The sequence below is a fragment of the Bacillus sp. 22475 genome (assembly GCF_052044835.1).
GTDB classification, from domain to species: domain Bacteria; phylum Bacillota; class Bacilli; order Bacillales; family Bacillaceae_G; genus Bacillus_A; species Bacillus_A cereus.
In genome coordinates this window covers 57,672-115,342 of record NZ_JBQENW010000013.1, presented here as the reverse complement: position 1 = coordinate 115,342, position 57,671 = coordinate 57,672, and the positions used below count along the sequence as shown (strand labels likewise).

Below are 57,671 nucleotides of genomic sequence, written 5' to 3'. Positions count from 1 at the left end.
ATAATCTCCTTAGTTCGTTAGTTCATTTGTAGGGAAGTAATTCACTACATTAATCTTTGAAGGTGATAAATGGGTTATGCTTAGATAACATCTTGTTCTAAGTACAACATATCTCCTTCTGTAATTGTACATTTCCCGTTTGTTAATTCAATCATCCAATCTGTAAATGCTTGTTTGCCGTCTTCTTCTACATAAGTATCAAATGTGACATTTTCTAGATAATGTATATCTTTAATGGCATATTTTGAATTACGTAATTCATTTTCTACTTTGCCAAGTAATGTGTAATCAATCTCGGTTTGCATCACACGCATTAGTTTTCGCTGGACAACACCGACATGATTAATGCCTTCGCTTGTACACTTTCCATATGCACGAATTAATCCACCTGCGCCAAGTTTAATGCCACCAAAATAGCGTGTTACGACAACGACGGTATCTTTTAGCCCACGTTTTTTTAGTACTTCTAGCATTGGTACGCCAGCTGTACCGCTAGGCTCGCCGTCATCATTTGCTTTTTGAATATGATCTTGTTCGCCAATTAAATAAGCGGAACAATTATGTGTTGCATTCCAATGCTGTTTTTTTATTTTTTGTATAAATTCTTGAGCCTCTTCCTCAGTCGTTGCTCGGCTAATATAACAAATAAATCTTGATTTTTGAATGACGATTTCGTGTTCGCCGTAGTCTTTGATTGTTAAATATTGTAATAGCACTTGTATACGCCCCTATCTATCAAAATGACTAGTACTTTCCATTTTAAAAGCGAGCCTTTTTATATTCAAACATTTTTTCTAAATAGGCTGAAGTTTTTGGTGAGTATTTTATCTTTTTGTTGTAATTTGTCGAGATGGTGAGTATAATTTCAACCGGCATTTCCCTGTATGGATGCACCATTTGTAGTTTTCGTGTAAAATTAGGAAATAAAACTTTTTATAAGGCAGGTACGAAAATGAAAATAGCTATTGTTACTGATAGTACAGCATATATACCGAAGCAAATCCGTGATGAACTCAATATATATATGATTCCATTAAACGTTGTGTTTGGAACAGAATCTTATCAAGAAGAAGCTGAAATTTCAGCAGATGATTTTTATGTGAAAGTACGTGAACAAGAGGAACTTCCAAAAACTTCTCAACCAGCAATCGGAAAGTTTGTTGAGCTATATGAAGAACTAGCTAAAGATTATGATGCAGTTATTAGTATTCACCTATCAAGTGGAATTAGTGGTACATATCAAACATCAACGACAGCTGGGCAGATGGTAGAGGGTATTGATGTATACACGTATGACTCTGAAATTAGTTGTGAAGTACAAGGATTTTATGTGCGTGAAGGTGCAAGGTTAGCTAGTGAAGGAAAGAGTCCAAAAGAGATTATTGCTCGTTTTGATGAAATGAAGAAAACGATGGACGCCTATTTTGTAGTTGATGATTTACATCATTTACAACGTGGTGGTCGATTAAATAGCGCGCAAGCTTTCATCGGCAGTCTGTTACAAGTGAAGCCAGTTTTATATTTTAGAGATAAAATCATTATTCCGTTTGAAAAGATTCGTACACGTAAAAAAGCATTAAAACGTATCATTGAAATTTTTGATGAGCAAGCAAGTAAAGGTGTACCTATGGAAGCAGTTATCATTCATGCGCAACGTGAAGAGGAAGCGAATGAATGGAAGAAAGAATTAGAAGCAAAATATCCTCACGTCACAATTCGTACAGGTTATTTTGGAGCTGTAATTGGTACGCACTTAGGTGAAGGTGCATTAGGTCTTGGATGGTATACGAAGTAATAAAGATATAAAAAGCTCTCTTTTTAAGAGGGTTTTTTTACGGGTATGTTACGTTTAGTTGACAAGTTAATATTTGGAAATGGTAAAATGTACGTAAAATAAAATAATGAGGAAAGTTTTATAACTTACTTTTTACAAGAAACTATATTATAATAGAAGAGAGGTGAAACATATGGAGCATAATTCTTGTTTATGTCCAAAGTTTGAGTCAGCTTTTACTCTGCTTAGTAAGAAGTGGACTGGCTTAATTATTAAATCTTTGCTTGAAGAGTCGAAACGTTTTAGAGAAATCGCAGATATTATCCCAAATATGAGCGATCGTATGTTGTCAGAGCGTTTGAAGGAATTGGAAAGCGAGGGCATTGTAGTTCGTAATGTCTATCCAGAAGTACCAGTTCGAATCGAGTATGGCTTAACTGACAAGGGAAAAGCGTTAGAAAGTGTTATGGATGAGGTCCAAAATTGGGCTGAGAAATGGATGAAGTAGCATTTCATTTGTATTCGTATATTTAATAAAACGTAAGGGATTCCTTACGTTTTTTCTTTGTTTATAGAAGTAAGAAAAGTATATAAATTTCTACACACACATACAAAAATATACGAATTTTGCACTAGAGCTACATATAATATTACATTTGTTTTACAAAAACGTAACATTAGCAAAAAAAATCCCGAATTATGGTATAAATTTTATAGGTTATATACGGAAAAAGAAAAAAGAAAGCGGTGTAAAAAATAAAATGAAAAAGCTAAAAATGGCATCTTGCGCATTAGTTGCAGGGTTAATGTTTTCAGGGCTAACACCAAATGTATTTGCAGAAGATAAAATTTCTGACGTGAAATCACAAATTAATACACAAAATGACACTTTACATAAACAACAACAAGAACGTGATGAATTACAAAAACAAATGAATGACTTAAACAAAACAATTCAAGGTTTAGATAAGTCTGTTCAAGAGAATGCTGCAAAGCTTGATGAAACAACGAAAAAAGTTTCTGATACTGAGCAATTAATTGAAAAGAAAAATAAAGATATTGCAGAATTACAAACGAAGATTGCAAAACGTGAAGAGTTATTAAGAAAGCGTTTAGTTGCACTTCAAGAACAGCCAAATACGAACGTTGTAACAGAAGTTCTTGTAAACTCTAAAAACGTTGCAGATTTAGTTGATCGTTTAACTTCTGTTTCTAAAATTCTTGAGTCTGATGAAGATATCATGAAAACACAGCAAGAAGATCAAGCTAGTGTGAAAAAAGATGTTGCAACGGTAAAAGAGAAACAAAAAGAATTAAAAGAAGCACAAGCTCAAATTGAAACTGCTAAGAAGGAACTTGACGCTGAAAAAGAGAAAAAAGCAACAGCGGTAAACGATTTAAGCGGTAAAATGGATACAGTTGTAACTTCAATGACAAGTACGGAAGGTCAATTGAAAGAGCTTGAGAAACAAGCGTTACAATTACAACGCATTGCAGAAGAAGAAGCACAAGCAAAAGCTGCACAAGAAGCTGCTGCTCAAAAACAAGCAGAGCAAGCTGCTAAAGCTGCGCAAGCTCAGCCAGCACAAGCACCTGCAGAGCAAGCTGCGCCAGCAAACAATGGTGGACAAGCTCAAAAAGAAGAGCCTAAAAAAGAAGAACCTAAAAAAGAGGAACCAAAAAAAGAAGAGCCTAAGAAAGAAGCACCTAAACAAGAAGAGAAAAAGCCAGCTCCAAATGTGGGTGGCGTAATTGGTAAAGCGCAAAGCTACTTAGGTTTACCATATGTTTGGGGAAGTGCATCTCCATCAAACGGTGGTTTTGATTGTAGTGGATTCATTTCTTACATTTTTGGTGTAGGTCGTCAAGACGTTGCAGGTTACTGGAACTCAGTTTCTAAAGTAGGTAGCCCACAACCAGGAGACTTAGTATTCTTCCAAGGTACTTATAAAGCAGGTCCATCTCACATCGGTATTTACGTTGGTAATGGCCAAATGATTCATGCTAGTGATAAAGGAATTGCATACGGTGATATCAACAGCTCATATAACCAAAAACATTTCTTAGGTTACGGTCGATTCTAGGATTTATAAAAGAATAAAAAACGTGTATAAAGTCGATAGCTTACTATTTTATAAGTAGGTTATCGACTTTTTTGAGTTTTTACGGGATTTGAAGAAGGGTTTATAGTAGTGCTGGAGGTGATTGTCGATGCTAGCGGGGAAACAGTTGCTATTAGACGAACTTTCTTCAGATTTACAGAGGGAATTAAATGATTTGAAAAAGAAGGGAGAGGTCGTGTGTGTACAAGGTGTAAAAAAGAAGGCTTCTAAATATGTATGTCAGCGCTGTGGAAATATAGAACAGCGGCTATTTGCGTCGTTTTTATGTAAAAGATGCAGTAAAGTGTGCACATATTGCCGGAAGTGTATAACGATGGGGAGGGTAAGTGAATGTGCTGTACTTGTTCGCGGGATTGCTGAAAGAAAGAGAGAAAAGAATTTAAACTTGTTACGGTGGAGCGGAACGTTGTCTACTGGTCAGAATTTGGCGGCGCAAGGAGTTATAGAGGCTATTAAGCGAAAAGAATCATTTTTTATTTGGGCTGTATGCGGGGCTGGGAAAACAGAGATGTTGTTTTACGGTATTAACGAAGCGCTTCAAAAAGGAGAAAGAGTTTGTATCGCAACGCCGAGAACGGATGTTGTTCTGGAATTAGCACCGAGATTACAAGAAGTATTTCCATATATAAAGGTAGCGGCTTTATATGGAGGGAGTGTGGATAAAGAAAAAGATGCAGTACTAGTCGTTGCAACCACGCATCAATTATTGCGTTATTATAGGGCGTTTCATGTCATGGTTGTAGATGAGATAGATGCTTTTCCATATTGTGCAGATCAAATGTTACAGTACGCGGTAAAACAAGCGATGAAAGAAAGAGCGGCGCGTATTTATTTAACTGCGACTCCAGATGAAACGTGGAAGCAAAAATTTAGAAGAGGTGAACAAAAAGGTGTTATTGTTTCTGGACGATATCACCGTCATCCTTTGCCAGTTCCTTTATTTTGTTGGTGCGGGAATTGGAAAAAAAGCCTCATTCATAAAAGAATTCCTCGAGTTTTACTACAGTGGTTACAAACGTACTTAAATAAAAAATATCCTATTTTTTTATTTGTCCCCCATGTGCGATATATAGAAGAGATAAGCCTGTTGTTAAAGTCATTAAACAAGCGAATTGAAGGTGTACATGCAGAAGATCCGGGTAGAAAAGAAAAAGTAGCGGCTTTCAGAAAAGGAGAAATCCCATTATTAGTTACAACGACAATTTTAGAGCGAGGCGTAACAGTAAAAAATTTGCAAGTAGCGGTTTTAGGGGCGGAAGAAGAAATATTCTCAGAAAGTGCACTCGTACAAATTGCGGGCCGAGCAGGGCGGAGCTTTGAAGCACCGTATGGAGAGGTCGTTTATTTTCACTATGGTAAGACAGAGGCGATGGTGCACGCGAAAAAACATATTCAAGGTATGAATAAAAATGCGAAAGAACAAGGATTGATCGATTAATGCATTGTTTACTTTGTGATGAGTGTTTTGTAGAAACGGTTAGTTGGTACAATTTTTTTGTAAAGTGTCATAGAAAATATATATGTGATAGATGTGAGCAGAAACTTTCCTATATTATAGGAGAAATTTGCATGGAGTGTGGGCGGCCTTTAGAATATGTTCCTGCCTCATTTCAAGAAGACGGTATTTGTATAGATTGTCTAAGGTGGATGAAAGAGGCGGAGTATCGTTCTTTTAAAAACCGTTCGTTATATATGTATGATGATGAGATGAAAGAAATAGTAGCGCAGTTTAAGTTTCGGGGGGATGCAGAGTTAGTGCGCATTTTTTATCGTCCTTTTCGAAGTTTATTTCAAAAGTATTTTGCTAATGTTTCAACCGTTATCGCTGTTCCGCTTAGTAAGGAAAGGGAAGTTGAACGTGGTTTTAATCAAGCTGAGTTATTAGCAACTTGTTTACCTGTCAAAATTTCTTATCCATCATTAAGAAGAAGGGAAACAGAAAAGCAAAGTAAGAAGACACGTAAAGAAAGGGTGTCAGGAAGCAATCCTTTTTATTTTCAGGGAGAAGAGATGTTTTCTGGGCAACATATTTTACTCGTTGATGATGTGTATACGACTGGAATTACAGTTAGGCAAATCGGAAGTTTGTTATATGAAAGAGGGGCAAGGGAAGTATCTAGTTTGACACTTTGTAGAAGTTAATATGGCAGTGTCGAAAGGGATAATAAAAAGGCGATAAGTCTTCTTTGACTTCATATGTTGTCATTCGTTATAGTCAAAATATGGGGCGAATGCCCTGATTTTTAGAGTGAAGGGAATGGAATGAACATGCAAGGAAGAGTGAAATGGTTCAATGCAGAAAAGGGATTTGGGTTTATTGAGCGTGAAGATGGTGACGATGTATTTGTCCATTTTTCTGCTATTCAACAAGATGGGTATAAGTCATTAGAAGAAGGGCAACAAGTAGAGTTTGACATTGTAGATGGAGCACGTGGACCACAAGCAGCTAATGTTGTGAAACTGTAGGGGATATTGTTTTGGGAAGAGAAAGCTGCGTTTGTGGCAACGTTATATATATGTAGTAGAACCTCTTGTTTTTCGCAAGGGGTTTTTTGTTATAGGGTAAGTTGTCAAAAAGTTGTTTCTTTTCTGTAACGAATTGTCCACAGTTATATTCGTTATTCACGATGTTAATAGGATAAAATAAAGATAGAAACGATGCATCTTTTCATTTCAACAAAAAACGATAAAAAAATCGCAATTCCACTAATTTTTTTAAAAAAGTTAGAAGGAGTTTTTAAGCCAGTGTCGAAATTATAGTACATAGGCTTGAAAGGAGGAATTCATCTATGAAATTCAACATTCGTGGTGAAAATATTGAAGTAACTCCAGCATTAAAGGAATATGTAGAGAAAAAACTAAGTAAGTTAGAGCGTTATTTTGATACATTCCCAGAGATTAAAGTTAATTTAAAAGTATACTCTGACAAGCAACGTGTCGAGGTAACAATACCATTTACTGATTTATTACTTCGTGCAGAAGAAACTAATAGCGATATGTACGCTGCTATCGATTTAGTAGTTGATAAACTTGAGCGACAAATTCGTAAACATAAAACAAAGGTAAATCGTAAGTTACGTGAGAAAGGTTCTATGAAAACGAACTTTATCCTTCCAGAAGCAGTAGCTGTTCTGGATGCGGTAGAAGAGGATGAATTAGAACTTGTACGTACAAAACGATTCGATTTAAAACCGATGGACGTTGAAGAAGCGATCCTACAAATGGATATGCTAGGACATAATTTCTTCGTTTTCACAAATGCTGATACAAATGAAACTAATGTTGTATATGGCCGTAAAGATGGGAAATACGGTTTAATCGAAACTAAATAATAATTCAAAAGCGTAGCCGAAATGGCTGCGCTTTTTTTATGTTTTAGCTTTTTCTTTTCGCGAGGTGAAAAAAATTATAAGTAGCCAATTTCATTAAGAAGTGATTTTTGGACAGTGTTTCGTCAAAACAGTACGGGGAAATTAAAAACTTGGAAAGGTGAGTTACTCTTTATTATTTGGAACAGGCGTAGGTAAGCAGTTATCTTTACAAGTGATTCTTTGCTAGGGATATATTATTGTTTTTTAAAATTTAACGAAATGTTCGTAAGTGTAAAAATAATATTAAATATTCTAAAATCCATTGAAGGTATATCGAGGTGTTGTTACTATAATATTGCGTTATATAGATTTAGTTTATTCCTTCAGTGAAAAAATAAAATCCATATAATGCTACAAATTATCGGAGGTGTTTGTATTGAGTATTAAGAAGAAAAGTCGTTTTATGTTTGGATCTATTTTATCTTTAGGTATTTTAGCTAGTACTTTTGCTTTAACCGAACCGGCTAAGGCAGATACGATGGCTAATACAAGGGATGAACATGTGAACTTTACCTTTAGACTTTGGAGTCCATATGATTATACTAATGCACGTCTTAAAGAGACGCCTACCTCTATGTATATGCGTGTGAAGAGCAGTGAGAAGGGCGGAGGTTCTTTCAAAGTTTGGACAGAAGCGGATAAAAATAAAAATGCAGAAGATAGAAAATGGGTAAATGTTTCAGGTAAACATGAAGGAACAGTGGTACCGGGTAGAACATATCTTTTCCAAAATTATGCATATGAAAACCATGGGAAAAATGTGCCTGTAAGATTTGGTGGTTATTCTAGAGAAAATAATGCTTATCCTACTGCTTGGAGTCCTGATAGTGTAAGACCTAGTGGACCTTACACTGAATATTGATTTAGAAATTATAAATTGAAATTATTTATTTTGTAGTGCTAGAAAAAGTCGTATAGTTCCGAATCTGGATTATACGGCTTTTCCTGCTATTTCATTTTTAAAATAGGAGGAGCTGTAATGAGGTTTATTTCAAGATATATTTTAGTTTGTTTTTTTATATTGAGTATTTGTTTCTTAGTTTCTTGTCAAAAGAAAGTAGATGAACCTATTGTGCATATTGAAGATACTTTAACGAAAAAAGATAATTTAAAAAGTATTCGGTTACAAGAAATTAAGAAAAATACTATTTTTGAACAAGTATTTTTGGGGAATGAAAATGGTAATGATTTCTTTCAAGGTCAAATAGACAGAAATGATATTGCAATAGAAGATAAGCTTTTAGATGAAAATTTAAAGTCAGGAGTTATACCGGAGAATTATTATGTTTTTTTAACGGGTGTTACGAATAAGAAAAAACCAACGTATCTTTTAGGACGGATTGAACAAAGTAATGGAAAAATAATTCAGTGGAAACAAGAAGTTAAGAGCGTAAAAAGAAAAGATACAAATGATGTTTATCAGTATGAAGTTGAGTTTCCTAAATTTGAAGGAGAGAGAGCGAATGTTTCTTTTCGTTACATTTGGTTAAATAAAGAAAATAAATGTTATGGTGTTGCGGATCAATTATTCATATTAAAAAAGATATAAATTTAATTAATGGTTTATGGAGGGAGCTGTAGATGAGTTACTTTTTAGGGAGAATTTTAAAAGGTAGGATGTTTTGGATATCTTTATTTATTATGTTAGTAATTGTTACTGCTCAATATATTGCTATGTGTGTAACAACTAAAGGATTTAACGATGATGGGATTATAAGGATATCCCCATATTTATCTAATATTTTATATTTTAATAGATTATCGTTTTATAGTGAGTTTTATCTACTTATATTTCCTATGCTTTCCGCGATGGCTGTAGCAGGGATTTATAGAATTGATAAAAATTATGGGTTTATTTATCCTGTTATTTCTAAGATGGGAACACGTCATTATTTTAAGCTACTTTATTTTATGAATTTTATTGTATCTTTTTTTATTATAAGTGTCCCTTTACTATTTAGTTTTTATTTATATGCAATGACTTATCCAACAGTTGCTCCGCATCCAATATTAAATTATATGGCTTCTACTGTTTCGCCAATAGCTCAATTTCGTATAGTTTATTATGAGTATCCTACTGTATATTTTCTAATGTATGTATTTTTAAATGGTTTATACGGTGCGGTTTTTTCAAGTTTGGCTTTATCAGTTTCATTTTTTATAAAACGAGTTTATTTTATTTATTTAGTTCCATTTGTTTTTCATATTTTTTGGCTTGGTATTGGAAAAGGGATTCTCAATCCTAAAGAGTATTTAATTAAAGATTTCGGTTTTTTTGAATTACAAATTTTTCTTAGTGTCCTGTTATGTATTTGGTTTTGTTCTGTAGTTCTTTATTTACGGGGGAGTAGAAAGCATGTTCTTTTATAATGTAATGAAAGAAACTATAAGGATGAAATATGTTTGGTTAAGTATTCTCTTTTTACTTAATGTCAGTATCATTGTTTGCTTGTTCAATTATTTTGAACAGGGAATTGTAAAAGAGAAAATGAATGAATTGGAAACTTTGTATAAGGTTATGTCGTTTTATAATTTATCAACTATATTTATTCCTTTAACAATCGTTTTTTCTGTATATTCTATGTCGAACTTTTTTAGTATTTATGTTGTTCACAGAGTGAATAATGCATTGAAATTAGTTTCTATATATTATTTAAAATTATTCGTTTTTGTTTACTTTTTTGCTGGGAGTATGATTTTACAGTTATTTTTGATGTCAAATAGGATGGCTGTAACTAGTGTTGATGTAAATTATCCATTATTATTTTGTATTCAATTATTTGCGAATATTTTTATATGTATGATAAGTGCGTTGTTACAATTATTTTTACCTAGCTTACTTGTAATAATATGTATGATCACTGCTGTTTTACTAGATAGATTTATATTACATGGATTTTTATTTGCAAATGTTTTTTATATAAATGTCTTTGAAGATGCTACTGGCTTATTTATACGCTTATTTGGATGTTTTTTTATCTTTTTTATAAGTGTATGGATTTTATCTAAAAAAAGTTATATTTCTATGAATGATGAGACAGAGGTGATCTAGTTTACATTATGATCTTATATTATTTGTTAAAAAGAGATTTACATGTAAGGTTTAGAGACTCCATCAAGATAATGGCTTTTTTATTCTTAATTTACGCTATGATTGCAATTACTTTTTTATACAATCAGCCTCTTAGTAATGGTAAAGAATCTGTATTGGTAGATGTTACCTTTTATCGTTTTTTTCATGGAGTAGACTTTGTGGATTTATCTTATTTTTATAAGGAGGGGCGATTTTCTATCCCTTTTTATTGGGTATTCTTTCAAATCACTCCTTTGTTGCTTGTAGGGAATTTTGCTTTTTCAGATATTCAACAGAATGGTGTTTATTTACTTCCTCGTGTTAAGAAGAGGCATTTTCTGTGGTTAACGAAAATATTATCTTTGTTTTTTTATATAATTATTATTTGGATTGGTATGTATTTTAGTTGGTTTAGCGCTTACTATTTGCTTTCTTTAGGCGAGTATAATTTTTTAAATTTATATAGTCAATTTCCTTATAAGATATTAGGTACTATGCTAATTCAAATAATTATAAGCTTTTTATTAGCTTTGATTTTTGAGTTTTTAACTTTTTATATACCGATAACTATTGTTTTTGTACTAATGTTGTTGTACCTATTTTTGTCTATTTTCTTTCATAGTATTTATTTTTTAGGCTCTTTTGTTATGCCAAATCGTTGGTATTTTGTTGATCACAGTTCAATTCAATTGACTTTAGGTAATAATCAATCTATTCAATATAATGATTTACTTTTAATAGGAGTAGTAATTGTTGTTGTAATGATTTTATTAGGTAGTTTTTGTTTTAAAAAACTAGATGTGATAGGTGAATAATTTATGGACAATTATATTAAATGTGAATGTATGACGAAAAGATTAAAAGGAAATATTGTGTTAGATAATATTAGTTTGTCAGTAAAAAAAGGCGAATTTTTAGTTTTGAAGGGGCATAATGGCTCTGGTAAAACGATGATTTTACGAGCTATATCAGGGTTAATGCGTTTGAATTCTGGAGTTGTTTATGTAGACAATGAAATAATTGGAAAACAAAAGCAATTTCCTGATTCTATGGGAATATTGATTGAATATCCAAGTTTTATTCCAGGGTATACTGGTTTTCAGAACTTGAAATTTTTATCATCGATTAACAATAAAATCTCCGATGAGGAGATTTATAATATTATTCAAAGGGTTGGACTTGATAAAACAGATAAGAGAAAGTATAAAAGATATTCTTTAGGTATGAAACAACGTTTAGGGATAGCGCAAGCTTTAATGGAACAACCAAAATTATTGTTATTAGACGAGCCAACTAATGCTTTAGATAGTGATGGGATAAAAGATGTTTTAGATATTTTGGAAGTAGAAAAAGCCAAGGGAACGACTATTGTTGTAGCCAGTCATGATGTGCATGTTCTAGATAATGAAATGGTAGATCGTATTGTACATGTTAATAATGGAAAGTTGGTAGATTAAGAGTGACGAGAAAACATATCTTAATAAGTATTGGATTGTGTCTGTTGCTATGTATATTTGCTAGTTTATTAAGATTTAAAACATTAAATCTTAATAATGAATCTTATAAAGTGGTAAAAGATGAGTTTTTATCTAATAGAACTTTTGAAGATGGGCAAGGAGTTACGTTTCATGCACTCAATCCTCTTGATCCTACAAAAGTTTATGATCCCTATGAAGACCGTGAAGTAGTGACGTATGTTTTACCTTTAGATATTACAAATACAACAAATCGAGATATTAACTTGCTTAGTAATAAGTCTATTTCCGATACAATGTTTTATTCTAAAATAGGTGAGTTTTATAATTTAATCCCTTATTCAATGGAATTACCTAAAAAATATCAGTTTGATCCTGTAATACCTGCTGGTAAAACAGTACGAGGGTATATAGGGACAAATTATTTTATAGGAGATGACCCTTATAAAAATTATAAAAACTTTTCAAATGAATCAACTAAAGTGAAATTCATTTCTTGTATAAAGGATAAGAAAGGGAAATATCATGAATTAGAAATACCGATAAATTAATAAAATTTATGATTGATACAGCTATATTTTAATGGTGTTTGTAGATCTTGCAACATAACAATATCTTTTAAAGTCGGAGTTTTTTTGTAGGTGTAAGTATCTATGGATGCTGCACCTGCAAAGTTTCCGACTTTTTGTAATTGTTCATTTAAAACTAATAGATTTCCTTCGATTATCCTCTTTTAAAGGGGGATATTTAATACGAAATTTGCAATAGAGGGATAGAGAAAAGACATATTAGTTTGTTGAAACAAATGAAATGAAAACTTTTTTTGAATATAAGGCCTGACATTCGGCCGATTGTTGTCATAGTTATAAGACAAGTGTTACAATTATCATTAGGTATATACATTTTAGTTTTTTTAATTAGGAGAAAAATTGGCATAACATACATTTGATTTTTATAACGACTGATTGTAATAGAGAAAAAGAAAAACAATCGGAAGTTTTATTTTAATAAAAAGAGGAGCGTATTTCCTATGATCGGTATTTTAAAAAAGGTGTTTGATGTAAACCAACGCCAAATTAAACGTATGCAAAAGACAGTTGAGCAAATTGATGCATTAGAGTCATCTATTAAGCCACTAACTGATGAACAATTAAAAGGAAAGACGCTTGAATTTAAAGAACGTCTAACAAAAGGTGAAACAGTAGATGATCTACTACCTGAAGCTTTTGCAGTTGTTCGCGAAGCGGCAACTCGTGTTCTTGGAATGCGTCCATATGGCGTACAGTTAATGGGTGGTATTGCCTTACATGAAGGGAATATTTCTGAGATGAAAACGGGTGAAGGTAAAACGTTAACATCTACATTACCTGTATATTTAAATGCTTTAACAGGAAAAGGTGTTCACGTTGTTACAGTCAATGAATACTTAGCACAACGTGATGCGAACGAAATGGGACAACTTCATGAGTTCCTTGGCTTAACGGTAGGAATTAACTTAAATAGTATGTCACGCGAGGAGAAACAAGAGGCTTATGCTGCTGATATTACGTATAGCACAAATAATGAGCTTGGATTCGATTACTTACGTGACAACATGGTTTTATATAAAGAGCAGTGCGTTCAACGTCCACTTCACTTTGCTATTATCGATGAAGTCGATTCTATTTTAGTCGATGAAGCACGTACGCCGCTTATTATTTCAGGACAAGCTCAAAAATCAACAGAGCTATACATGTTTGCAAATGCATTCGTTCGTACGTTAGAAAATGAAAAAGAGTATTCATTTGATGTGAAAACGAAAAATGTAATGTTAACAGAAGATGGTATTACGAAAGCAGAGAAAGCTTTCCATATTGAAAACTTATTCGATTTAAAACATGTAGCACTTCTTCACCATATTAATCAGGGGCTTCGTGCACACGTTGTTATGCACCGTGATACAGATTATGTTGTACAAGAAGGCGAAATCGTAATTGTAGACCAATTCACTGGTCGTCTTATGAAAGGTCGTCGTTATAGCGAAGGATTACACCAAGCAATTGAAGCAAAAGAAGGTGTAGAAATTCAAAATGAAAGTATGACGCTTGCAACAATTACATTCCAGAACTACTTCCGTATGTATGAAAAATTATCTGGTATGACTGGTACAGCGAAAACAGAGGAAGAGGAATTCCGTAACATTTACAATATGAACGTTATTGTAATTCCAACAAACAAACCGATTATTCGTGATGATCGTGCTGATTTAATCTTTAAATCAATGGAAGGTAAGTTCAATGCTGTTGTTGAGGATATTGTAAATCGTCATAAACAAGGGCAACCTGTTCTTGTAGGTACAGTTGCAATTGAAACTTCAGAGCTTATTTCAAAAATGTTAACGCGTAAAGGTGTACGTCATAACATTTTAAATGCGAAAAACCATGCGCGTGAAGCAGATATCATTGCAGAAGCTGGTATGAAAGGTGCTGTAACGATCGCAACGAATATGGCTGGTCGTGGTACAGATATCAAGCTTGGAGACGATGTGAAAATCTTCGGTCTAGCAGTTATCGGTACAGAACGTCATGAAAGCCGTCGTATTGATAATCAGTTACGTGGTCGTGCTGGTCGTCAAGGGGACCCTGGTGTGACGCAGTTCTACTTATCAATGGAAGATGAATTAATGCGCCGATTTGGTTCAGATAATATGAAAGCAATGATGGATCGTCTTGGTATGGATGATTCTCAGCCAATTGAAAGTAAAATGGTTTCTCGTGCGGTAGAGTCTGCACAAAAACGTGTTGAAGGAAATAACTATGATGCACGTAAGCAGTTATTACAATACGATGATGTACTTCGTCAGCAACGTGAAGTTATTTATAAGCAACGTCAAGAAGTAATGGAATCGGAAAACTTACGTGGCATTATTGAAGGTATGATGAAATCTACAGTAGAACGTGCTGTTGCGCTTCATACACAAGAGGAAATTGAAGAGGATTGGAACATTAAAGGTCTTGTTGACTACTTAAATACAAACCTTCTTCAAGAAGGGGACATAAAAGAAGAAGAATTACGTCGCCTTGCTCCTGAGGAAATGAGCGAACCGATTATCGCGAAATTAATAGAGCGTTATAATGACAAAGAAAAGCTTATGCCAGAAGAGCAAATGCGTGAGTTTGAGAAGGTTGTTGTATTCCGCGTTGTAGATACGAAATGGACAGAGCATATTGATGCGATGGATCACCTTCGTGAAGGTATTCATTTACGTGCTTACGGTCAAATTGATCCACTTCGTGAGTACCAAATGGAAGGATTCGCGATGTTCGAGTCAATGATTGCTTCTATTGAAGAGGAAATTTCTCGTTACATTATGAAAGCTGAAATTGAACAAAACTTAGAACGTCAAGAAGTTGTTCAAGGTGAAGCTGTTCATCCATCTAGCGATGGCGAAGAAGCGAAGAAAAAGCCAGTTGTAAAAGGTGACCAAGTGGGCCGCAACGATTTATGTAAATGTGGTAGCGGTAAAAAATATAAAAACTGCTGTGGTATTGTTCAGTAATATAGGGCGGTAGCTTTGGCTGTTTTGCAAACTTTTATATCAAAAATGTATAATTAAGAAGAATTAAACTCTCTCCGTAATAAGTGGAGAGAGTTTCCCTTGTTTTCATACGAAAGTAACAGCAATTACATAGAGGTGAAGGAAATGGAATTAGTAGAAATTAGACAGGAATTAGAGAAAATGGCTAAGCGATTAGCGGCTTTTAGGGGGTCTCTTTGACCTCCCTACTAAGGAGAACCAAATTGCAGAATTAGAAGAAAAAATGATGGGCACAGGATTTTGGGATGACCAACAAGGCGCACAAGTTGTAATTAATGAAGCGAATGCGTTAAAAGATATGGTTGGAAGTTTCCGTCAGTTAGATGAGACGTTCGAAAATTTAGAAGTAACGCATGAGCTTTTAAAAGAAGAGTATGATGAAGATTTACATGAGGAATTAGAATCAGAAGTAAAAGGCTTAATTCAAGAAATGAATGAGTATGAGCTTCAGTTACTATTAAGTGATCCTTATGATAAAAATAATGCGATTTTAGAATTACATCCAGGTGCAGGTGGAACTGAGTCACAAGACTGGGGTTCTATGTTATTACGTATGTATACACGTTGGGCTGAAAAACGTGGATTTAAAGTAGAAACGGTTGACTATTTACCAGGTGATGAAGCTGGTATTAAGAGTGTAACTTTATTAATTAAAGGTCATAACGCTTACGGTTACTTAAAAGCAGAGAAAGGTGTACATCGTCTTGTACGTATTTCACCATTCGATTCTTCAGGTCGTCGTCATACATCGTTTGTATCTTGTGAAGTTGTACCAGAGTTCAATGATGAAGTTGAAATCGAAGTACGTACAGAAGATTTAAAAATTGATACGTACCGCGCAAGTGGAGCGGGTGGACAGCACGTAAATACGACAGATTCAGCAGTTCGTATTACACATACACCGACAAATACAGTTGTAACGTGTCAGTCAGAGCGTTCACAAATTAAAAACCGTGAGCATGCGATGAAGATGTTAAAAGCGAAATTATATCAAAAGAAACTAGAAGAGCAACAGGCACAATTAGATGAAATCCGTGGGGAACAAAAAGAAATCGGATGGGGTAGCCAAATCCGTTCTTACGTATTCCACCCGTATTCTCTTGTAAAAGACCACCGTACAAATACGGAGGTTGGTAACGTACAAGCAGTTATGGATGGAGAGATTGATCCATTTATTGATGCTTACTTACGTTCTCGCATCTAATAAAGTGAAACTTTAATCAGTGGGGGGCATCCCCACTGATTATTAGTTGAACCAATCGGGCTTTTACGGGCAGTTGATTCCGCACCTAACTTCTTTGCTTTCGCTGAATTTTGAGTTGGGGATCTTACTGCCCGTTAATGCGGGGTAAGCGAAAAAAAGCCAACAAAATTGTTGGCGCATGCTGAGGATATAGAGGATAGAAAGAATTTGATTTTATTTTTATAGATGAAGTAAAGAGGAAGAGAAGTTGGAAACGACAACTTCTCTTTTTGATGGGATTATATGTAGATTACAATGCTGTATATTGTTTTGTAAAAAGTAGAGAATAGTAAAATAGAGCGGTAATAGGGTGAAGATTTATATAGAACTTTTCTAATTTTTCTTTTAAAAAGGATTCTTTATAGAAGTGTTTTAAGTTGTTCACAGAATTGAAACAACTTATGAAAGCTTTATTTTATCAAGGTTCTCACTGTATTTTTGAGGAATATGAAATACACCTTGGTTTTTCTATATAAAGATAATGCTTATAATGAAAATGAGTGTGTTAGGAATAAAAAGAATATCAACAATGGGGAGCGATAGAAGTGAAAAAGAAATTGTTGGCTATTGCGCTAGGGACATCGGTTGTTTTTGCTTTAGGAGCATGTGGAAATAAAGAAGAGAGTAAGTCTTCGAAACAGTCTGCAAGCACAGACAGTGCAGAACAAATTTTTCAAAGAAGTTGTGCTGGATGTCACGCGACAGATTTATCAGGGGCAACTGGACCTGATTTAAGAAAAGTAGGCGGTAAGTACGACGCTGCAGATATCGAAGAGATTATTAAAAAAGGCCGCGGTTCAATGTCGCCAGGACTTATTCAAGGTGAAGATGCGAAAAAAGTATCTGAATGGTTAGCTGAACATAAATAAAAAAGGTGAAATGGACGAGTTGATAATATAGTCAACTCGTTTTCCTTTTTCTGGGATGTAACATAACTGTAACAAAAATGTATCCAAATTGGAAACCGTTTGATGTTACAATGGGTTTTGTAGAATTTTGCTGAAATATATTACATAGAGTAGTATTGCTTATGAAAAAGCGTAAGTAAACTGCCTTCAACAAGAAAGACCAGGCGAAAATAAAGGGTGTCTTTTATTTTCAGATGTACAGAAAAGTATTTCGAAAAAAATCATTAAGTATTGGGTGATAAATAATGATAAAAATGACGAATGTTTATAAGGAGTACCCGAATGGTATGAAAGCCATTGCTGGTCTCACAGTTAACATTAAACAAGGTGAGTTTGTATACGTAGTTGGACCGAGTGGAGCCGGAAAATCTACATTTATTAAAATGATGTATCGTGAAGAGAAGCCATCTACAGGATCAATTAATGTAAATGGACTTGTTATTGAAACATTGGCAGAAAGAGATGTTCCATATTTCCGTCGTCAATTAGGCGTAATTTTCCAAGATTTTAAATTGCTACCTAAATTAACGGTATATGAGAATGTTGCGTTTGCTTTAGAAGTAATTGAAGAAGAACCAGATGCAATTCGTGAGCGCGTAACAGAAGTTTTAGGTCTTGTAGGTCTTGAAGATCGTGCAGATGCAATCCCAAGTGAACTTTCGGGCGGGGAGCAACAACGTGTTGCGATTGCGAGAGCGATTGTAAATCGACCAAAGGTTGTAATTGCCGATGAGCCAACAGGTAACTTAGATATTGAAACAGCTCTTGATATTATGAAGATTTTTACTCGCATTAATGAGCGTGGTACAACAATTGTTATGGCGACGCATAATGCAGATATCGTAAATACAATCCGTCATCGTGTAATCGCGATTGAAGGCGGAAAAATTGTTCGAGACGAGATTGAGGGAGGATACGGATATGAAGGCTAAGACCCTTAGTCGACATTTGCGAGAAGGTGTAAAGAATCTATCACGTAACGGATGGATGACGTTTGCTTCTGTTAGTGCAGTAACAGTTACATTATTACTTGTAGGTGTCTTTTTAACAGCGATTATGAATATGAACCATTTTGCGACGAAAGTAGAGCAAGATGTAGAGATTCGTGTACACATTGATCCAGCTGCAAAAGAAGCTGATCAAAAGAAATTAGAAGAAGATATGAGTAAGATTGCAAAAGTAGATTCTATTAAATATTCTTCTAAAGAAGAAGAGTTAAAACGTTTAATTAAAAGTTTAGGTGATAGCGGAAAAACGTTTGAGTTATTTGAACAAGATAACCCACTTAAAAACGTATTCGTTGTAAAAGCAAAAGAACCAACAGATACAGCGACAATCGCGAAGAAGGTTGAAAAAATGCAGTTTGTCAGTAATGTTCAGTACGGAAAAGGGCAAGTTGAACGATTATTTGATACTGTAAAAACTGGTCGTAACATTGGGATTGCGTTAATTGCTGGTCTTTTATTCACAGCGATGTTCTTAATCTCTAATACAATTAAAATTACAATTTATGCTCGTAGTACAGAAATTGAAATTATGAAACTTGTTGGTGCAACAAACTGGTTCATTCGTTGGCCATTCTTGCTAGAGGGATTATTCTTAGGAGTACTAGGATCAATTATTCCAATTGGCCTAATTCTAGTTACGTATAATTCACTACAAGGTGTGTTTAACGAAAAACTTGGCGGAACAATTTTCGAACTTCTACCATACAGTCCTTTCGTATTCCAATTAGCTGGTTTACTAGTGTTAATCGGTGCTTTAATCGGTATGTGGGGAAGTGTAATGTCAATTCGTCGCTTCTTAAAAGTATAAAAAGTTGCAAACATAATTCGTACAAGCTTATCATATAGTAGAAATAGGTAAAGGCATCACACACTGTGTGATGCCTTTTGCTACACCACCTGTGTGTTTTGGAAAGGGGAATTCCGCATTGAAACGTAGAGTTGCAATTATTGGAATGGTTGTTGCATTTTTAATTGGTGCTGGCGGAATGTTTGCAGGCATGTCTGTATTTGGGGTTACCCCAGCAGAAGTAACGCAAACAATTTCGAGTGGGAATGCTAGCACTGCGCAAGGGAATTTGGCAAAAATTAATGAGGCGTATGCACTAATTGATTCACGTTATGTGGAAGACGTGAAAGATGAAAAGTTAGTTGAAGGTGCAATACAAGGTATGTTGTCTACGCTGAAGGACCCTTATTCCACGTATATGGATAAAGAAACAGCCAAACAGTTTAGTGAATCGCTTGATCCTGAATTAGAGGGGATTGGGGCTGAGGTGAACAAGACGGACGATAAGCTTATTATCGTATCGCCAATTAAAGGTTCACCAGCAGAAAAGATAGGAATTAAACCGAATGACCAAATTTTATCTGTAGATGGAAACAGTGTGAAAGACTTATCACGTGAAGAAGCGGTATTAAAAATTCGTGGTAAAAAGGGAACGACTGTCGCAATTGAAATTAAACGTGCGGGAGTAACTGATCCGATTGTATTTAAAATTAAGCGTGAAAAGATTCCAATCTTTACAGTGTTTAGTTCTGTGAAGCAAGAGAGTGGAAAAGATATCGGTTATATGCAAATCACTTCTTTTGCTGAGAATACAGCGAAGGAATTTAAGGATCAGTTAAAAGAGTTAGAGAAGAAAAATATAAAAGGCTTAGTTATTGACGTGCGTGGTAATCCTGGTGGCTATTTAAATAGTGTAGAAGATATACTAGGGGAAATTATGACGAATAAAAAGCCAATGCTACAAGTAGAGCAGCGAAATGGTGAGAAGAAGAAATTCTCTACGGAACTGAAAGAGAGAAAACCATATCCAATTTCAGTATTAATTGATAATGGAAGTGCTTCTGCTTCAGAGATTTTAGCGGGTGCGCTGAAAGAAGGAGAAGGATACGATTTAATTGGTGAAAAAACATTTGGTAAAGGTACTGTCCAGCAAGCTGTTCCATTTAAAGACGGCAGCAACATTAAATTAACGATGTTTAAATGGTTAACACCGGATGGGAACTGGATTCATAAAAAAGGAATCGCACCAACAGTAGAAGTGAAGCAACCAAATTATTATCATGCGACACCAATTCAAATTGAAAAAACACTTTCATACAATTCAAATGATGTACAAGTAAAACATGCTCAAGAAATGCTTAAGAGCTTAGGGTATGTACCAGGTCGTGAAGATGGATACTTTAGTAAAGAGACAGAATCGGCGCTGAAAGCATTCCAAAATGCGAATGAGATGGAAGCGACAGGACAGCTTGATAAAAAGACAGCTGAAGCGATTCAAACTAAAATTATCGAAAAAATCCGTTCTGGAGAAAATGATTTACAATTACAGTCAGCATTAAAGTTAATGGCAAAATAAGAAGAAATACAGGCAGTTTGCTGCCTGTATTTTTTTGTGTTAAACAAACGTTTGTTTAGTTGTGATAATATAAAAAGAAAGAATGATATAAATGGTGGTGAATGAGTTCGTGGAGGCGTGGATTTTTGAAATAATGCGGGCAGTTGGACGTTTTTTCTTACACCCTGCTGTCTATATATTTGTAATAAGTAGTATCTTCGTTGGATACTTACGTATGTTAAGAGAACGAAAAGATTTTTCTTTTAAAGTTTATGATATTTGGTTTGAACTGCGAACCTCTCTATTTGCAGGGATTGGATATGGATTAGTAGTATCTATTATTACGATTGGGCTTGGACTTGTTGTTTCTAAAGCAAGCTTATGGGCTATTTTAATTTGGACATTACTATTTGGATTAACGGCTATGTATCGATATTTATCGGCAGCTTATACATTTAGCATTGCGATTGTATGTGTTCTATTATCTTCTAAGCTACCAGTTTCCTTCTTACAGCTTCGAGAAGGTGAAGAGAATACCATCGTATCCCTTGCTATTTTGCTAGGCGTTATGCTTATTGTAGAAGGCTTATTGATTTCTAAAAACGCAGTAGGATACTCTACACCGAAGATTAGGAAGGGGAAGCGTGGGCTAAAGATTGGTTTACACGAATCAAAGCGTTTATGGATCGTTCCTATTTTTATTCTTGTACCGGGTGATGCGGTAACGCAGTTTATTTCATGGTGGCCTGTCGTTTCAATAGGTTCAAATACATATTCTCTATTCCTCGTTCCATTTTTAATTGGATTTATGAGAAAGATTAAAAGTTATGAGCCGACGGAAGCTTTATTATTTACAGGAAGACGTGTTTATGGATTAGCAGGACTTGTGCTCGTTTTAGGAATTGCAAGTTACTGGTGGCACGTACTTGCAATTATCGCGATGGGAGTCGCTATGCTTGGGCGTTTCACAATTTCGATGCAAGAAAAAATTGCCGATGAAACAAGACCAGCGTATTTTGCTGCACGCAATGATGGGCTCGTTGTACTAGATACAATTCCAAATACAATTGGAGCAGAGCTGAAATTACTGCCTGGAGAAATTATTACGAAAGTAAATGGAGTCATTCCAAAAAGCGCCGAGGAATTTTATGATGCGCTTCAAACGAAGACGACAGGAGCATTTTGTAAATTAGAAGTATTAGATACAAATGGTGAGCTTCGTCTTGCACAAACTGCATTATATGCTGGTGGACATCACGAATTAGGTATTGTATTCGTTGAACAGGAGCATGAGTGGGATTCGGAAGCGATGTAATAGAAGGAAAGGTATCACCTTGTGGTGATACCTTTTTTGTTTTTGGGGCGGGGAAGGGTAGTTAGTAAATGAAATTTATATCGGCGATTTTCCGAATATATTAGCGCAACTTAAAATATATCGGCGATTTTGCAAATATATCAGCGCAACTCGAAATATATCAGCGATTATTCGAATATATCGACTTTCCAGCAAAAAACGACAACTATCGCAAAGCTTATTTTCAGTTTCATAGACGGATAACTTGAATAATCATTTGATAATGGTTATCATTTAGGGAGTCTTTTTAATTTTGGAAAATGGAGGTAAGATATGCTACGTAAATTTTTTTCTTACTATAGACCGTATAAAGGTTTATTTATACTCGACTTTTCTTGTGCAGTTATCGCAGGATTACTAGAACTTGGCTTCCCGCTTATCGTAAATCAATTTATTGATAAGTTATTGCCAGGGCAAAACTGGACGCTTATTTTATGGGCTTGTTTCGGTTTACTCGCAGTTTATATGTTAAATGCAGGCCTGCAATATGTTGTTACATATTGGGGACATATGCTTGGGGTTAACATTGAAACAGATATGAGGCAGAAATTATTTGATCATATTCAAAAGCTATCATTCAGATTTTTTGATAATAATAAAACAGGTCATTTAATTTCACGTCTTACAAACGATTTAATGGAAATTGGAGAAATTGCTCACCATGGGCCAGAAGATTTATTTATCGCTGTTATGACTTTAGTTGGGGCGTTCTCATTTATGATGATGATCAACTGGAAGTTAGCGCTATTAACGTTCTTCGTTATTCCATTCCTACTATGGTTGGCACTTTACTTCAACAAAAAAATGACAGGTACGTTTAGACGTTTATTCTCAGATGTTGCTGATTTCAATGCATGTATTGAGAACAACGTTGGTGGTATTCGCGTTGTACAAGCATTCGGAAATGAAAAGTTTGAGAAAGAGCAATTCGCTGTGAACAACGCTCGTTTCCGTACAACGAAATTAATGGCGTATAAAATTATGGCTTTAAATTCATCGATTAGTTATATGCTCATGCGTCTCGTAACGCTCTTCGTATTAATATGCGGTACATGGTTTGTTCTGCAAGGAGAATTAACATACGGTGGATTTATCGGATTCGTTCTATTAACGAATATTTTCTTCCGTCCAATTGAAAAAATTAACGCGGTAATCGAAAGCTATCCGAAAGGAATCGCTGGTTTTAAAAGGTATGTAGAGCTTCTTGAAACAGAGCCTGACATCGTAGACTCTAAAGATGCAATGGAAGTTAAGCAGGTACATGGTGATATTCAATATAACAACATTACATTTGGATATGAAAATAAAGAACCGATTTTAAATGACATTAGCTTGAACATACATGCAGGTGAAACGGTTGCGTTCGTTGGACCATCAGGAGCAGGGAAAACGACGTTATGTAGCCTATTACCACGTTTTTATGAGCAATCATCTGGATCAATTCAAATTGATGGTATTGATACGAAAGATATGACATTATCTTCACTTCGTAAGCAAATTGGAATTGTGCAGCAAGATGTGTTCTTATTCTCAGGAACAATTCGTGAAAATATTGCTTACGGCAACTTAAAGGCGTCAGAGGCTGAAATTTGGCAGGCAGTAAAACGTGCACAGTTAGAAGACTTAATTTACTCACAACCAGACGGTTTAGATACTGTTATCGGTGAGCGTGGTGTAAAACTTTCTGGTGGACAGAAGCAGCGTCTAGCAATTGCTCGTATGTTCTTGAAAAACCCGCCAATTTTAATACTAGATGAAGCTACTTCCGCACTAGATACTGAGACGGAACTTGCAATTCAAAAATCACTTGCTGAATTAGCAGCTGGTCGTACAACGTTAGTTATCGCTCACAGACTTGCAACGATTAAAAATGCAGATCGAATCGTCGTTGTAAATAAAGACGGTATTGCAGAACAAGGTTCACATGATGAATTAATTGAGCGTGGCGAAGGATATAGTAGGTTATACGAAGCTCAGTTTAGTTCGTAAATATAATTTGTACTGAATTAGTGCACCATAAGTAGGTAAAAATCTCATATGGGAGGTAATAACAGTAAATAAGAATCTATAAAAAACTATAAAAATTTACAATTACAGGTTTTATATTTTACAGAATTCAACCTATAACATTTTCAGGTGATGAAAAGGGGGAAAAGGATGAAAACAACACGTACTTGTAAAATCAATTCTATTACAAAAGAACAAACGGAAGCTTTAATTACTTTGATCCGTACGTTCGAAAGTGCAAAACGATATAGTTTTAATCGTTTGATTGAGGGCGAAAACGAGAAAGAATTGATAAAAAAACTACAACCTAAATATTTATTAAATAAACGTTTTTGTGAAGATGCGATTTTACAAGCGCAAACGACCCTTTTCTCTCAAAAAGAACTTCTTCCTGTTTACCTAGAAAACAATCAAAAAAAGTTAGAAAAGATGTTACAAAAAATAGATGATTATGAACGCGGCAAAAAAAGACCTAAACAAGTTTCATTAGAAACTTGTTTAATTGGTTTAAGAAAACGAAAACAAAAATTAGAACAAAGAATTGAAACGTATGCAAAACATATTAAAAATAAAACATTACCTCCTATTATTTTTGGTGGGCGGAAAAATTTCTATGAAAGAATGAAAAACAAGATATCCAATCAAGAATGGAAAGATTTGCGGACACGACAATTATATTCTCGCGGAGATAAAAGCAAAAAAGGGAATTTGAACATGCGCATTACAGTTGATGACTGTGGGCAAGGATGGTTAGAAATTGCAAATCCATTAGGACGAACAAATGGAAAAACAAAGAGCCCCCGAATCAAAGTTCCGATTATGATTCCATATCGTTTTTATCATCAAATTACAAATGTCGTTATGGGAAAGCAAATCGGTGTAAATCCAAAAGGAAAACCGATTATAGAGCATCAAAAATATAGTGTAGAAATCATTCGTAAACAAAATGAATTTTATGTAAATATTACGTTTGATGAAACAGAAATAGGTCGTGTACTAGATTTCAAGGAAACACCACAATCAGATGTAATTGCAGGAATTGATGTAAATCCGGACCGCATTGCAGTTAGTTTATGTACAAAACAAGGTAATTTTAAAGGTTCAAAAATTTTTTATCTACACAATCTGAATACATTTTCAACAAACAAACGTGCAACGATAATTGGACAAATCGTACAACAAATTAAAACATGGTTATTGGAAAACAATGTAGGTGGAATTGTTTTAGAAGATTTAAAGTTTCAACAATCTCATGATACTGATAAATACAGTAATCGTAATTTCCATCAATTTACGTATAAAAAGATGTTGAACAGTTTAATTCGTATGGCTCTTCGTAACGGATTTTCTGTTAAAACAGTAAACCCCGCTTATACAAGTGTGATCGGAAAATTAAAATACAGTAAAAATTTCGGTATTAGTGTTCATGAAGCAGCCGCATTCACGATCGCAAGACGTGGGTTAGAATTGCAAGAAAAATTACCACAAGAAATTATATTATTATTAAAAAACCAAATTACAACAAAACTGCGTATTCTTGTTGCTTCCATGGAAGAAAGTAAAAAGAATACGCAAAAAGTATATAAAAAATGGTTACAAACAATTCAAACGTGGAAAGAATATCATACTTGGAAATTGTGGAGCATTCTTCACAAAACTGTTTATATGAACAATCAACAATTCGTATTTAAAATTTAAATGAGAAGGGGGGTACTGGTTTATTTCTTATAACCTCTTGCATACTACTGACTTGGATGAATGGTAGTATGCAAGGACAGATCGTTCCTAACAGGAACCTGCCGTCATTCTTTCACAATAGGTGGATGAAAAGGTCACAACCCTTACGGACAGGAAAAAGGTGAGATTCCTTTTCGGTAGTTGGCATTTGACTTGGTTCGCCAACAATTTATAGATTTTTATAAGAATTTTAAACCAGGCTATAAAGTATGATTGTAACTACAACGTCTACAATTCAAGGAAAAGAAATTATTGAGTACATCGATATCGTCAATGGAGAAGCGATTATGGGCGCGAATATCGTTCGTGACCTTTTCGCCTCCGTCCGTGACGTTGTCGGCGGTCGTGCGGGTGCTTATGAAAGTAAATTAAAAGAAGCACGGGACATCGCAATGGAAGAGATGAAAACTTTTGCAAGACAAAAAAATGCAAATGCAATTGTTGGTATCGACGTGGATTACGAAGTAGTTCGTGAAGGAATGCTAATGGTTGCTGTGAGCGGGACTGCTGTCCGTATATAAAGTGAAACTTTAATCAGTGGGAGTTTTGGAGTTTTTGTTCCCCACTGATTATTAGTTGAACCAATCGGGCATTTACGGGCAGTTGGTCTCCCATCTATCTTCTTTGTCTTAACCGAATTTTGAGGTGGGAGTCTTACTGCCCGTTAATGCGGGATAAAGTAAAAAGCCGTGCTGATGCACGGCTTTTTACTTTATATGTCGAAGTTTCAATATTTCTTGGGAAATGTGGAAGGCCCCGTCGATATATAGGGAAGACATTAGAGCGCTTCTTTACATTTCCGTATTTGAACTAATAATGTTTCGTATTCTTGGTTGAGAGATGTGATGTCATCGTGATGATTGGGTATAGAAATCCGGCTGATGACTTCAGTTAATTTTGTTTGTAACCGTAATAATTCTTGTTCAGTAACGTTTACAGAATTCCCGGTTGTTCTTTTTGTGTATTGCTCGTAATTACCGTGGAATACTCTTGGTTCACTCTCATCTACTTGTAGAATATGGTCTGCAACAGAGCGAATAAAGGCACGGTCATGGCTAATGAAAAGTATTGTGCCAGGATATTCTTGTAACATGGTTTCTAATTCTTCTTGCGTTGCTAAGTCTAAATAGTTTGTCGGTTCATCTAGCAGAAGCATATTATAGTTTCCTAAAAATACTTTTGCGAGTGCAACCTTCATTCGTTCACCCCCGCTTAGAACGTGCACAGGTTTATGAACATCCTCACGGCGGAATAGAAGTCGTGCAAGTATTGTGCGAACGAATGCTTCTGTATAGTTTGTTTCTTCTAGAACATTTTCTAAAATGGTTTTATCTGTTTTTAAAATAGATAATGTTTGTTCGAAGTATCCAATTTTACAACTTTTCGATAGCTGCATGCCACGCTCGTTTGTGAGAAGCATGTTGAACAAAGTGGTTTTGCCGCTTCCATTTGCCCCTAAAACGGCAAGCTTTGCACCAGGGGCAATAGTTCCATTCATATTTTTAAATAGTATGCGGTCGCCTATTTTCTTTGTTGCTTTATTGAATTGTACTGCCACCTTACTATGAATGGGTGTATGGTATTGCACGTCAAATTGAGCTTGAGAAAGATCCTTTGGCTTTTCCTTCTTTTCTAGTTTTTCGAGACGTGTCTCTAATGCTGTTGCTGCTTTACTAACCTGTTCTTGGCCATGAGCCCCACTTAACCTATAAAGTCTAGATTCAGATGAACTGAACCGTGTTGGGATTTTTGTCATGTTAGAAGCACGTTGCTTTCTTTGTAGAATAGACTGTTCTAAGCGATTTTTTTCTTGTACATATTGCTCATATTCTGCTTGTTTTTGTATTCGTTCACGTTCTTTTTGTTTTCGATAGTTTGAATAATTCCCTTTGTACTCTTGAATAATACCGTCTTCAATTTCAATAATTTTGGTACATATATTATCTAGAAATTCACGATCATGCGATATTAAAACAAGTGCCCCTTTATAAGATGAAAGTGCCTTTTCTAATTGCTCTGTACCGACCATATCTAAGTGGCTTGTTGGTTCATCAGCGAATAAAATGCCTGCATTTTGTTCGAGAGCATGAGCAATCTTTAGCCGCATTCGTTCACCGCCGCTCATTGCGTCGGTAACGTTTGAAATACTCCATTTTCCTTTTGCAAGAGAAGAAGCGGTTTCCGGTAGTTCTTCGCTAAGCTGAGGAATGATGGCGATAGAACTATGATGAGTTACTATGCCTCTGTCAGCTTCTATTTCTTTACTTAATATTTGTAATAACGTAGATTTACCAGCTCCGTTGACTCCGACAATTCCTATGCGATCCTGTGCTTGAATTTCCAGTGATGGTAATGTAAATAGTGTGCGATCACCAAAGCTCTTTTCAATATTACTTGCGAATAAAATAGTCATAAAAAAACCTCCCTAGTTTCACTAGAGAGGATAAACGTCGCCCTTGTATGTAAAAAATCGTACATAAATAAACGATTTTTTACATGATCGTTTCGAAAGAAAGTATCGACAAATGGACAGACTAATCCCCTGCTAGTTTTCATCATTTTTGTTCACTATTTGTGATGGATGAATAAATAAGAGAATTAGAACTTCATTGGTCAAAGTACCTTCCTTTCATAATATTACTTTTATTGTATGCGCATACAAAAGGGTTTGTCAAACTTATTTCTGTTTGTGATTTTTGAATTCGCTATTATAAATTTGTGCTTTTTCCAGCGCCTCAGCATCGTTTTTGATTTCATCTAATCCATTCGCATCCCCAATGATATATCCTTCAAATGATGAACCAACAAAATCGAAGATGTATTGAAACTGAGCAATAAGCGGCAATGCCTTCAGTTTTGGATTGTCTCCGCCAACGATGACAACATACATCTTTTTATCTTTCATTTTCTCTTTGAAATGAAGAGATGTATCGCGCAAGCTTTGTGACCAGCGATCGACGAAGTTTTTCATATGACCGCTCATTCCGTACCAGTATAGCGGTGTAGCGAAGATAATTGTGTCGTGCGCTAGCATGCGTTTCGTTAACTGCTCGTAGTCATCGTTTACAGGCTGGAATCCTTCTGCATCGTGACGTTGATCTGTAATAGGATGGACTGTATGGTCTCGCAAGTAAATTTGTTCTGTTTTAATTCCATCAATCATCATATGTGTTAGAGCTTCTGTATTCCCGCTTTGTCTTGAACTGCCATGTATAACAAACATGTAATCATCCCTTTTCTTTTGCTTGTTTTAGGAGTGAAACGTGTTTTTCCAAATTCGTTTGGATGTTGGAAAGTAATGTGATTTGCTTTGTTACTTCATTGAGTTTATCTTCGTAAAGCGTAAGGATACTGCTGCACGGATTGTCGTACAGGTGCGGTTCAATTTCAAGGCAGCGCAGCATCCTTGCTGTCTCTTCTAAATTTAAGCCAATTTGTAAGTACATTTGAATAAGCTCCACTTTTTCGACGGCACTTTCATCAAAATCACGGTAGCCATTTGCGAGGCGCTTAGAAGGGAGTAATCCCTTTTCTTCGTAATGTCTTAGTGATCTTTCACTAACGCCAGTTTCTTTTGATAATTCTCCAATTCGCAATGTGTTTCACTCCTTTTACATGTATTGTAAACCTTCACACTAATGTGAAGGTCAACTCTGTTTTTTCGCAAAAGAATTTACATAATTTAAGAACACTTGAATGGCTTTAGATGGAATGAAATATTTGCCGCGAACGATAGAGAACGGACGGATTAGTTGTTCATTTGGAACTTCGACGTGGAATAGTTCTTTTGCTAGTAGCTCTTTCCGTACAGTCCAATCAGAAAGTATAGCGATGCCAAGACCGGCGGCGACGGCTTCCTTCACACTTTGAATACTGCTAAATGTAAAGAATCGCTTCATTTTTAAATGGTGTTGATGAATAAATCGATCGCTATAAGCACGTGTACCAGAACCACTTTCTCTTAATACCCATACTTGGTCTTGGAGTGTGCTTTCATTTATTTCCTTTGTGCGGAGTAGTGGATGATTTGGCGGAACGACGAGCTTCATTTCATCTTGCATAAATGTTTCAACGTTAACATCAGCGTATACGACTTGCCCTTCCACTAAGCCGATATCAATTTGATTAGAGCGAAGACTTTGCAAAACTTCTTCTGTATTTGAGATAAAGGTATGCACTTCGACGCGTGGATTTTCATTCGCATAGTTAGCGAGTATTTTTGGAAGTAAGTATTCGCCAATTGTAAAACTAGCACCGATGCGAAGTGTTCCTGTTACAACGTTATGTAGTTCATTAATTTCTTGCTTAGCATCTTCGTAAAGAGAGAGCATTTGCTTTGCATGTATATATAATATATTTCCAGCTTCCGTGACTTGGACATGTTTCGGAGATCGCTGAATGAGTGTAGTTCCAAATTCGTTTTCTAAGTTGCGTATATGCATACTTACGCCAGGCTGTGAAAGATTTAATAATTCCGCTGCACGAGAGAAGTGTTTCTGTTCAACGACAGTAACAAAAATTTTTAAAATGTCTACGTTCATTTGCAAAGCTCCTTTCGTTTTTCTTTCATCTTATCATAAGTATTTCTGATGATAGAGATTTGGTATTGGTATTAAACTTATTATAGAAACTCTCTTATAATGTAAGTAGAAAGAACATGCATGTTCCAATACGATTATTGGGGTGGTACAAGGTGGAACAAACACTTGTTATACAAAAGAAGAAGGGCTTTGGATTTTCGCAAGGAATTGGGATTACATTATTAATCGCAATTGCCGCGAAATATTTAGCAGAGCTTCCATTTTTAAATATTATGGGACAATTAGTAATTGCTATTCTAATTGGGATGGTTTGGCGCGCTGCAATTGGAGTTCCTCATGATGCGATTGCAGGAACGAACTTTGCGAGTAAGAAGTTACTGCGCTTTGGGATCATCTTACTTGGAATGCGATTAAATCTTGTTGATATTGCGAAGGCGGGGCCGAAAGTATTGGTCATCGCGGCGGTTGTTATTACATTTACTATTTTTGTTGTATACGGACTAACGAAAGTATTTAAAGTAGAAAAGAAACTTGGGATTTTAACAGCATGCGGTACGGCAATTTGCGGCGCGGCCGCGGTCGTGGCAATTGCACCGCAAGTGAAAGCAAAAGATGACGAAACAGCGGTTGGAGCGGCGATCATCGCAATTTTAGGTACAATATTTACGCTTATTTATACGTTATTATATCCAGTGCTTGGCCTATCTCCATACGGATATGGAGTGTTCTCAGGGGCGACACTGCATGAAATTGCTCACGTAATTGCGGCTGCGGCGCCAGGAGGAAGCACGGCTGTAGATATCGCAGTTATCGTGAAACTAACGCGCGTTGCAATGCTTGTACCAGTAGCGATTTTAATCGGATTATGGTTTGGTAAGAGTGAAGGTAGCGAGGAAAAAAGATCATGGCGCGACCTTCCAATTCCGTGGTTCATCTTCGGGTTTTTAGCAATGAGTGCAGTGCATTCGCTTGGGATTATTCCAGAAGTTGTTGCGGGATACATTGTTGTCATTGCTTATATGCTAATCGCAATGGCGATGGCAGGGCTCGGTTTAAATGTAGAGTTTAAAACTTTCCGTAAATTAGGAAGTAAAGCATTCGTGGCAGGGCTGATTGGCTCGATTTGCTTATCGGTTCTTGGATACGTTCTTGTATGGGGATTAGGATTTATATAAGTAGGACGAAGAAGCTGTTCCAAAAGATATTTTGGGGCAGCTTCTTTCTTATGCTTATGGTGCTACTGATGTCGATATATTTGGGAAATCGCCGATATATTTTAAGTTGTGCTGATATATTTAAAAAATCGCTGATATAAATTGAATTACTCTTGTACTTTGTTAGAGAAGATATGCAGTGAAATGTTTTTCTGAAATTTGTAAAGATATCTTTACTTGTAACTGGAAAATATTTATAATTTAAGTAAAGATATCTTTACTTTTGAAGGTGGATCCTATGGGTGTGAAAAATAAAATAAAAGAGTTAAGAAAGCAAAATCATATAACACAAGTTGAAATGGCAAAGGCGATGCAGGTGACGCGGCAGACGATAGTGGCGATTGAAAACCATCATTATAACCCGAGTCTAGAGTTATCCTTAAAAATCGCCAAATATTTTGGGATGAAGGTGGAGGAAATATTTACGCTGGAGTAAGGGGAAAGAAAATAAATGATAAGCTTGAGAGATTTCAATTAGATTAAACGTTTAAATATATAAGGATTGTTTTTGGTTTATTAATTAGTATGGCATCAACGAGCATGTTAGCAACAAGGAATAATAGATAGAAAAAGGGGAACTGGGATGGGATTACCGGTGTTATGTGTCGCTACAGCTATATTTGCGCTTCTTTGGGGAATGCAAAACTTTTCTCGTAATCCAGTGCCGAGTATTTGTATTATGATTGGTACTGTAGGTTTATCGTATTATTTATTATTATTAGCCCATTATCATAAAACGGCAACGAGTGTTGTTGTTGGAGCACTTATTTTATTTTGTGGGCGCGCCATACAAAAGGGGTTATTTCCATAAAAGCTGTTTATACACTTTGTATAAATAGCTTTTTGTATTTTTTTTACAAAACACTTGAAAGTTACGTAACGTCATCTTCTATAATGAGTGGGAAGAGGTGATGGCAGTGATTTCAATACAAGAATTGACGAGAGAAACAGGGGTTACAGTACGTACACTACGTTATTATGATCAAATAGATTTATTAAAGTCGAGCGGAAAAACAGAGGGTGGGCATCGGTTATATAGTGAAGCTGACGTTATTCGTTTGCAACAAATTTTATTTTTAAAAGAAATGGGATTTTCATTAAAAGAAGTTGCGAATATGTTAGTAAAAGGTGAGCTGGATTTGAAAAAATCACTTGAAAACCAACTTCGATTTGTACAAGAAGAGCAAAAGAAGTTCAATCGAATGGAGCGTGTTTTACAAGCGGTTGTTTATTCGGTAGATGTAGAGGGAGAACTTGATTGGAAAGTTATGTTTGAACTTATTCAGCTTTCAAAACAGTCTCCTCGTATACGTGAAATATTTCAAAATGAAGTATTTTCAAAGGAAGAACAAAAGTTGCTGCATAATTTGCCGAATATGAGTGAGGAAGATCCGAATGTTTTAGAATGGGTAGATTTATTAAAGCAATTACGTATTTTTATGAAAGAGGGTAAAGAAGCCACTAGTGATGAAGTACAAAGGGCAATGAAGAGATTAATGCAGAAGTGTTTAGAAATGGCTAATGGTGACGAAGCGTTTTTAGATAAGTTATGGGAAGTTAGAAAATCAAAGGAAGATTCACAGAAAATGAGCATGTATCCAATTGAAGAAGAGTTTTTATTATATATGGATGAAGCTTTTCGTATTTATGATGAAAGGGAGAAGGATAAATGAGCATACTCGCAGAATATCGTTGGTATTTTTTAATTGGAGCAGAGATTGTATTTTGGTTATCGGCTATCGGTTTCTTTTTACTCCGTTACGGATTCCGTTTGAAGAAGGCGAGCTTTATTATGGGGATTGTACTCCTCGTAAATGAAGTGTTTATTTTAACATTAGGGGCAGTGGACTATTATCAAACAGGAAAGTTCTCTAATTTTCAAATCATTACTGTAATTATTTTATTGTATGCAGTTTTCTACGGGAAAAAGGATTTGAAGAAGCTTGATATATTTGCGCAAAAGCTAGTTGCGAAATGGCGTAATGAAACGGCGCCTATTATTGAAGAACAGGTAGAATTAACAGGTATGGCCTATGCAAAGCAGGAAATAAAAAATTGGGTATTACATCTTGTTTTATTCGTTGGTGTGCACATATTCTTTTTCTTCGCGTATGGATTTATTCCATTTGAACAATGGGGTAATTGGTTAGAATCGGGAATCGTTTTAAATAAAGCTGCAAGTCGCGTGAGCCAAGTGTGGGCAATTATATTTTTAGTTGATACAGCGATTTCATTTTCATATGTGGTTTTTCCGAAGAAGGAGAAAGGAAAAGAAAAGCTACTTTCATAGTTGAAAGTAGCTTTTGGGTATACAAATAATTTTTATAGGAGAGGATGACAATAGAAAAAAGAACCAGCTTTATATGTCTATTTCTCTTTAGTTTAGTAGCATGTGCACCATCTAACACTACAATTGATAAGAAGAACGATGTTATTGTAAAGGGAACCAGGATTTCCAATCTAGATAAATTTGAAAAGTTCGTTTTGAATGTCGAGCAAAGGGAAGTTGATAAAATAAGAATTGTACAGTATACCCTTGAAGGGGACCCGATTTTTCAAACGTTAGAGTATAGTGGGAACGATATATTTTATGTGTCAGATAATAGAAAAGACAAATTTGCTGGGAAGGATAAAGGGTTACATAAAGATAGCTGTAAAAGGATTGTTAAAGAGCAGCGCGAATCAGAAAGTACTTATCGGTTAATAGATTGTATGAATGAAGCTGGGCGCAATGGATATGACTTAGTATATGTACCTAAAAAATAGAGTTAGTAGAGGAAGGAAGTATTTACTCCTTCCTTTTTCTATGTGTATATTGTCGAAAACTTTACCGAATATCTGTTCGTTTTTTTAGGTTTTTTATAGGCATTCGTGGTAAAATAATAATACAGATTTTTATGAGGAGGTCGGATTATACTTGGAACATCAATTTGAAATTATATCAGCGTATTCCCCGCAAGGTGATCAGCCGGTAGCTATAGAGAAGCTTGTAGAGGGAATTAATAGTGGAAAGAAAAAGCAAGTGTTGCTTGGAGCGACAGGAACGGGTAAGACATTTACGATTTCAAATGTCATTAAAGAAGTGCAAAAGCCAACACTTGTTATGGCTCACAATAAAACGTTAGCAGGACAGTTATATAGTGAGTTGAAAGACTTTTTCCCGAATAATGCAGTTGAGTATTTTGTTAGTTATTACGATTATTATCAGCCGGAAGCGTATGTACCACAAACAGATACGTTTATTGAAAAGGACGCGCAGATTAATGATGAAATTGATAAATTGCGTCACTCGGCAACGTCTGCATTATTTGAACGGGACGATGTAATTATCGTTGCGAGTGTATCGTGTATATATGGTTTAGGTTCTCCTGAAGAATACCGCGAGTTAGTTGTGTCACTTCGAGTTGGTATGGAGAAGGACCGTAATCAATTGCTTCGTGAACTTGTTGATGTACAGTATGGACGTAATGATATTGATTTCAAGCGTGGTACATTCCGTGTGCGCGGAGATGTAGTTGAAATCTTCCCAGCATCACTTGATGAGCATTGTATTCGAATTGAATTTTTCGGCGATGAAATTGATCGTATTCGTGAAGTAAATGCGTTAACAGGTGAAGTATTAGCAGAACGTGATCATGTAGCAATCTTCCCAGCATCTCACTTCGTTACACGTGAAGAGAAAATGAAGGTCGCTATTGAAAATATTGAAAAAGAATTAGAAGAGCGTTTAAAGGAGTTAAATGATAACGGTAAGTTGCTAGAAGCACAGCGTATAGAGCAGCGTACACGTTATGATTTAGAAATGATGCGCGAGATGGGCTTTTGTTCAGGGATTGAAAACTATTCCCGTCATTTAACACTTCGTCCAGCGGGTGCAACACCGTATACGTTATTGGACTATTTCCCGGAAGATTTCTTAATTGTTATGGATGAGTCGCACGTATCAGTGCCACAAGTAAGAGCGATGTATAACGGGGACCAAGCACGTAAGCAAGTGCTTGTGGATCATGGATTCCGTCTGCCGTCAGCTTTAGATAATAGACCGCTCATGTTTGATGAGTTTGAGGAGAAAACAAATCAAGTTATTTACGTTTCAGCGACGCCAGGACCGTACGAGTTAGAGCAGTCACCAGAAGTAATAGAACAAATTATTCGTCCAACAGGGCTTTTAGATCCACCAATTGATATACGACCTATTGAAGGGCAAATTGACGATTTATTAGGAGAGATTCAAGATCGTATTGCAAAAAATGAACGTGTATTAATTACGACTTTAACGAAGAAAATGTCAGAGGATTTAACGGACTACTTAAAAGATGTAGGAATTAAAGTGAACTATCTTCATTCTGAAATTAAAACGTTAGAACGTATTGAAATTATTCGTGACCTTCGCCTTGGTAAGTTTGATGTACTTGTCGGTATTAACTTATTACGAGAAGGATTAGATATTCCAGAAGTATCACTTGTAGCGATTTTAGATGCTGATAAGGAAGGGTTCTTACGTTCAGAGCGCTCATTAATTCAAACAATTGGTCGTGCCGCGCGTAATGAAAACGGCCGCGTTATTATGTACGCAGATCGTATAACAAGATCAATGGGAATTGCAATTGAAGAAACGCAGCGTCGTCGTACTATACAAGAAGCCTACAATAAAGAGCATGGTATTACGCCGAAAACGATTCAAAAAGGCGTACGTGATGTAATCCGTGCAACGACAACTGCTGAAGAGACAGAAACATACGAAGCAACTCCTGCTAAGAAAATGACGAAAAAAGAGCGTGAAAAGACAATTGCGAAGATGGAAGCAGAGATGAAAGAAGCAGCAAAAGCGTTAGACTTCGAGCGTGCAGCTGAACTAAGAGATTTACTATTAGAATTAAAAGCGGAAGGGTGAAAAGAGTGAGTAAGAGCAAGGATTTTATCGTTGTAAAAGGTGCTAGAGCACATAACTTAAAAAATATTGATGTAACCATTCCGAGAAATCAGCTTGTCGTTGTAACGGGATTGTCTGGTTCGGGGAAATCATCATTAGCATTTGATACGATTTATGCAGAAGGGCAGCGCAGATACGTAGAATCGTTATCTGCGTATGCGCGCCAGTTTTTAGGACAAATGGATAAGCCGGATGTAGATACGATTGAAGGATTGTCACCAGCGATTTCAATCGATCAAAAAACGACGAGTCGGAATCCACGTTCAACTGTCGGAACGGTAACGGAGATTTATGATTATTTACGTTTATTATTTGCGCGAATTGGTACACCAATTTGTCCAAATCATGGGATTGAAATTACATCACAAACAGTAGAGCAGATGGTAGACCGTGTTCTTGAATATCCTGAACGTACGAAATTACAAGTGTTAGCTCCCATCGTGTCAGGACGTAAAGGTGCACATGTAAAAGTACTTGAAGATATTAAGAAGCAAGGTTATGTTCGTGTACGTGTTGATGGTGAAATGCTTGATGTGTCTGAAGATATTGCACTAGATAAAAATAAGAAGCATTCTATTGAAGTTGTAATTGACCGTATTGTTGTAAAGGAAGGAATTGCAAGCCGTCTTGCTGATTCACTTGAAAGTGCATTAAAGCTTGGCGGAGGCCGAGTGTTAATCGATGTAATGGGAGAAGAGGAACTTCTATTTAGTGAACATCATGCTTGTCCACATTGTGGTTTTTCAATCGGAGAATTAGAGCCGCGTATGTTCTCATTCAACAGTCCGTTCGGAGCTTGTCCTTCTTGTGATGGACTTGGTTCAAAGCTAGAGGTAGATTTAGAGCTTGTTATCCCGAATTGGGATTTATCATTAAATGAACATGCGATTGCACCTTGGGAACCGACAAGTTCACAATACTATCCACAACTTTTACAATCTGTATGTAATCACTACGGCGTTGATATGGATATGCCTGTGAAAGATATACCGAAAGATTTATTTGATAAAGTGTTGTACGGAAGCGGGGAAGAGAAGGTTTATTTCCGCTATGTAAATGAATTCGGTCAAGTAAAGGAAAATGAGATTTTATTTGAAGGTGTTATTCCAAACATTGAACGTCGTTATCGTGAAACGAGTTCTGATTACATTCGTGAGCAAATGGAAAAGTATATGGCAGAACAAGCTTGTCCGAAGTGTAAAGGCGGCCGCTTAAAGCCTGAAAGCTTAGCTGTTTTTGTTGGTGATAAAACGATTGCTGACGTAACGAAGTATTCAGTTCAAGAAGTACAAGAATTTTTCTCGAATGTAGAGCTAACGGAGAAGCAACAAAAAATAGCTCATTTAATTTTAAGAGAAATTCAGGAGCGCGTTGGATTCTTAGTGAACGTTGGTTTAGATTATTTAACGCTAAGTCGTGCGGCTGGTACGTTATCAGGTGGTGAGGCGCAGCGTATTCGCTTAGCGACGCAAATTGGTTCTCGTCTAACTGGCGTACTTTATATTCTTGATGAGCCTTCAATTGGTTTACACCAGCGCGATAACGATCGTCTTATTCGTACATTGCAAGAAATGCGCGATTTAGGTAATACATTAATCGTTGTTGAGCATGATGAAGATACAATGATGGCTGCTGATTATTTACTTGATATCGGACCAGGTGCAGGTATTCACGGTGGGCAAGTTGTATCGGCAGGGACACCAGCTGAAGTGATGCAAGATGATAATTCGTTAACAGGAAAATATTTAAGCGGTAAAGAGTTTATTCCAGTTCCACTTGAAAGACGTAAAGGTGACGGACGTAAAGTGGAGATTGTCGGCGCAAAAGAGAATAACTTAAAGAATGCAAAAATGTCATTCCCACTCGGTACGTTTGTAGCGGTAACAGGTGTATCTGGATCAGGTAAAAGTACGATGATTAATGAGGTACTATATAAATCGTTAGCGCAAAAGTTATATAAAGCGAAAGCGAAGCCAGGTATTCATAAAGAGATTAAAGGTCTTGAACATTTAGATAAAGTAATTGATATTGATCAATCGCCAATTGGTCGTACACCACGTTCTAATCCAGCGACGTACACAGGTGTATTCGATGATATTCGTGATGTGTTTGCACAAACGAACGAAGCTAAAGTGCGCGGATATCAAAAAGGACGTTTCAGCTTTAACGTAAAAGGTGGCCGTTGTGAAGCGTGCCGTGGTGATGGAATTATTAAAATCGAAATGCATTTCTTACCAGATGTGTATGTTCCGTGTGAAGTTTGTCACGGTAAACGATATAATCGTGAAACGTTAGAAGTGAAATATAAAGATAAGAATATTTCTGAAGTGTTAGGGATGACAATTGAAGATGGAGTAGAATTCTTCGCCAATATTCCTAAAATTAAGCGTAAACTTCAAACGCTTGTAGATGTTGGGCTTGGTTATATGAAATTAGGTCAACCAGCAACAACATTATCTGGTGGGGAAGCACAGCGTGTGAAATTAGCTTCTGAATTACACCGTCGTTCTACAGGTCGTACGTTATATATTTTAGATGAGCCAACGACTGGGTTGCATGCGCATGATATTGCACGTCTTCTAGAAGTGCTGCAACGTCTTGTTGAGAGTGGTGAGACGGTACTTGTAATTGAACATAATTTAGATGTGATTAAAACAGCTGATTATATTGTTGATCTTGGACCAGAAGGCGGGGACAAAGGTGGACAAATCGTCGCTTCGGGAACGCCAGAGCAAGTAGTAAAAGAAGAGCGCTCGTACACTGGTAAGTATTTAAAAGAGATTTTAAATCGTGATAAAGCAAGAATGAAAGAGAAAATAAAAGAAGTAGAGTTATCGCAATAAGTTTATTGATGAAAACCGAGTGGAAATGACGCTCGGTTTTTATTTTACGAGGAAAAACTGGTAAGTATGTTAGTAGGTATACAAGCATGAAAGATAGAATAAGTTGATATAAGTGTTTGTATCATACTTGCGTTTATTATCTATTAGCGTATGATGAAATATATATGTTTAAAAGGATGTGTGACGAAATGAGATGGATTGTATCACTTCTTGTAAATAGCGTTGTGTTAATCGCTGTATCGGGGCTTTTAAAAGGGATTGCACCAGATGCATTTTACGTAGCAAATATACAAACTGCAATTATTGCGAGTATTATATTGGCGGTTTTAAATGTGTTCGTAAAGCCGTTTTTAATTTTAATTACGCTACCAATTACTGTTGTAACTTTCGGCTTCTTCTTAATTGTTATTAATGCGATTACGTTAAAAATAGCAGATTCATTATTAGGAGATGCTTTTAATATATCAGGATTTGGTGTAGCGATTGTTGCGGCAATTTGTATTTCAATTTTTAATATGATTATTGAGAAGGCAATTGTGGAACCTATATATGAAAAAAAGAGAAAATGACAAAAAGAAAAACATTTCATTATTCGTATGAAATGTTTTTTTCTATTTATTAGAAACCGTATTTCTTGTTTCCAGAAAAAAATGGTACAATATCCGGTAGAATGGAATTTTACATCAAACGAGACTGAACCCGCAGCGGAGTGGAGGTTTATACATATGCCAAAAGTAAGGACAAAAGATTTAATTGAACAATTTCAATTGGAGTTAATAAGTGGTGAGGAAGGAATTCATCGTCCGATTGATACAAGTGATTTATCACGACCTGGAATTGAAATGGCAGGATTCTTTACATATTATCCAGCTGATCGCGTGCAGCTTCTTGGAAAAACGGAGCTTACGTTCTTTGATACGTTAACAACAGAGCAAAAACAAGAGAGAATGAAAGCGCTTTGTACCGAGGAGACGCCATGTATTATTATAACTCGTAATCAAGATGTACCAGATGAGTTATTACAAGCATCACGTGAATCGGGCATGCCTTTATTACGTTCTTCTCAAACGACAACGAGATTATCAAGTCGTTTAACTAATTATTTAGAAGGTAAGCTAGCACCAACAACTGCTGTTCATGGTGTATTAGTAGATATTTACGGTGTTGGTGTTTTAATTACAGGTCAAAGTGGTGTTGGTAAAAGTGAGACAGCTCTTGAACTTGTGAAGCGTGGTCACCGCCTTGTTGCGGATGATAGTGTAGAAATTCGCCAAGAAGATGAAGACACATTAGTAGGAAGCTCACCAGATTTAATTGAGCATTTATTAGAAATTCGTGGTCTAGGTATCATTAACGTTATGACGTTATTCGGTGCAGGGGCAGTGCGAAATTATAAGCGTATTACACTTGTTATTAATCTTGAAATTTGGGATCAAAAGAAAAACTATGATCGCTTAGGTCTTGATGAAGAGAAGATGAAAATTATTGATACAGAACTTACGAAGATTACACTTCCAGTTCGTCCTGGTCGAAACTTGGCTGTTATTATTGAAGTAGCAGCGATGAACTTCCGTTTAAAGCGTATGGGAGTCAATGCAGCACAGCAGTTCTCAGAACGATTAATGAGTGCGATTGAGTTAGGGAATCAGGAGTAAACATTGGAGAGGGAGGTCATACATATGCTGTTAGGTTCTGTACCGCAGCTTGACCGCGTAGCTGTCCAACTTGGGCCGTTTCCTGTTTATTGGTACGGGATTATTATCGGTACAGGTGTGCTATTAGGTCTTTGGCTAGCAACTCGCGAGGGAGAAAGGCTAGGTATTCCAAAAGATACATTTGTTGACCTTGTATTAATTGCAGTACCGATCGCTATTCTATTTGCGAGAATGTACTATGTTATTTTTGAATGGGAATATTACGCGCAAAACCCGAGTCAAATTATTAATATTCGTCAAGGTGGCTTGGCGATTCATGGTGGTTTAATCGGGGCGGTTATTACAGGGATTCTTTTTGCAAAGCGACGCGGGGTTTCATTCTGGAAGTTGGCGGATATTGCTGCACCAAGTATTTTACTAGGACAAGCAATTGGCCGATGGGGAAACTTTATGAACCAAGAGGCGCATGGTGATGAAGTAACGAGACAGTTTTTAGAAGGTCTTCATTTACCAGATTTCATTATTAATCAAATGTATATTGAGGGTGTGTACTATCATCCGACGTTTTTATATGAATCATTATGGAATTTTGCAGGTGTAATTTTACTACTTGCATTAAGAAAAGTGAATTTACGCCGCGGGGAATTATTCTTCACATATTTAATTTGGTATTCAGTAGGACGCTTCTTCGTAGAAGGCTTACGTACAGATAGTTTAATGCTAGGACCACTTCGTATTGCACAAGTAATGTCAATTGGACTTGTTGTTATTTCTATTATTTTCATTATTGTGAGACGAAAAATGGGGCAAGCTGATAAAAGATATTCGGAAAATTAGAGAAAAGTAGCATCTTATTATAAGATGCTGCTTCTTTCATATTCAGGAAGGCGAAAGGACTAAGGCAATGAGAATAAATACAGTGTTATTTGATTTAGATGGAACTTTAATTAATACAAACGAACTTATTATTTCTTCTTTTTTACATACTTTAAATACGTATTATCCAAATCAATATAAGCGTGAAGATGTGTTGCCATTTATCGGTCCATCTTTGCATGATACTTTCAGTAAGATTGATGAAAGTAAGGTTGAAGAGATGATTACAAGTTATCGCGAATTTAACCATGATCATCATGATGAATTAGTAGAAGAATATGAAACTGTATATGAAACGGTTCGAGAGTTGAAGAAGCAAGGTTATAAAGTTGGTATTGTTACAACGAAAGCGAGACAAACCGTTGAGATGGGATTACAGTTGTCAAAGCTTGATGAATTTTTTGATGTTGTCGTGACAATTGATGATGTAGAGCATGTGAAACCACATCCAGAGCCACTTCAAAAAGCGCTTGAATTATTAGATGCAAAACCAGAAGAGGCATTGATGGTTGGAGATAATCATCATGATATTGTCGGTGGTCAAAATGCGGGGACGAAAACAGCTGCGGTTTCATGGACGCTGAAAGGTAGAGCGTATTTAGAAGCTTACAAGCCGGACTTTATGCTAGATAAAATGAGTGATTTGCTACCGATTTTGTCTAATATGAACCGTTCATAAAGGTCCAAGTAAGTTAGTAGAGGAGCGAGCTAAGTGCGACGGACAACGCGCTATCCTGTTTCAGGAGAAAATTCATTATGGAATGTGTATAAAACAGTGTCTTTTTGGAAGGTAATGAAAAACTTTATTATTATCCAAATTGCGCGTTACACGCCATTTTTATCTGTGAAGAATTGGTTGTACCGTACTTTTTTACGGATGAAAGTAGGAAAGAAAACATCATTTGCGCTTATGGTAATGCCGGATATTATGTTCCCGGAAAAGATAACTGTGGGAGAGAATTCGATTATTGGCTATAATACAACGCTTTTAGCGCATGAATATTTAATTCGTGAATATCGACTTGGGGAAATCGTCATTGGAAATGAAGTGATGATTGGAGCGAATGTAACAATATTACCAGGTGTGAAAATTGGAGACGGTGCGACTGTCTCAGCTGGCACACTTGTTCATAGAGATGTACCGAGCGGTGCTTTCGTAGGTGGAAATCCAATGCGTATTATTTATACGAGAGAGCAAATGACCGCAAGAGAAGGTTCATGGTGAAAATGTAACATTTCTCCTCTTTTTTTATGAATAAAAAGGAAATAATTGAGTATAATATACTGTTTTGTTTTTTACGGAATCGTTTATACTTATAGATAGAAGAATGTGTGAGCGAAGAAAACAAAAAACTGGAGGATATATGGGGAAAAATCAAAGGATATATAAGGAGAACGGACAAGTTATCTCTTTTAATCAATTAGCGGACTTCTTTTATAAAAAAGGGATGAGAGCTTACAAAGGGCAAAAATTGCAAGATGCAATTAAATATTTTCGAAGAGCGGCACAAAGTGAGAAGGAGCCGTTTATTTTATGTCAATTAGCAACAGTATTATCTGAGGCTGGTGAATATCAAGAGTCGAACCAAATCTTCTTAAAGTTAGTTAGATCTAATCCAGAACTTGAACAGTGCTATTATTTTATTGCAAATAATTATGCATATATGGGGTTATTTCAACAGGCGAAGAAATATGCGGATCGTTATTTAGAAGTTGCAAAAGAGAAGGAATTCGTAGAAGATACATTAGAACTTCTTGAGATTATGGAAGAAGAAGCAATGGGTGCGGAAGAGATTGAAGATGAAGATGATTTAATTGTTATGCAGGAAGAAGCGAATCGTTATATTCGTAATGGACAATTGGAAGAAGCAATTGCTACATTAGAAATTGTTACGAAAGATTATCCGGAATTTTGGTCAGGTCATAATAATTTAGCCATTGCACATTTTCAATCGGGTAATGTAGACAAAGCACTGAAGTTAACAGAAATGATTTTAGAGAAAAACCCTGGTAATATACATGCGCTTTGTAATACGCTTATTTTTCTATATTCAATTGGAGAGCATAAACAAGTAGAAGCGTTAGCGGGACAGTTAGTTTCGGTATATCCGATTTCATTTGAACATCGCTTGAAACTGGGAACTACACTTGCAACAATTGGTTATTTCGAGCATGCATATAAATGGTTCAAACTATTAAAGCGTCAAGGATACGAAGGAGACGTTAGTTTTTATTATTGGTTTGCATATTCTGCATATATGGTGAAAGATCAGCAACTAGCTGAAAAAATGTGGCAACATGTCGTGGAATTGCATCCTGATAAAAAGGGAAAAGAACCGTGGAATGCGCTGAATTTAGCAGATGAAGGACAAAACGTGTTATTTGAAGAATTACGAAAATCATTTCAGCAAAGTGCGACGCTAGAAGAACAAATGCTAGCTTTATATTTAATGAATGAATTGTCAACGCCAGAGAAGGTTGGATTCTTCTTTGATATAACGCAAGTGAAGAACGGTGTTCCCATCGTATCGCAACTTGCAAAGTACTTCTTTTTACTTAATAGTCATAAGAGTATTCCAGCTGATTTACAACAATTTGAGCAGTGCGCGAGAATCGCGGATGCCTTATACAATTATACGAAAAAAGATGATGAATTAATTGAAGAGTGTTTACACTTTTGGTTTTGTACGTTCATACGTTTATATACATCTGGAGACATATTTACAAATGTGTACGGCTGGTCAGCTGCGATTGAATACATTGTACGCGGCGAACAAGGAAATAAAATGACACAGTCGGAGCTTGGAGATGTATATAATGTATCTGTAGCGACTGTCCGAAAGTATGTGCAAGCAGTTAAGCGTACGCACACATAAGATAAGCAAATCATTGGGAAAAAAATGATGCTAACAGTATAATGAGGGTAACTTAATTGTGTAGGAATGGATAGGAGTGAATAGTGTGTCAGAAGAAAAAATTTATGATGTCGTTATTATTGGTGCAGGACCAGCTGGTATGACAGCTGCAGTATATACATCTCGTGCAAATTTAAGCACATTAATGCTTGAGCGTGGTATTCCAGGTGGCCAAATGGCAAACACGGAAGATGTAGAAAACTACCCAGGTTATGAGTCTATTTTAGGGCCAGACTTATCAAATAAAATGTTCGAGCATGCGAAGAAATTTGGTGCTGAATATGCATACGGTGATGTGAAAGAAGTCATCGACGGTAAAGAATACAAAACAATTATTGCTGGTAAAAAAGAATATAAAGCACGTGCAATTATCGTTGCAAGCGGTGCAGAGTATAAAAAAATTGGTGTACCGGGTGAAACAGAACTTGGCGGCCGTGGTGTATCATATTGTGCAGTATGTGACGGGGCATTCTTTAAAGGAAAAGAACTTATCGTAATTGGCGGCGGAGATTCTGCTGTTGAAGAGGGTGTGTTCTTAACACGCTTCGCATCAAAAGTAACGATCGTTCACCGTCGTGACACGCTTCGTGCACAGAAAATTTTACAAGACCGTGCTTTCCAAAATGAAAAAGTAGATTTCATTTGGAACCACACTATAAAAGAAATTAACGAAGCAAGCGGTAAAGTAGGAAGTGTAACACTTGTAGACGTAAACAGTGGAGAAGAGAAAGAAGTCAAAACTGACGGCGTATTCGTATACATCGGTATGTTACCTTTATCAAAACCATTTGTTGAACTAGGTATTACAAATGAAAATGGTTACCTTGAAACGAACGAACGTATGGAAACGAAAATCCCTGGTATTTTCGCAGCTGGTGATGTTCGTGAAAAAATGCTTCGTCAAATTGTAACTGCAACAGGTGACGGTAGTATTGCAGCACAAAGTGCACAACATTACGTAGAAGAATTATTAGAGGAATTAAAAACTGTATCAGAAAAATAAGGGATAATATACCTTGTGAGAAGAAAGCTACCGACAGGAGCTTTCTTCTTTTTTTGTGTGAAAATGTCAAAGTTTTGTCAAAAAATATTGGGATTATAAGCTTTCTTATTGATATACTGGACTTTACGGAAAAAATCACTATAAGAAATGAGGAATTTATTCAGTATGGAATGGCGTAATATATATCGTGGATTTTGTATGGGCGTTAGTGATTTAATTCCTGGTGTGAGCGGCGGTACAATCGCTGTTGTGTTAGGGATTTATGAACAATTGCTTGCGGCAATTAGTGGATTCTTTAGTCGTGAATGGAAAAAACATTTAGGGTTTTTAATTCCACTTGCAGCTGGTGTGGCAGCAGCGTTTTTAACGTTAAGTCATGTTATTAAATATTTACTTGCAAATCATTATGAACCGACTCAATTTTTCTTCCTCGGTTTAATTATTAGTATATTACCGATGTTAATGAGAGAAGCTGATGCAAAGTCGTCCTTTAAAGGTAAGCACATTGTTTTATTAATAGTTGCAGCAATTCTTGTTGCGATTACAGCTTTCTTTAAACCAGATAAGGCAGCAGATCCAATTACGACGTTAACAATTTTAAATGCAATTGGTTTATTTTTCGCAGGATGGATGGCTAGTATGGCTATGCTACTTCCTGGGATTAGTGGATCGTTTATTTTATTAATTATTGGTGTGTATCCAACAGCAATTAACGCTTTAACTACACTTAACTTACCTTTAATTGTGGTTATCGGTGCTGGTGTTATGGTTGGATTTGTTGTAAGTAGTAAAGGCATTAGTTTTTTATTAGATCGTTATAAAAGTATGACATTTGCGGCAATTATTGGACTAGTTATCGGTTCGATTGTAATTGTGTTCCCTGGTATTCCGACCGGCGGATTTTCAATTATAAGTTCAATTATTACCTTTATTTTAGGATTTGCGATTGTTACTTATTTCGGTAAGAAATAAGGGCTTTAATCCCCTTGGCGATAAAAATCGTTAAGGGGATTTTTCATGCTATTCATTAAAAGTCTAAGCATTTACATTGCTTGTTATGGAAAGCTTTTTTAAAATTGTTGAGTAGCATATGCTTAGCGAAAGAGGACTGGCTCCTTCGTTGTAGCAAACTGTTTTTGATAGTATAATGAAAGAAGTATGCAGTGAGAAATTTTACTGCAAGTAGCTGAGGTGAAGAAACATGCAAAGAGTGACAAACTGTGTGTTAATTAGAGATAATGAAGTACTCTTACTCCAAAAACCTCGCCGAAATTGGTGGGTTGCACCAGGCGGGAAAATGGAGCGTGGTGAGACTGTAAGAGATTCCGTTGTTCGCGAATATCGCGAAGAAACAGGTATTTATTTGAAAAACCCAGCGTTAAAGGGGGTCTTCACCTTTGTCATCCAAGAAGGTGATAAAGTTGTTTCTGAATGGATGATGTTCTCCTTTTTAGCGACAGATTTTGCAGGAGAAAACAAACTAGAGAGCGAAGAAGGCATCATTGGTTGGCATACATTTGATAAAATTGATGATTTAGCAATGGCGCCAGGAGATTATCACATTATTGATTATTTAATTAAAGGAAATGGCATAATCTACGGTACATTTGTATATACCCCAGATTTTGAGTTGCTTTCATATCGATTAGATCCGAGTTAAACCGTCAAGGAGAGGATACGATGACAGAGAATAATGATATAAAAATGGTAATTATTACAGGGATGTCTGGAGCTGGAAAAACAGTAGCTTTACAAAGTTTTGAAGATTTAGGATATTTTTGTGTAGATAATTTACCACCGATGTTATTGCCAAAGTTTATTGAGCTTATGGCGGATTCAAAAGGGAAAATGAATAAAGTGGCACTTGGTATTGATTTACGTGGCCGCGAGTTTTTCGAACATTTATGGGGAGCACTTGATGATTTATCAGAACGTACATGGATTATTCCTCATATTTTATTTTTAGATGCGAAAGATAGTACGCTTGTAACTCGTTATAAAGAAACGAGACGTTCGCATCCACTTGCACCAACTGGTTTGCCGTTAAAGGGAATCGAAGCAGAGCGCAATTTATTAACAGATATGAAGGCACGAGCAAATATTGTGCTTGATACATCGGATTTAAAACCGAAAGAATTACGTGAAAAAATTGTTCACTTGTTCTCAACAGAAACTGAGCAAGCATTTCGTGTAAATGTTATGTCATTTGGATTTAAGTACGGTATTCCAATTGATGCAGATTTAGTATTTGATGTTCGTTTTTTACCAAATCCATATTACATTCCACATATGAAGCCATTAACAGGACTAGATGAAGAAGTTTCTTCGTATGTACTGAAATTTAATGAGACACATAAGTTTTTAGAGAAGTTGACGGATCTGATTACTTTCATGCTGCCTCATTATAAAAGAGAAGGCAAAAGTCAACTTGTAATTGCAATTGGATGTACAGGTGGACAGCATCGTTCTGTTACGCTTACAGAATACCTTGGGAAACATTTGAAACCAGAGTATAGTGTTCATGTATCTCATCGTGATGTGGAGAAGAGAAAGGGCCATTAAGGGATGAAAAAAGAGAGAAAGCCTAAAATTGTCATCATGGGAGGCGGAACTGGACTCTCTGTTTTATTAAGAGGATTAAAGCAATATCCTGTTGATATTACAGCAGTTGTTACAATCGCTGATGATGGTGGCAGTTCGGGTCGATTACGTGATGAGCTAGAAATTCCACCTCCAGGTGACATCCGTAACGTACTTGTTGCGTTATCGGATGTAGAGCCGCTGGTGGAAGCTTTATTTCAGCACCGTTTCACAACAGGAGACGGACTGAAAGGTCATGCGTTAGGAAATCTATTGTTGGCAGGTATGACCTCGATTACAGGAGACTTTTTCCATGCAATTACGGAAACAAGTAAAGTATTAAATGTCAGAGGACGTGTATTACCAGCAGCGAATCAAAGTGCGGTACTTCATGCGGAACTTGAAGATGGGGAAATTGTAACAGGTGAATCAAAGATTCCTTATTACGGAAAGAAGATTAATCGTGTCTTTTTAACTCCAGAAGATGTAGAGCCATTGCATGAAACGTTGGCTGAGATTAAACGAGCTGATTTACTTGTTTTCGGCCCAGGAAGTTTGTATACGAGTATATTACCCAACTTAGTTGTTAACAAAATTGGGGACGCTGTTCTTGCTGCAAAGGCGAAGAAGGTATATGTATGTAACGTTATGACACAAGCGGGTGAAACGATGGGATATACTGCTTTTGATCATGTGCAGGCGTTACACGATCATTTAGGGCAACCATTTATTAATACTGCAATTGTAAATAACCGTGAGATTCCTTGTGAATTACGTAAGTTATATGAGGAAGAAATGTCTACACCAGTTGTAGTGGATGAAGAACGTTTTGCTGAAAATAATATTGATGTTATTCAAGAGGGATTAGCGAAGTATGATGATCGTGTTGTAAGGCACGATACGTTAAAGTTAGCTTCGATTTTATATTCATTGTTATAAATGTGCGTTGCCTCGTTTGAGGTGGCGCTCCTCATTCATATAGGACAAGAATTTTGTTCCATAATAATCGTATAAGGAGGTGTTGACTGTGTCATTTGCATCAGAAACAAAGAAAGAGCTGACGAATCTTGAAGTGAAAGAATGCTGTGAGAAAGCTGAATTATCAGCGTTACTTCGAATGAATGGATCGCTTTCTTTTTCAAACCGTCGTCTATCTATCGATATTCAAACAGAAAATGCGGCAATTGCAAGAAGGATTTATACGCTTTTGAAAAAAGGATATGACGTGACGGTAGAATTACTTGTTCGTAAAAAAATGCGATTGAAGAAAAATAATGTATATATCGTAAGGCTTGTTGAAAAGTCTCGCGAAATATTAGCCGATCTTCATATCGTTCGAGATGACTTTTCATTTATTCGAAATATATCACAAGAATTGATTGAGAAGAAGTGTTGTAAACGATCGTATTTACGCGGTGCATTTTTAGCAGGTGGTTCAGTAAATAACCCAGAAACATCATCTTATCATTTAGAGATCTTTTCGTTATATAAGGAACATAATGATGCTATATGTGAACTGATGAACGGATTTGATTTAAATAGTAAGACGTTGGAAAGAAGAAAAGGGTACATTACGTATTTGAAAGAAGCGGAGAAAATTACGGAATTTTTAAATATTATTGGTGCTCATAATGCACTTTTAAGGTTTGAAGATATTCGAATCGTACGTGATATGCGTAATTCCGTAAATCGTTTAGTGAACTGCGAAACAGCTAATTTAAATAAAACAATTGGTGCAGCGCTAAGGCAGATTGAAAATATCCGCTATATTGATGAGACGGTTGGTCTTGATATATTGCCAGATAAACTACAAGAGATTGCGCAACTACGAAGAGATTATCAAGATGTAACATTGAAAGAGTTAGGTGAGATGGTATCCGGGGGGAAAATTAGTAAATCGGGTATTAATCATCGTTTGCGTAAAATCGATGAAATTGCAGAGAAATTACGCGCGGGGGAAACGGTAGCAAAAAAATAAGAGGTTAAAGGGGAAATGGAGCTGTGGTTCAAAAACGAGTTCAGGTTTCATTAAAAAACGGTTTACAAGCACGTCCGGCTGCGTTGTTTGTACAAGAGGCAAATCGCTTTCATGCAGATATCTTCATTGAGAAAGATGGAAAGACAGTAAATGCAAAGAGCATAATGGGGATTATGAGCTTAGCAATTGGAACTGGAAGCATGATAACAATTACAACAGAAGGTTCAGATGCAGAAGAGGCTTTAGAAGCATTAGCTGCATATGTACAATAAAGAGCTATCGCGTATATGCGATAGTTTTTTTGTTTTGTTGTTTGTGCGGATTAGCGGGGAGGGGTATTTAGCTGATTTGTCCTTGTCGGAGATTGTCGGTAAATCGATATGTTGTGTCGAACCGTTGATATATTAAAAAATCGTTGATATATTTAGAGAGATACTGGGTGGGGTATGTGAGCGGGGAACAATATATAAAAGAAGCGCCCAATTATAGGGCGCTTCCACTTTTAGTTGTATCCAGCTCCAGCGACCTGCGATTCTAAACGAGCCGCTTTCGCTTTTAGTTATATCCAGCTCCAGCGGCTAGAATCTCCGGTCGCTTCGCCCCTTCATTCGAGGCAAAAAGCGCCTCGGAATCAGGGACTCCATCGCCCTGCGATTCTGAACGAGCCGCTTCTGCTTTTAGTTATTAACGATTTGTAAAGATCTTATCGATTAAACCGTATTCTAAAGCTTTTTCCGCTGTCATGAAGTTGTCGCGGTCTGTGTCGCGTTGTAGTACTTCAAGTGGTTGACCAGTGCGGTCAGCAAGAATTTGGTTTAGTTTTTCACGTAAGAATAGGATACGTTTTGCAGCGATTTCGATTTCAGTCGCTTGACCTTGTGCTCCACCAAGTGGTTGGTGAATCATTACTTCACTGTTTGGAAGTGCGTAACGTTTTCCTTTTTCACCTGCTGCAAGTAAGAATGCACCCATAGATGCAGCCATACCGATACAGATTGTTGATACTTGTGGTTTAATAAACTGCATTGTATCATAGATTGCCATACCCGCTGTGATAGAACCACCAGGGCTGTTGATGTAGATGTGAATATCTTTTTCTGGATCTTGAGATTCCAAGAATAAAAGCTGGGAAACGATTGAGTTAGCTACGTTGTCATCAATTGCACTACCAAGCATAATGATGCGGTCTTTTAATAGTCGAGAGTAAATATCGTAAGCGCGTTCTCCACGATTTGTTTGTTCAATTACTGTAGGAATTAAATTCATCTGTTATTTCCTCCTTCTAAAGCTTTCTTAGTCTTATAATACAATTATGGTCAATAAAGGTCAAACGAAACCACTTTAAATCAAAAAAATATGTAGTTGTACCATGAAATATTCGCTATGTTTTCGAAATTCCCTGCTTATGTATCTTCAACATCATAACCGAATTACATAAATTTAAACGTTATGAAAACTGGAGAAAAAAAGAAAAGAACGCCTTTTAACTGAAGCGTTCTTTCGATAATTAGTCTTTTAAAAGATAGGTTACTTTATTTAAAATCTTTTCGATTTGTTTCGCGTTTTTACTATACATTTCGCTTGCTGATTTCGACTTTGTTTCTAGGGAAAATAGTTCAAGATCAGCATGACATTTTTTTAAAGATGCTAATAATAAAGGTTTGTTTTGAGGAGAAGGCATTTGGAGTTTGTCATTGTAAATGTCGATAGTAAGTTGTCCGTATGAATCCACTTGACCGAGAAAGACATTTTCAATAACAACGCCAAGTTTTTCTAATTCTGAATGTAGCCAAGCGCGGTTATGTCCGCTTGCTGAAAGAGGTTCATCTAGTACATTTCCATCCATAATAACAGTTTGTGGTTCTTTTTCATTCGGTACTTTTAAACCGATGTCTTTTGCAGTAAGTGGCTGAGAATCTTTCTTTAATAGTACATTTAATTCTCCGCTCGGTTCTAAGACAGCAAATTCGACTTCAGCTACGCTGAACGCACTTTTTCCACGGAGAAGTTCCAGTAATTCGTCACTCGTATATTTTTCTTTCTTCAAGTTATCTTCGAGTATCTTTCCGTCTTTTATTAATACGGTAGATTTCCCTTCAAAGAAGTCCCGAGCTGTTTTGTTCTTTAAAGAGAGGATTCCTGTTAAAAAAGGTACCACAGCGAAAATGAGTATCGCAAAGACGCCGTGAAAAAATTTTGAATCGAGCCCTGTAGATACTTGGGCAGCGATGTCACCAATTGTCATTCCGGCTATGTATTCAAAAAAGGAAAGCTGAGAGATTTGTCTTTTCCCTAACCATTTCGTAATAGCGAATAAAATAATTAATATGAATACAGAGCGAAGAATGACAAGTGTCCATTCCGGCAGGTGAGACATAGTCGTTTCCTCCAGTCTACTTAAAACCCTTTATATTGAGGTTCTTCACGTTCTAATACTGAAACTCTATTCTGTAAATCAGCGATGATGCTGTCCATTTCTAACATACATTCGTGAAATATACGTTTTGATTCTTCGTCTTGTGAATTTAGTGAAAGAGAGCTTAAACTTGCTTGAGCGCCCCTTACACTGGCAAGGCAGGTTTTAACGCTAGCGATAACTGTCATACGAACACCTTATCCTTTCGGTTTGAATAACAATGCTCCAATGAAGCCGAAAATAATAGCTGCTGATACACCGGCGCTCGTTACTTTAAACATGCCAGTAATAACGCCAACGATGCCATGTTTTGCAGCTTCTTCCATTGCACCATGAACTAGGGCATTACCAAAGCTTGTAATAGGTACAGTTGCCCCGGCCCCAGCGAAGTCAATTAATGGTTCATACAAATTGAATCCATCTAATATTGCTCCGGCAACAACGAGTGTTGCCATTGTATGAGCTGGTGTTAACTTGCCGACATCAAACATAAGTTGTCCGATTACGCATATGAGTCCGCCGATGACGAAAGCCCAGAAAAAAATCATTGCGTTGCACCTCCAAATTCAATCGAAACGGCATGAGCGATACACGGAATCGTTTCTTCTTGTTGGAATGTAAGTGGAGATAGTAAAGCGCCTGTCGCAACGACAAGTATTTTTTTGAACTCTCCTCTTTTCATTCGGTTTAATAAATGACCGTATACGACTGTTGCGGAACATCCAGGCCCGCTAGCACCAGCTATGACAGGTTGTCCTTCTCTATAAATGATAATTCCGCAATCTTGAAACTGTTCGCTCGTTACTTTGGTTCCATGCTTATGTAGTAAATCGTAAGCAATTTCGCGACCGACATGGCCAAGATCACCAGTCACGATTAGGTCATAGTAAGAGGCATCGATTTGTCGTTCGCGTAAATGGGCTTCGATTGTATCAACTGCAGCTGGAGCCATCGCGCCCCCCATATTAAAAGGGTCTGTTAATCCCATATCAATAACTCGCCCAATCGTTGCAGAGGTTACTCTTGGACCATGTCCAGTATCGCTTAAAATGGCGGCTCCTGCTCCGGTTACTGTCCACTGTGCAGTAGGTGGCTTTTGTCCGCCGTATTCGGTAGGATAGCGGAATTGTTTTTCTACAGCTGTATTATGACTGGATGCACCAGTTAATAAATATTTTGCGCCTTTTGCATTTACGATACTTGCCCCAAGTGCTAAACCTTCCATAGAAGTAGAACAAGCCCCGAATAATCCGAGATAAGGAGTGCCAAGTGTCCGGCAAGCAAAGCTTGTTGGAGTAATTTGATTGATTAAATCTCCTGCAAGTACAAATTGAATATCATCTTTACGAAGTTCTGCTTTTTCAGTAGCACGACTACAAGCTTCTTCGAATAAAATTTTATGTGCTTTTTCATAGGAATCTTGTCCGAGCCATAAATCTTCATGAAGGATATCGAAGTCTTCTGGAATGTTTCCCTTTGCTTCAAATGGTCCACCGACAACCCCTGTTGAGATAATGACTGGTTTGTTTTCAAATACCCACGTTCGGTGTCCTTGTAACATTTATAGACCTCCCCATTGAACGAGAATCGTTTTAATAAGTGCGATGACAAAAGCTGAAAATACACCAAATAAAATAACAGAACCAGCTAGTTTAAACATATTGCCGCCAACACCAAGGACGAATCCTTCCGTTCGGTGTTCGATACATGCTGCAATAACAGAGTTACCAAATCCAGTAACAGGTACAGCTGTACCAGCACCAGCAAACTGTCCAAAACGATCGTATATACCAAATCCAGTTAGTAACATAGAAATGAAAATAAGAGTTGCGACTGTTGGATTTCCTGCTGAGCGTTCAGTGAAATCAAAATATGTGATGTAAAAAGTAGAAATGAGTTGTCCGATGAAGCAAATAAAACCACCGACGAAAAAGGCTTTTATACAATTTTTTAAGACAGGTCGTTTCGGTTCGCGTTCTTGTTCGAATTTTTTATACTCCTGTTGTACAGGGGTTAAGTTTTTATCTTTACTAGACATTGCAATCCTTCCTTTTCTTTTAAAAAGCGTTAAGTGTTAGACTCCATTTTTTTACCAATGAATTTTAATTGTTTATTAATTTCATCTTTAGATACTTCTTTTTCCTTAATTTTTCTTTCGAGTTTTTCGAGTAACATAAAGATTTTTTTATCTGTACTGACACGAACATCGAAAGTAGGATGCTCATCACTTAGCTGCTTTTGAAGCTTTTTACGAAGAGGTTTTAATCCAAACCTTTCGTGATGCTCCGGTGTAACTGCTATGTAGAGATCTAAATTTGAATTCACTGCTGTGCTTTTTATAATTTCATCCATAGCGAGAGCTCTTTTCTTCGCTCCTTGTGATATAGATTGATTAAAGGATTCCGTACTCGTCTTTGTTAACTTTGGACCTTTTTCTTTCTCCATTCGTTTTGCTTCTTCTTTCACTTTTTTATCTAAAGGACTATTATCACATCCGGTAAAAGAGCTAAATAGAAGTGCAAATAATGCGGTTATGAGGCCGAGTTTTCGCATAATTATCATTCCATTTCTATTGCAATATGTAATGTGATAGAAAAAGGATGACTGCATATCATCCTTTTTCTATTTCACAGCAAATCTGATTTGTTATTGCTGTGAGTATTGTGGTTCTTCTTGTTGGACTTCTTCAACGCGTGGGTTTAAAGAATCGATAATCGTTTGTGTTTGCTGCGCAGCTGTTTGGAAAAGTTGCTTAGCTTGTTGGTTATCCGTATCAAGAGCGAATCCCTCTAAGCTAGCTTGTGCACTTTTTAATCCAGAAACAGTTTGCTTTAATTTTGTAATTACAGTCATTGAATGAAGCCCCCTTTGGAATATCAATTCATAGGTTATAATTTGTGAGTTGGGGTGAATTTATGATTGGAAAATTTAGGGGTGGAATAGATTTTATATGTTTTTAGCTAAGATGCATAAGGTATTACGGGGATATTTTTATTGATTTAGATGGATTTTATTGCTATTATTATGAGAAGAAAATGAAGTGTTTTCTATAATCATGCGCCCATAGCTCAGTCGGATAGAGCGGTGGTTTCCGGTACCACGTCTGCCGGGGGTTCGAATCCCTCTGGGCGCGTCAAAAAGTCCTAACTTACGTTTTGTAGGTTAGGACTTTTTTTATTTCCCTCTTGTTATATCTGGTAATAAGATTTACTATTAGTACTTGATGATAATTTTTAACCTTATTATTTTCTTTCAATATTATTCAAATTTAGGTTGTAAGTTGTAAATCTCATTAATACATATAAATTAATAATATTTTGGAATGGGTGTCTGTGATAGCATTCTCCTTTTACCAAACTTATTGTACAATAGAAACAAGGGGGAGATTAGTTTGAAGGCAAGTCTTTTACAAGAACAAAGCTTACGTTTGGCAATGACACAAGAGTTAAGGCAAGCGATTACAATGCTCCAGTATAATGTACAAGAATTATCGGAGTTTTTGTATGAGCAATCGTTAGAGAATCCCCTTATTGAGTTAGGTGGTTTTGAGAGGGAGAAGAAAAAGAGCTCTAACAACAGTAAAAGTACCAGCAAACAAGTCGAGAATCAGATGGAGATCTACAGTGTGGATTCTACAACGATTCAGCAACATTTATTAAATCAAATACAGTATTATAAAATAGATGAAGAAGAGCGAAAAGTAGCTTCTTTCATTATTATGAACATGGATGGAAATGGATATTTACAAGAAACGAATGAAGAGTTAGCAGAGCTCCTTTCTGCGCATATTCATGTAGTCGACCGATCTGTAGAGCTTGTCCAATCACTGGAACCAGCAGGGGTAGGCGCGCGTAATATTCAGGAATGTTTAACCTTGCAATTGAAGCGCTTACAAAGGCGGAATGGATTAGCAGAAGAGGTTGTAGAAGATCATTTCGCTTATTTTGTGAAGAAAGATTGGCGAAAGCTCGTTCAAGTGTTGAAATGTAGTAATGAGGAATTACAGAGTGCGGTGAATTGTATAACGTCATTACAACCAAAACCAGGTCTTGCGTTTTCTTCAGATAAACCACTTTATATTGTGCCTGATATGGCGGTGAAAAAAGATGGCGATCGCCTCGTTTTACAAATGAATGAGAGAAATATGCCGAGAATTGAAATTCATTCTGAGTACAGTGCGCTTCTTAATAATAGTGAAAGTGAAGTAGCATCTTACGTATCAGAAAAGTATCAGCATGTGCAGTGGATTATGCGCAGTTTGAAGCAGAGAAAACAGACGCTGCTGCAAGTGATGAATATTATTATGGAAAAACAACGTGATTTCTTCTGGAAAGGTCCAGAGTATTTAAGACCTCTCGCTTTAAAAGAGGTAGCGGAAGAGTTAAGTGTGCATGAATCAACAATTAGTCGTGCGACGCGAAATAAGTATGTGCAAACACCACACGGTTTATTTGAGATGAAATCGTTCTTTAGCAATGCCGTTTCGACGACTGAAGATGAAGCAGTTTCTACAAAACGTGTAAAACAATTTATTCAAACGCTAATTGGGGCAGAGGATAAGAAAAAGCCACTTTCAGATCAAAAGATTTCAAAATTATTAGAAGAAGAGCATGAAATTGTTATTTCTCGAAGAACAGTGGCGAAGTATAGAGAACAAATGCATATCCCAGCTTCGTCATTACGAAAAACGATCGGATAGGTGAAGAAGATGAAAGTTGTACTGTAT

Annotated in this window: 60 protein-coding genes and 1 tRNA gene (1 of these 61 only partly in view); 48 read left to right on the top strand and 13 right to left on the bottom strand. The window is 36.4% G+C overall.

All coding sequences use genetic code 11. The annotated features are described in order from the left end of the window. Positions 1–80: 80 nt before the first annotated feature. Positions 81–716 carry a YigZ family protein gene (locus tag ACTJJY_RS20130; RefSeq protein WP_000926669.1) on the bottom strand — a complete coding sequence of 212 codons (636 nt, stop codon included), beginning with the start codon at positions 714–716 and terminating at the stop codon, positions 81–83. A 236-nt stretch (positions 717–952) separates the two neighbouring features. Between ACTJJY_RS20130 and ACTJJY_RS20125 the strand changes: the two genes are divergently transcribed. From ACTJJY_RS20125 to ACTJJY_RS20010, 24 genes are all read left to right on the top strand, one after another. Then, entirely contained in the window at positions 953–1,795 is an 843-nt protein-coding gene (locus ACTJJY_RS20125; protein WP_000684727.1) for a DegV family protein, read from the top strand. 172 nt (positions 1,796–1,967) lie between these two features. Next, the gene (locus ACTJJY_RS20120) at positions 1,968–2,282 is read left to right on the top strand and encodes a winged helix-turn-helix transcriptional regulator (protein ID WP_000400857.1); all 315 of its coding nucleotides are present in this window, start codon (positions 1,968–1,970) and stop codon (positions 2,280–2,282) included. Positions 2,283–2,430: 148 nt separating this feature from the next. Beyond that, the gene (locus ACTJJY_RS20115; RefSeq protein WP_000499486.1) at positions 2,431–3,858 is read left to right on the top strand and encodes a C40 family peptidase; all 1,428 of its coding nucleotides are present in this window, start codon (positions 2,431–2,433) and stop codon (positions 3,856–3,858) included. A 127-nt stretch (positions 3,859–3,985) separates the two neighbouring features. Further along, a complete protein-coding gene (gene comFA / locus ACTJJY_RS20110; RefSeq protein WP_000879411.1) occupies positions 3,986–5,335 on the top strand; it encodes an ATP-dependent helicase ComFA in 1,350 nt (449 codons plus the stop codon). Further along, positions 5,335–6,039 carry a ComF family protein gene (locus ACTJJY_RS20105; RefSeq protein ID WP_021036092.1) on the top strand — a complete coding sequence of 235 codons (705 nt, stop codon included), beginning with the start codon at positions 5,335–5,337 and terminating at the stop codon, positions 6,037–6,039. Before comFA ends, ACTJJY_RS20105 begins: the two co-directional genes overlap by 1 nt. Before the next feature lie 126 nt (positions 6,040–6,165). Further along, complete coding sequence (gene cspC, locus ACTJJY_RS20100) at positions 6,166–6,363, top strand: cold shock protein CspC (RefSeq protein ID WP_001990088.1); 198 nt, start codon at positions 6,166–6,168, stop codon at positions 6,361–6,363. 323 nt (positions 6,364–6,686) lie between these two features. Next, complete coding sequence (gene hpf / locus ACTJJY_RS20095; protein WP_000671189.1) at positions 6,687–7,229, top strand: ribosome hibernation-promoting factor, HPF/YfiA family; 543 nt, start codon at positions 6,687–6,689, stop codon at positions 7,227–7,229. 415 nt (positions 7,230–7,644) lie between these two features. After that, the gene (locus ACTJJY_RS20090; RefSeq protein ID WP_440606370.1) at positions 7,645–8,130 is read left to right on the top strand and encodes a hypothetical protein; all 486 of its coding nucleotides are present in this window, start codon (positions 7,645–7,647) and stop codon (positions 8,128–8,130) included. A 117-nt stretch (positions 8,131–8,247) separates the two neighbouring features. Beyond that, entirely contained in the window at positions 8,248–8,817 is a 570-nt protein-coding gene (locus tag ACTJJY_RS20085) for a hypothetical protein (protein WP_440606369.1), read from the top strand. Positions 8,818–8,849: 32 nt separating this feature from the next. Continuing rightward, a complete protein-coding gene (locus ACTJJY_RS20080; RefSeq protein WP_440606368.1) occupies positions 8,850–9,638 on the top strand; it encodes a hypothetical protein in 789 nt (262 codons plus the stop codon). Continuing rightward, positions 9,625–10,320, top strand: a complete 696-nt coding sequence (locus ACTJJY_RS20075; RefSeq protein ID WP_440606367.1) for a hypothetical protein — start codon at positions 9,625–9,627, stop codon at positions 10,318–10,320. The genes ACTJJY_RS20080 and ACTJJY_RS20075 overlap by 14 nt, the downstream gene beginning before the upstream one ends. 71 nt (positions 10,321–10,391) lie before the next feature. Beyond that, positions 10,392–11,156, top strand: coding sequence for a hypothetical protein (locus ACTJJY_RS20070; protein ID WP_440606376.1), 765 nt, complete (start codon positions 10,392–10,394; stop codon positions 11,154–11,156). A gap of 3 nt (positions 11,157–11,159) precedes the next feature. Beyond that, the gene (locus ACTJJY_RS20065) at positions 11,160–11,798 is read left to right on the top strand and encodes an ATP-binding cassette domain-containing protein (protein WP_440606366.1); all 639 of its coding nucleotides are present in this window, start codon (positions 11,160–11,162) and stop codon (positions 11,796–11,798) included. 41 nt (positions 11,799–11,839) lie between these two features. Next, positions 11,840–12,367, top strand: coding sequence for a hypothetical protein (locus ACTJJY_RS20060; protein WP_033668381.1), 528 nt, complete (start codon positions 11,840–11,842; stop codon positions 12,365–12,367). A gap of 479 nt (positions 12,368–12,846) precedes the next feature. Further along, complete coding sequence (secA, locus tag ACTJJY_RS20055; RefSeq protein ID WP_440606365.1) at positions 12,847–15,354, top strand: preprotein translocase subunit SecA; 2,508 nt, start codon at positions 12,847–12,849, stop codon at positions 15,352–15,354. Positions 15,355–15,498: 144 nt separating this feature from the next. Continuing rightward, positions 15,499–16,597 (top strand): peptide chain release factor 2 gene (gene prfB / locus ACTJJY_RS20050; RefSeq protein WP_440606364.1). Its coding sequence is split into 2 segments (ribosomal slippage): positions 15,499–15,570 and positions 15,572–16,597, totalling 1,098 coding nucleotides; the frame shifts between segments, so codons are not numbered across the junction. Between the two features lie 584 nt (positions 16,598–17,181). Continuing rightward, positions 17,182–17,505, top strand: a complete 324-nt coding sequence (gene cccB / locus ACTJJY_RS20045) for a cytochrome c551 (RefSeq protein WP_000727971.1) — start codon at positions 17,182–17,184, stop codon at positions 17,503–17,505. Between the two features lie 284 nt (positions 17,506–17,789). Continuing rightward, on the top strand, positions 17,790–18,476 hold the full coding sequence (gene ftsE / locus ACTJJY_RS20040) for a cell division ATP-binding protein FtsE (protein WP_000594326.1): 687 nt from the start codon (positions 17,790–17,792) through the stop codon (positions 18,474–18,476). Then, positions 18,466–19,359 (top strand): permease-like cell division protein FtsX, encoded by an 894-nt coding sequence (gene ftsX / locus ACTJJY_RS20035; protein ID WP_000645028.1) that lies wholly within the window; start codon positions 18,466–18,468, stop codon positions 19,357–19,359. Before ftsE ends, ftsX begins: the two co-directional genes overlap by 11 nt. A gap of 118 nt (positions 19,360–19,477) precedes the next feature. After that, entirely contained in the window at positions 19,478–20,914 is a 1,437-nt protein-coding gene (locus tag ACTJJY_RS20030) for a S41 family peptidase (RefSeq protein WP_000830318.1), read from the top strand. 91 nt (positions 20,915–21,005) lie between these two features. Further along, complete coding sequence (locus tag ACTJJY_RS20025) at positions 21,006–22,208, top strand: PDZ domain-containing protein (protein WP_016085217.1); 1,203 nt, start codon at positions 21,006–21,008, stop codon at positions 22,206–22,208. Positions 22,209–22,520: 312 nt separating this feature from the next. Then, positions 22,521–24,236: an ABC transporter ATP-binding protein gene (locus tag ACTJJY_RS20020; protein ID WP_440606363.1), complete on the top strand. Its 1,716-nt coding sequence runs from the start codon at positions 22,521–22,523 to the stop codon at positions 24,234–24,236. 168 nt (positions 24,237–24,404) lie between these two features. Next, positions 24,405–25,952 carry an IS200/IS605 family accessory protein TnpB-related protein gene (locus ACTJJY_RS20015; protein WP_440606362.1) on the top strand — a complete coding sequence of 516 codons (1,548 nt, stop codon included), beginning with the start codon at positions 24,405–24,407 and terminating at the stop codon, positions 25,950–25,952. Between the two features lie 248 nt (positions 25,953–26,200). After that, positions 26,201–26,512: a heavy metal-binding domain-containing protein gene (locus ACTJJY_RS20010; RefSeq protein WP_000637523.1), complete on the top strand. Its 312-nt coding sequence runs from the start codon at positions 26,201–26,203 to the stop codon at positions 26,510–26,512. A gap of 257 nt (positions 26,513–26,769) precedes the next feature. Here ACTJJY_RS20010 and abc-f read toward each other — a convergent pair whose 3' ends face one another. The 4 genes from abc-f to ACTJJY_RS19990 all read right to left on the bottom strand — a co-directional run bounded on the left by abc-f (position 26,770) and on the right by ACTJJY_RS19990 (position 30,532). Beyond that, a complete protein-coding gene (gene abc-f / locus ACTJJY_RS20005) occupies positions 26,770–28,404 on the bottom strand; it encodes a ribosomal protection-like ABC-F family protein (RefSeq protein WP_440606361.1) in 1,635 nt (544 codons plus the stop codon). Between the two features lie 264 nt (positions 28,405–28,668). After that, the gene (locus ACTJJY_RS20000) at positions 28,669–29,214 is read right to left on the bottom strand and encodes a flavodoxin family protein (protein ID WP_440606360.1); all 546 of its coding nucleotides are present in this window, start codon (positions 29,212–29,214) and stop codon (positions 28,669–28,671) included. A 4-nt stretch (positions 29,215–29,218) separates the two neighbouring features. After that, positions 29,219–29,587 (bottom strand): MerR family transcriptional regulator, encoded by a 369-nt coding sequence (locus ACTJJY_RS19995; protein ID WP_440606359.1) that lies wholly within the window; start codon positions 29,585–29,587, stop codon positions 29,219–29,221. Between the two features lie 51 nt (positions 29,588–29,638). Next, a complete protein-coding gene (locus tag ACTJJY_RS19990; protein WP_001100008.1) occupies positions 29,639–30,532 on the bottom strand; it encodes a LysR family transcriptional regulator in 894 nt (297 codons plus the stop codon). A gap of 152 nt (positions 30,533–30,684) precedes the next feature. Between ACTJJY_RS19990 and ACTJJY_RS19985 the strand changes: the two genes are divergently transcribed. The 21 genes from ACTJJY_RS19985 to ACTJJY_RS19885 all read left to right on the top strand — a co-directional run bounded on the left by ACTJJY_RS19985 (position 30,685) and on the right by ACTJJY_RS19885 (position 50,801). Further along, positions 30,685–31,707 carry a YeiH family protein gene (locus ACTJJY_RS19985; protein WP_440606358.1) on the top strand — a complete coding sequence of 341 codons (1,023 nt, stop codon included), beginning with the start codon at positions 30,685–30,687 and terminating at the stop codon, positions 31,705–31,707. Between the two features lie 277 nt (positions 31,708–31,984). Continuing rightward, entirely contained in the window at positions 31,985–32,182 is a 198-nt protein-coding gene (locus ACTJJY_RS19980; RefSeq protein ID WP_000538363.1) for a helix-turn-helix transcriptional regulator, read from the top strand. Between the two features lie 147 nt (positions 32,183–32,329). Continuing rightward, complete coding sequence (locus ACTJJY_RS19975) at positions 32,330–32,557, top strand: hypothetical protein (protein WP_000524131.1); 228 nt, start codon at positions 32,330–32,332, stop codon at positions 32,555–32,557. 100 nt (positions 32,558–32,657) lie between these two features. Beyond that, positions 32,658–33,419, top strand: coding sequence for a MerR family transcriptional regulator (locus tag ACTJJY_RS19970; protein ID WP_440606357.1), 762 nt, complete (start codon positions 32,658–32,660; stop codon positions 33,417–33,419). After that, positions 33,416–34,036, top strand: a complete 621-nt coding sequence (locus tag ACTJJY_RS19965) for a hypothetical protein (protein ID WP_000025201.1) — start codon at positions 33,416–33,418, stop codon at positions 34,034–34,036. Before ACTJJY_RS19970 ends, ACTJJY_RS19965 begins: the two co-directional genes overlap by 4 nt. Positions 34,037–34,080: 44 nt before the next feature. Continuing rightward, positions 34,081–34,512 (top strand): DUF4362 domain-containing protein, encoded by a 432-nt coding sequence (locus ACTJJY_RS19960; RefSeq protein ID WP_440606356.1) that lies wholly within the window; start codon positions 34,081–34,083, stop codon positions 34,510–34,512. Between the two features lie 151 nt (positions 34,513–34,663). Next, the gene (gene uvrB / locus ACTJJY_RS19955) at positions 34,664–36,640 is read left to right on the top strand and encodes an excinuclease ABC subunit B (protein ID WP_000400989.1); all 1,977 of its coding nucleotides are present in this window, start codon (positions 34,664–34,666) and stop codon (positions 36,638–36,640) included. 5 nt (positions 36,641–36,645) lie between these two features. Then, entirely contained in the window at positions 36,646–39,522 is a 2,877-nt protein-coding gene (gene uvrA / locus ACTJJY_RS19950) for an excinuclease ABC subunit UvrA (RefSeq protein WP_440606355.1), read from the top strand. Positions 39,523–39,710: 188 nt separating this feature from the next. Continuing rightward, positions 39,711–40,091 (top strand): phage holin family protein, encoded by a 381-nt coding sequence (locus ACTJJY_RS19945; RefSeq protein ID WP_440606354.1) that lies wholly within the window; start codon positions 39,711–39,713, stop codon positions 40,089–40,091. A gap of 156 nt (positions 40,092–40,247) precedes the next feature. Beyond that, positions 40,248–41,177 (top strand): HPr(Ser) kinase/phosphatase, encoded by a 930-nt coding sequence (gene hprK, locus ACTJJY_RS19940; protein ID WP_001127251.1) that lies wholly within the window; start codon positions 40,248–40,250, stop codon positions 41,175–41,177. A gap of 24 nt (positions 41,178–41,201) precedes the next feature. Beyond that, positions 41,202–42,014 (top strand): prolipoprotein diacylglyceryl transferase, encoded by an 813-nt coding sequence (gene lgt, locus ACTJJY_RS19935; protein WP_000924240.1) that lies wholly within the window; start codon positions 41,202–41,204, stop codon positions 42,012–42,014. 67 nt (positions 42,015–42,081) lie between these two features. Continuing rightward, positions 42,082–42,732, top strand: coding sequence for a pyrophosphatase PpaX (gene ppaX / locus ACTJJY_RS19930; protein WP_001222403.1), 651 nt, complete (start codon positions 42,082–42,084; stop codon positions 42,730–42,732). 33 nt (positions 42,733–42,765) lie between these two features. Continuing rightward, positions 42,766–43,278, top strand: coding sequence for an acyltransferase (locus ACTJJY_RS19925; RefSeq protein ID WP_440606353.1), 513 nt, complete (start codon positions 42,766–42,768; stop codon positions 43,276–43,278). A 139-nt stretch (positions 43,279–43,417) separates the two neighbouring features. Continuing rightward, positions 43,418–44,929 carry a tetratricopeptide repeat protein gene (locus tag ACTJJY_RS19920; protein WP_440606352.1) on the top strand — a complete coding sequence of 504 codons (1,512 nt, stop codon included), beginning with the start codon at positions 43,418–43,420 and terminating at the stop codon, positions 44,927–44,929. 85 nt (positions 44,930–45,014) lie between these two features. After that, positions 45,015–45,971 (top strand): thioredoxin-disulfide reductase, encoded by a 957-nt coding sequence (trxB, locus tag ACTJJY_RS19915; RefSeq protein ID WP_001288078.1) that lies wholly within the window; start codon positions 45,015–45,017, stop codon positions 45,969–45,971. A gap of 165 nt (positions 45,972–46,136) precedes the next feature. Then, entirely contained in the window at positions 46,137–46,943 is an 807-nt protein-coding gene (locus tag ACTJJY_RS19910; protein ID WP_000455196.1) for a DUF368 domain-containing protein, read from the top strand. A gap of 229 nt (positions 46,944–47,172) precedes the next feature. Continuing rightward, positions 47,173–47,631, top strand: coding sequence for an NUDIX hydrolase (locus ACTJJY_RS19905; protein ID WP_001190080.1), 459 nt, complete (start codon positions 47,173–47,175; stop codon positions 47,629–47,631). Positions 47,632–47,651: 20 nt separating this feature from the next. Beyond that, on the top strand, positions 47,652–48,533 hold the full coding sequence (gene rapZ, locus ACTJJY_RS19900; RefSeq protein ID WP_000138459.1) for an RNase adapter RapZ: 882 nt from the start codon (positions 47,652–47,654) through the stop codon (positions 48,531–48,533). Positions 48,534–48,536: 3 nt separating this feature from the next. Next, positions 48,537–49,490, top strand: coding sequence for a gluconeogenesis factor YvcK family protein (locus ACTJJY_RS19895; protein WP_000712187.1), 954 nt, complete (start codon positions 48,537–48,539; stop codon positions 49,488–49,490). Between the two features lie 88 nt (positions 49,491–49,578). Beyond that, positions 49,579–50,529, top strand: coding sequence for a DNA-binding protein WhiA (whiA, locus tag ACTJJY_RS19890; protein ID WP_000006566.1), 951 nt, complete (start codon positions 49,579–49,581; stop codon positions 50,527–50,529). Between the two features lie 23 nt (positions 50,530–50,552). Further along, entirely contained in the window at positions 50,553–50,801 is a 249-nt protein-coding gene (locus ACTJJY_RS19885; RefSeq protein WP_000250307.1) for an HPr family phosphocarrier protein, read from the top strand. A gap of 412 nt (positions 50,802–51,213) precedes the next feature. Here ACTJJY_RS19885 and clpP read toward each other — a convergent pair whose 3' ends face one another. The 8 genes from clpP to ACTJJY_RS19845 all read right to left on the bottom strand — a co-directional run bounded on the left by clpP (position 51,214) and on the right by ACTJJY_RS19845 (position 55,798). Continuing rightward, a complete protein-coding gene (gene clpP, locus ACTJJY_RS19880; RefSeq protein WP_001049162.1) occupies positions 51,214–51,795 on the bottom strand; it encodes an ATP-dependent Clp endopeptidase proteolytic subunit ClpP in 582 nt (193 codons plus the stop codon). 241 nt (positions 51,796–52,036) lie between these two features. Next, complete coding sequence (locus ACTJJY_RS19875) at positions 52,037–52,906, bottom strand: DUF421 domain-containing protein (protein WP_000018924.1); 870 nt, start codon at positions 52,904–52,906, stop codon at positions 52,037–52,039. Positions 52,907–52,926: 20 nt separating this feature from the next. After that, on the bottom strand, positions 52,927–53,133 hold the full coding sequence (locus tag ACTJJY_RS19870; protein ID WP_000215906.1) for a DUF1657 domain-containing protein: 207 nt from the start codon (positions 53,131–53,133) through the stop codon (positions 52,927–52,929). Positions 53,134–53,142: 9 nt separating this feature from the next. Continuing rightward, positions 53,143–53,493: a stage V sporulation protein AE gene (gene spoVAE / locus ACTJJY_RS19865; RefSeq protein ID WP_000575919.1), complete on the bottom strand. Its 351-nt coding sequence runs from the start codon at positions 53,491–53,493 to the stop codon at positions 53,143–53,145. Then, positions 53,490–54,506 carry a stage V sporulation protein AD gene (gene spoVAD / locus ACTJJY_RS19860; RefSeq protein ID WP_000938970.1) on the bottom strand — a complete coding sequence of 339 codons (1,017 nt, stop codon included), beginning with the start codon at positions 54,504–54,506 and terminating at the stop codon, positions 53,490–53,492. The genes spoVAE and spoVAD overlap by 4 nt, the downstream gene beginning before the upstream one ends. After that, the gene (gene spoVAC / locus ACTJJY_RS19855) at positions 54,507–54,983 is read right to left on the bottom strand and encodes a stage V sporulation protein AC (RefSeq protein WP_000095399.1); all 477 of its coding nucleotides are present in this window, start codon (positions 54,981–54,983) and stop codon (positions 54,507–54,509) included. It lies immediately after the preceding gene. A 29-nt stretch (positions 54,984–55,012) separates the two neighbouring features. Next, complete coding sequence (locus ACTJJY_RS19850) at positions 55,013–55,498, bottom strand: YhcN/YlaJ family sporulation lipoprotein (protein ID WP_440606351.1); 486 nt, start codon at positions 55,496–55,498, stop codon at positions 55,013–55,015. A 93-nt stretch (positions 55,499–55,591) separates the two neighbouring features. Beyond that, complete coding sequence (locus ACTJJY_RS19845) at positions 55,592–55,798, bottom strand: DUF1657 domain-containing protein (RefSeq protein WP_000216166.1); 207 nt, start codon at positions 55,796–55,798, stop codon at positions 55,592–55,594. 204 nt (positions 55,799–56,002) lie between these two features. Here ACTJJY_RS19845 and ACTJJY_RS19840 point away from each other — a divergent pair. From ACTJJY_RS19840 to ACTJJY_RS19830, 3 genes are all read left to right on the top strand, one after another. Further along, positions 56,003–56,078, top strand: a tRNA-Arg gene (locus ACTJJY_RS19840). A gap of 258 nt (positions 56,079–56,336) precedes the next feature. Continuing rightward, positions 56,337–57,644, top strand: coding sequence for an RNA polymerase factor sigma-54 (gene rpoN / locus ACTJJY_RS19835; protein ID WP_000647953.1), 1,308 nt, complete (start codon positions 56,337–56,339; stop codon positions 57,642–57,644). A gap of 9 nt (positions 57,645–57,653) precedes the next feature. Further along, positions 57,654–57,671: the beginning of a glutaredoxin family protein gene (locus ACTJJY_RS19830; RefSeq protein ID WP_000869730.1), read on the top strand. 228 nt of this gene lie beyond the right edge of the window; the window shows 18 of its 246 coding nt (coding positions 1–18); it begins with the start codon at positions 57,654–57,656; its stop codon lies beyond the right edge, outside the window.

Coding starts and splice junctions, on each gene's coding strand:
- ACTJJY_RS20125 (WP_000684727.1), top strand. CDS start 953: ATGAAAATAGCTATTGTTACTGATAGTACAGCATATATACCGAAGCAA.
- ACTJJY_RS20120 (WP_000400857.1), top strand. CDS start 1,968: ATGGAGCATAATTCTTGTTTATGTCCAAAGTTTGAGTCAGCTTTTACT.
- comFA (WP_000879411.1), top strand. CDS start 3,986: ATGCTAGCGGGGAAACAGTTGCTATTAGACGAACTTTCTTCAGATTTA.
- ACTJJY_RS20105 (WP_021036092.1), top strand. CDS start 5,335: ATGCATTGTTTACTTTGTGATGAGTGTTTTGTAGAAACGGTTAGTTGG.
- cspC (WP_001990088.1), top strand. CDS start 6,166: ATGCAAGGAAGAGTGAAATGGTTCAATGCAGAAAAGGGATTTGGGTTT.
- hpf (WP_000671189.1), top strand. CDS start 6,687: ATGAAATTCAACATTCGTGGTGAAAATATTGAAGTAACTCCAGCATTA.
- ACTJJY_RS20085 (WP_440606369.1), top strand. CDS start 8,248: ATGAGGTTTATTTCAAGATATATTTTAGTTTGTTTTTTTATATTGAGT.
- ACTJJY_RS20080 (WP_440606368.1), top strand. CDS start 8,850: ATGAGTTACTTTTTAGGGAGAATTTTAAAAGGTAGGATGTTTTGGATA.
- ACTJJY_RS20075 (WP_440606367.1), top strand. CDS start 9,625: ATGTTCTTTTATAATGTAATGAAAGAAACTATAAGGATGAAATATGTT.
- ACTJJY_RS20070 (WP_440606376.1), top strand. CDS start 10,392: ATGGCTTTTTTATTCTTAATTTACGCTATGATTGCAATTACTTTTTTA.
- ACTJJY_RS20065 (WP_440606366.1), top strand. CDS start 11,160: ATGGACAATTATATTAAATGTGAATGTATGACGAAAAGATTAAAAGGA.
- secA (WP_440606365.1), top strand. CDS start 12,847: ATGATCGGTATTTTAAAAAAGGTGTTTGATGTAAACCAACGCCAAATT.
- ftsE (WP_000594326.1), top strand. CDS start 17,790: ATGATAAAAATGACGAATGTTTATAAGGAGTACCCGAATGGTATGAAA.
- ftsX (WP_000645028.1), top strand. CDS start 18,466: ATGAAGGCTAAGACCCTTAGTCGACATTTGCGAGAAGGTGTAAAGAAT.
- ACTJJY_RS20025 (WP_016085217.1), top strand. CDS start 21,006: ATGGTGGTGAATGAGTTCGTGGAGGCGTGGATTTTTGAAATAATGCGG.
- ACTJJY_RS20020 (WP_440606363.1), top strand. CDS start 22,521: ATGCTACGTAAATTTTTTTCTTACTATAGACCGTATAAAGGTTTATTT.
- ACTJJY_RS20015 (WP_440606362.1), top strand. CDS start 24,405: ATGAAAACAACACGTACTTGTAAAATCAATTCTATTACAAAAGAACAA.
- ACTJJY_RS20010 (WP_000637523.1), top strand. CDS start 26,201: ATGATTGTAACTACAACGTCTACAATTCAAGGAAAAGAAATTATTGAG.
- abc-f (WP_440606361.1), bottom strand. CDS start 28,404: ATGACTATTTTATTCGCAAGTAATATTGAAAAGAGCTTTGGTGATCGC.
- ACTJJY_RS20000 (WP_440606360.1), bottom strand. CDS start 29,214: ATGTTTGTTATACATGGCAGTTCAAGACAAAGCGGGAATACAGAAGCT.
- ACTJJY_RS19990 (WP_001100008.1), bottom strand. CDS start 30,532: ATGAACGTAGACATTTTAAAAATTTTTGTTACTGTCGTTGAACAGAAA.
- ACTJJY_RS19980 (WP_000538363.1), top strand. CDS start 31,985: ATGGGTGTGAAAAATAAAATAAAAGAGTTAAGAAAGCAAAATCATATA.
- ACTJJY_RS19975 (WP_000524131.1), top strand. CDS start 32,330: ATGGGATTACCGGTGTTATGTGTCGCTACAGCTATATTTGCGCTTCTT.
- ACTJJY_RS19970 (WP_440606357.1), top strand. CDS start 32,658: ATGGCAGTGATTTCAATACAAGAATTGACGAGAGAAACAGGGGTTACA.
- ACTJJY_RS19965 (WP_000025201.1), top strand. CDS start 33,416: ATGAGCATACTCGCAGAATATCGTTGGTATTTTTTAATTGGAGCAGAG.
- ACTJJY_RS19960 (WP_440606356.1), top strand. CDS start 34,081: ATGACAATAGAAAAAAGAACCAGCTTTATATGTCTATTTCTCTTTAGT.
- ACTJJY_RS19945 (WP_440606354.1), top strand. CDS start 39,711: ATGAGATGGATTGTATCACTTCTTGTAAATAGCGTTGTGTTAATCGCT.
- hprK (WP_001127251.1), top strand. CDS start 40,248: ATGCCAAAAGTAAGGACAAAAGATTTAATTGAACAATTTCAATTGGAG.
- lgt (WP_000924240.1), top strand. CDS start 41,202: ATGCTGTTAGGTTCTGTACCGCAGCTTGACCGCGTAGCTGTCCAACTT.
- ppaX (WP_001222403.1), top strand. CDS start 42,082: ATGAGAATAAATACAGTGTTATTTGATTTAGATGGAACTTTAATTAAT.
- ACTJJY_RS19920 (WP_440606352.1), top strand. CDS start 43,418: ATGGGGAAAAATCAAAGGATATATAAGGAGAACGGACAAGTTATCTCT.
- ACTJJY_RS19910 (WP_000455196.1), top strand. CDS start 46,137: ATGGAATGGCGTAATATATATCGTGGATTTTGTATGGGCGTTAGTGAT.
- ACTJJY_RS19905 (WP_001190080.1), top strand. CDS start 47,173: ATGCAAAGAGTGACAAACTGTGTGTTAATTAGAGATAATGAAGTACTC.
- rapZ (WP_000138459.1), top strand. CDS start 47,652: ATGACAGAGAATAATGATATAAAAATGGTAATTATTACAGGGATGTCT.
- ACTJJY_RS19895 (WP_000712187.1), top strand. CDS start 48,537: ATGAAAAAAGAGAGAAAGCCTAAAATTGTCATCATGGGAGGCGGAACT.
- clpP (WP_001049162.1), bottom strand. CDS start 51,795: ATGAATTTAATTCCTACAGTAATTGAACAAACAAATCGTGGAGAACGC.
- ACTJJY_RS19875 (WP_000018924.1), bottom strand. CDS start 52,906: ATGTCTCACCTGCCGGAATGGACACTTGTCATTCTTCGCTCTGTATTC.
- ACTJJY_RS19870 (WP_000215906.1), bottom strand. CDS start 53,133: ATGACAGTTATCGCTAGCGTTAAAACCTGCCTTGCCAGTGTAAGGGGC.
- spoVAE (WP_000575919.1), bottom strand. CDS start 53,493: ATGATTTTTTTCTGGGCTTTCGTCATCGGCGGACTCATATGCGTAATC.
- spoVAD (WP_000938970.1), bottom strand. CDS start 54,506: ATGTTACAAGGACACCGAACGTGGGTATTTGAAAACAAACCAGTCATT.
- spoVAC (WP_000095399.1), bottom strand. CDS start 54,983: ATGTCTAGTAAAGATAAAAACTTAACCCCTGTACAACAGGAGTATAAA.
- ACTJJY_RS19850 (WP_440606351.1), bottom strand. CDS start 55,498: ATGCGAAAACTCGGCCTCATAACCGCATTATTTGCACTTCTATTTAGC.
- ACTJJY_RS19845 (WP_000216166.1), bottom strand. CDS start 55,798: ATGACTGTAATTACAAAATTAAAGCAAACTGTTTCTGGATTAAAAAGT.